Raw genomic sequence first — 57,671 nt, 5'->3', positions numbered from 1 at the left:
CATTTAATAATTTACAAGCAACAGAATCCATAGTAAGAAAACACGCACACGAACTAGCTGCGATTATTTTAGAGCCTGTTCAAGGTGGATTTATTCCAGCAGAAGAATCGTTTATTCATGGATTAAAACAATTAACAGACGAACTAAATATCGTCCTTATTTTCGATGAAGTAAAAACCGGATTTAGAGTTGACCTTGGAGGAGCTCAACAGATATTTAATATAAAACCAGATATTACTACACTCGGTAAAGTATTAGGTGGCGGTTTTCCTGTTGGAGCAGTAGGTGGTCGTAAAGAAATTATGATGCAAAGTGCTGCCAACGCGAACGGAGATGTATTTGCCGTTGGAGGGGATAGTAAAAAAACAAAAAATATTGTTTTTCATAGTGGAACCTATAACGGTCATCCATTAGTTTTAGCAGCAGGCATGGAAACAATCCACATGTTAGAAACTGATCAATTATTAAAGGATGTCATATCAAAGACAATGTTACTACGAACACGCTTAGAAAAACTTTATGCCTCTTATTGCATTGATATGCAAACGATTGGGATGGGAAGTATCTTTAATATCGTCTTTACAAATGAAACGATAAAAAATTATCGTGATATGTGGAAATCTGATACAGCTTTTCGTGAAAAACTCGATACGGAGTTATTGAACTTAGGAATTTATTTAAAACCATTAAACCGATACTCCATGTCAGTAGTCCATACATTAGAAGATATTGATAAAACGGTTGAAGCTCATGAACTTGCACTGAAAAGAGTATTAAGAAAATAATCCATATTGAGGTTGGGACAAAAGTATTTTTTTATTAAAGAAAAGACGAACGATACGTGGAGGTATGATAGCTTCGGAAATATACTTCGCTTTCCTCGGGCACGGCCTCAGCTTCTGTAGCTCCTCGTTTCGAGTCACTACAGGGATCTTCGGACTCGTGCTTCTCCCGCGACGGACAGGACGGCCTAGTGTCGGCGTTGGTCACAGGACGTGACCGCCTTTAGCCGACGAAGAGTCTACGTATATTTCCTACGCTAAACAAACATATTGTTCGCCTTTTCTGTTGCTAGTTTTATTTATATCCCAACCTCTTTTGTTTTAGAGCATTTTTTAAAGTCGCCAGTTCTTTCACAATCACATTACTTCTTCATTGGAATATGAACGCCGCGTTCTTCAGCTACTTCAATTGCTCTTGCATATCCAGCATCGGCATGTCGGATAACTCCCATTCCAGGATCAGAAACAAGAACACGTTCAATTTTCTCAGCTGCTTCTTTCGTTCCGTCAGCAACTAATACTTGGCCAGCATGAATGGAGTAGCCCATTCCAACTCCACCGCCATGATGTAAACTTACCCAACTTGCGCCACCAGCTGTATTTACTAATGCATTTAGTATCGGCCAATCTGCTACTGCATCAGAACCATCTTTCATTGATTCTGTTTCACGGTTTGGTGAAGCAACAGATCCGCTATCGAGGTGATCCCGACCAAAGACAATTGGCGCACTTAGTTCTCCGTTTGCAACCATTTCATTCACTTTTAAAGCAAATTTATGACGCTCTCCATAGCCTAACCAACAAATTCTTGCTGGAAGCCCTTGCCACTCAACCATTTTTTGCGCCATATCAATCCAGTTAACTAAGGCTTCATTTTCTTTAAACATTTCTTTTGCTAACTGATCGGTTTTGTAAATATCTTCTGGGTCACCTGACAATGCTGCCCAGCGGAAAGGGCCGTTTCCTTCACAGAATAATGGACGTAAGTATGCAGGAACAAATCCAGGGAAATCAAATGCATTTTCGACACCCTGCTCTTTTGCATAATGACGAATATTATTACCATAATCAAATGTTTCTGCGCCAGCTTCTTGTAAAGCTAACATTGCGCGAACATGTTTCGCGATCGTTTCTAAAGACAATTGCTCATATTTATCTGGATCTTCTTCTCTTAATTTTAATGCCTCTTCATACGTCATTCCATTTGGAACATATCCGTTTCTCGGGTCATGTGCACTCGTTTGGTCTGTAACGATATCTGGAATAATACCACGGTCATGAATTTCTTGGAAAACATCTGCACAATTTCCTACTAACCCAATCGAAGCTGGCTCACCTTTTTCGGTTAATTCTTTTACTTTATCTAACGCTTCATCTAAATCTTCACAAATATAATCACAGTAGCCTTCTTTAATCTTTCTTTCAATTCGCTTACGATCAACTTCAACTACGAGAATTACTGCCTTTGCCATTTTTCCAGCTAGTGGTTGAGCACCACTCATACCACCCATTCCACCAGTTAAGATAAATTTTCCGGTCAGATCAGGACTTCCAAAAACTTTCTTTCCAGCCTCAACAAAACTTAAATACGTACCTTGGAGAATCCCTTGTGCTCCAATATAAATCCAGCTTCCCGCTGTCATTTGGCCATACATCATTAAGCCTTCTTGATCTAATTTATTAAAATGTTCCCAATTTGCATAAGCAGGGACTAAATTGGAGTTTGCAATTAATACTCGAGGAGAATTTTCATGTGTACGGAATTTTCCTACTGGTTTTCCTGATTGAATTAACAACGTTTCATCGTTTTCTAATTCTTTCAACTCATGGATAATTGCATGATAACTCTCCCAGTTTCTAGCGGCTTTACCAATTCCACCATAAACAACGAGATCATCTGGATTTTCTGCAACTTCGGGGTCAAGATTGTTCATTAACATGCGCATCGCTGCTTCTTGAACCCATCCTTTACAAGTTAATTCATTTCCCCGCGGAGCACGAATATTAGTAACTTTCAAACCGTTCATTTCACATTTCTCCTTTTAGTTTAATAAATAACTAGATTAAATATCCTTTTGTCATCGGCTTCACATTAACGTGAAATATGTCCTTCTGAAACGACTACTTTACCTCTTTTAACAACTGTATGTGCATGGTTCATTCCATATTGGTATGAAAGCATAAGATGATTTTTCACATCAAACATTGTAAAATCTGCATCCTTACCAACCTCAATGCTTCCAATTCGGTCCGCAGCATCGATCGCATGTGCAGCATTTATTGTGGTCGCTGTAATTACCTCTTCCGGAGTCATTCCCATTTCCAAACAACCCAAATTCATAATAAACTGTAAAGATAATGTCGGAGAAGAACCAGGGTTTGCATCAGTTGATAAGGCAACAGCCATACCTGAGTCAATCATTTTTCTCGCTTCCGCATAATCTGCCATTAAGAAGAAGGCTGTTCCCGGTAGTAAAACTCCAATAACATCGTTTTCCGCCATCATTTGAATTCCTTTATCAGACGCTCTTAATAAATGTTCAGCTGAAACGGCTTTAACTTTAGCTGCTGTTTCAGCCCCACCGTATGATTCAATCTCATCTGCGTGGATCTTAGGTTTTAACCCGTATTTTTTACCAGCTTCTAAAATACGATAGGATTGTTCAGGCGTAAATACACCTGCTTCACAAAATACATCATTAAATACAGCTAAATTTTTCTCAGCTACTTCTGGAAGCATTTCATTAATGACGATATCAATAAATTCTTCCGGATTGTCTTTATAATCCATCGGAACGGCATGTGCTCCCATAAATGTAGATATCAATTCAATTTGATGGTCTTCATTCAATTTTTTAGCAACTTCCAACTGTTTTAACTCATGCTCTGTCGTCAGACCGTAACCACTTTTCGCTTCGATTGTCGTAATTCCATTTAATAGCATTTTATCTAAACGAACGTTTGTTTGTTCATATAATTCATCAAAAGTCGCTTGCTGTGTTGCTCTCGTCGTCGCATGGATTCCGCCACCAGCATTCATAATTTCCATATATGTTTTACCTTGTAATCTCATGGCGTATTCATTTTCACGTGTCCCTGCATAAACAATATGTGTATGTGGATCAATTAATCCAGGTGTAACAACTCTACCTGTCGCATCCACCACCTGTGCCTCATCAATAAGTACTTGATGCTCTTTTCTAATTTCCTCATCATTTCCTACCGCGATAATTTTACCATCTTTTGATAAAACACTTCCGTTTTCAATTATCCCTATCTCGCTCATCGCTTCTTTTTTTGCTGGCTTACTAGAATGACCACTAACAGTGATTAACTCTGCTGCATTTTTAATATATAAAACGTTTGACATCCTATTACCTCCCCAACACTAAATTTTTATTTCTTTTAAATAATCATTTAATCTTTCCATATCCTTATGGAAAATTCTATCCTCTGTTAAACTTGGAACAACGTCATTTACTAACGCCCATTGCTGTCTTATTTTTGGTGAAGCTTTTTCTACTCCTTTGTATTCGAGAGCCTGCATCGCACAAATCGCTTCAATCGTTAACACTCTTCGGCTATTTTGAATAATGGATGATGCATGTCTAGACCCTGTTGTTCCCATACTTACATGGTCTTCCTGATTAGCGGAAGAAGGAATCGAATCTACACTTGCGGGATGTGCGAGTGTCTTATTTTCTGAAACTAAGGATGCTGCAACATATTGCATAATCATTGCTCCAGATTGTAATCCAGGTTCAGGACTTAAAAATGATGGTAAATCTTCGTTTAACTGTGAATTAACTAAACGTTCAATTCGGCGTTCAGAAATATTCGCAAGCTCTGCAACAGCTATTTTTAAGAAATCCATCGCAAATGCAATCGGTTGTCCATGAAAATTCCCACCAGAAATTACCGTATCCCCATTTTCAAAAATAAGTGGGTTGTCTGTAGCAGCATTGATTTCGATTTCTAATTTTTCTTTTACATAATCTAGCACTTGCCAAGAAGCACCATGTACTTGCGGAATACATCTTAATGAATAAGCGTCTTGGACTCTTTTTTCGTTTTGTCTTGTCGTTAACTCGCTACCTTCTAACCAATCTACCATTCTTTTTGCTACGTCAATTTGTTGTGGATAACCACGAACTTCATGAGTTTCTGGTAAAAAGGCATCAATAACACCTTCAAGTGATTCAAAAGTCATTCCAGCAATCCATTCACTATCTAAAGCTAATTTTTCTGCTTCTATATAATTGACGACACCCATTGCTGTCATTGTTTGTGTGCCGTTGATTAGTGCTAAACCTTCTTTTGCTTGCAAAATAACTGGGGCAATTTTATGTCTTTCGAATACTTCTGCTGAAGGAACGATTTCACCTGAATTGTCAAATACAGAACCTTCTCCGATTAAAACTAATGCTAAATGTGCAAGTGGAGCTAAGTCACCTGAAGCTCCTAACGAACCTTGTTGTGGAACTACAGGAATAATATTCCGATTAATTAATTCGACCAATAATTGTACGACTTCTACTCTAATTCCTGAAAATCCTTTCACTAGAGCATTTAACCTTAACACCATCATCGCTTTTGACACGACACTTGGAAAAGGATCCCCTACACCGCAAGCATGAGAGCGAATTAAATTCAACTGTAATTCAGTTACATTTCCCTCCGCAATTTTTACTGAGCTAAATTTACCAAATCCAGTATTAATCCCATAAACAGTTTCATTACCTTTAACAATTTTTTCAACAGCCGCCCTGCTTGCTTGCACTTTAGCTAAGCTTTCCTCTGCAATCTCGACTTTTCTGTTGTCATATAAAATTTCTTTTAATTGATTTATCGTTAATGTTTCCCCTGTTAGTTTGATCATCTAGATGCCCCCTCTTCAAATATGTTTAACCTTTATTTATAGTTTTTTCGTTAGTTAGTAACTTAATTCTTCGTATTTGATAAGTAGACGACATTACTAAAAAACATTATTCAAACCAAACCTTATTATTAAGCCGTTAGTTTTAGCGCTTCGAGCTATTTATGTGCATAAAAGTTTCTGCAATGAGATAGCTAATTAGCCTAACCGTTTTTTCTGCAACATCATACTGCGGATTTACTTCTGATATATCAATACTTAAAAAGTTTTCTTGTTTTACGACATGTTCTGTAATTGCTCTTACTGTTTTTGGATCTAGACCAAAAGGAGCAGGAGCACTTACACCTGGAGCATATGCTTGGTTAATAACATCCGTACAAACGGTGTAGATCACATAATCTTGTTCATTAGCAAACTCATCAATTTTTGCAAATGTTTGCTGTAATGGATGAATATCCTTTTCCATTATATATTTTACATCGTGATCTTTAGCAGTTAAAAAGAGTTGCTCCGTATTCCCTAATTCTTGTATCCCTATACATAAATATTCTGTGTTTTTATCGTTTTCTAAAATTTGACGAAACATTGTACCGGAAGAAGGTATGTCGTCATTTCTTAAATCGAAATGAGCATCTAAATTGATCATACCGATTTTTTTATCATGACCTAATGCTCCCCTAGCCCCCAAATAATGACCATAAAATGTTTCATGGCCTCCACCTAAAATAATCGGGATATAATTATTTTTTACAAGCTGGGCCACCTTCTTACCTAATTGAGCTTGTGCTTCTTCTAAATCATTATCAATACATTGTACATTTCCTATATCTATAATTTCCATATCAACAAAATGATAAGGTAAGCTTGCAAGTAATCTTCTTATTTCATTTGGAGCTTGTGAAGCACCTATTCTTCCTTTATTTCTTTTTACACCTTCATCACATTCAAATCCAACTAGACCAAGACATTTCTGACTTCTTTTTTTCAAGTCATTTATATCTGTATTTTGTACTACTTGATGAATGCGCTTTCCCTTTGCATTCTCGTCTACTCTTCCTGTCCATTGATAATACAAATGCATCACTCCTACAAACTATAACACTTACATATTTATTTTATTTCATCCTATTTATTAATACAAATACAATTTTCCTATAAATTTATAGTTAAAAATTATAAATTATATTAAAATACTAACCAGAACTCTTGTTATAATTTCCATCTGTGACAGATTACATAATTTACCTTTTATTCACACTCAATCTCTGAAGCGCATTATTTTATCATCCATCGATTTCGCCATGTATGCTAGTAATTTAAAAGTCATGATATAATGGAGTACGTACTACTATTCATTTAATTAATGAGTAATGTTCAATATTTTAATATTTCCTATTTTAAGGATAGGTGATTTCAGATGGATAATAGATTATTATTATATTTCACTACATTAATCGATCAAGGGACTTTTACAAATGCCGCCAAAAAACTACATATTTCACAACCTTCTTTAAGTTCAGCAATCAAAAAATTAGAAGAAAATGTTGGTCTCACCTTAATTGAAAGAAATACGAGAAAAATCTCCTTAACGATTGAAGGTGAAATTTTATATAAAGAAGCAAAAAAATTGCTCAATCATTTTGAGCAAGTTCATAAGGAGATGACACGTTTAAAAAAAGAAGGTCCATTAGAATTAAAAATCGGTTTAATTGAGTCTGTTAAATTTTGGTTGCCAAAAGTAATTGCATCTTATCGCGAGGTAAACCCTGATGTCAATATTAAACTGCGTGAGGTACTTGGTCTAAAACAAGTTGAAATAGCTTTACAAAATTATAAAATTCACCTCGCTATTACAAATCAACTTTTTGAAAATGATGAAATTGATACTGTACCGATCTATAAAGAAAACTTAGTCGCATTACTTCCTAAAGGGCATCATCTAGAGAGTGCTCCAACGATTTCAATCCATGATATAAAAGATGATGAGCTCATTATTTGCCAAGAAGGATTTCAAACACGTCAAGATATTTTAAATGCATTTCGTAAATCTGGCGCGTCTCCGAATATTCATTTTGAAATTGAAAGATTTGAAACTGCATGTTCACTAGTGGAAGAAGGACTTGGTATTACTATCGTTCCAGAAAATTATATTAAATCGAATACCCAATCAGCATTTTCAATGAAAATAATTTCAGATGCAAATTTATCGAGAACAGTTTATATTGCATGCATGAAAAATCGCTATTTACCTCCAGTTATCATCCAGTTTATTGAAGAAACAAAAAAGTTTTTTGAACAGTAGACAAGAGATCCTGGACAGCTTATTACTATACTACTAGGGCCTTCTAGTTACCAACCAATATAGATTACTATTATAATTGAAAACTATAATCACCAAGAATCGCTATAAATGTGCCCAAAAAAATCACCCTTTCTTCAAGTGAGAAAGGGTGATTCTCTTTTTTAAAGTACAAGCGCTGCAATTAAACCAAAGATAAATAATGGTATATTGTAGTGTAAAAATGTCGGAACACATGTATCCCAAATATGATGATGCTTTCCGTCAGCATTCAGTCCTGCAGTTGGCCCTAATGTCGAGTCAGATGCAGGTGATCCTGCGTCCCCTAAGGCTGCTGCTGTCCCTATAAGTGCTGCACTTGCTAATGGAGAAAATCCAGCTGCTATTAAAACAGGAACATATAAAGCTGCTAATATTGGAATCGTTCCAAAAGAGGTACCAATTCCCATCGTAATAAGTAAACCAACGGCTAAGAGGAAGAATGCAACAGCAAATGGCGTGGAACCTGTTAGTGATAATGTTTTCTCAACAAGTTCATCCACTGCACCTGTTTCTTTTAAAACTGTTGCATAACCTGAAGCAATTAACATAACAAAGGCAATCATCCCCATCATTCCAATTCCTTCATGGACCACTTTGTCACCTTGATATAATTTCACAACACGTGTAAGGAACATGACGATGATACCCGCTAAAGCTCCAAGAACAAGTGAATCTGTTATTAGCTGGATACTCAATGCTGCAATAATTGCTATAGCTGTAAAGGTGTGTAACATATTCCATGATGCCTCATTTTTATTCTCGGCGATCGAAGCAGCAATATCAATTTCCGCTGTTTCCACCGCTTCCGCTTTCTTAGCTACTCTATCTTTACGGTACGTAATAAAAATCGCAATCAATAAACCAACAACCATCGCTGTTCCTGGAAATAGCATAGAGGTTGTTACTTGATTTAAGGAAATTTCCATTCCATTTGCAGTCATTTCATCTCGGATAATTCCTTGGAAAATTAATCCGAATCCAACAGGTATCGTAATATAAGGAAACTTTAGTCCAAACGTAAGAGCAGATGCTACTGCTCTTCGATCTAATTTTATTCGATCAAAGAGATTTAATAATGGAGGTATTAAAATCGGAATAAATGCAATATGAACAGGTATAACATTTTGTGATAAACAAGCTATACCAGCGATGGTTAAAGCAAGCCATGTCTTCTTTTCTCCAAATATTTTTAACATGAAATTAACAAGAATCGTTGTAATTCCCGATAAACCTATCATTACAGCAAAAATTCCTAGTAAAATATAGCTAAGTGCTGTTTCCGCTTGACCGGTCATACCAGTAATCATAATATTAGCTGCATCAGCTACACTCATTCCAGACATGAGTCCAGCTGTAAGCGCTGCAATAATTAACGCAAATAAAACATTTATTCTTAGTAAACTTAAAGCAACCATAACAATAACACTAACTAAAACAGCATTAAACATACTTAAAACCCTCCTTCAAAAAATACCGCTAATTAAGCGTTTACATTTTAACATTAAAGACGTTGGTCATTATTTTTATAAACGTAGGTTTTTATTTAAGATTTTAAATGAATTCGTATTTTTATTATTTTATTTAGGTAATGTATCCTCTCCTTACGTCCAACTACTTGACATTATAGGTTTATAAAGTATTCATATCGATGCACAATAATATTTTAAAACCTAGTTTCTATCATGTTCATAATTTCTATTGTCAACGCATTCATATTTCTCATTATATTATCCTACATGAACCGAATATCAGGAGGAATATACACATCAGAGAACTTATAAGCCACTGTCATAGAAATATATGTAATTTAAGTATATTTTAATAGTCTTAAAGTTACAAATACATATTTATTATATATTTATAGCTTTTGTCTATATAACATAAAATTGTATGAAACGCTATATAATAATCTCATATATAAATCAAAATATAGAATTTTATTTGGTCTTTGAGACCATAATCCTAAAGCAAGAAATCTAGTAAGAAAAGCTTTTAATAATGACGGAAAGTTAGCAAGTGCTACAAAATTAGCCGATGCACGTACAAATGAAATGACAAACCAATGGGCACAGGATAACAAAGCACAATTTGATGAAGAGTATGATAAAGCAAATCCTTTATCAGATAATGCGACCAAATCAGATGTACTCGCACATAATAAGTACTAAACTAAAGTTGCAGTTTGTTAAATAGTATCGTTAGTTAATAAAATGCAAAAGAGATGATGTAAATAAATGGTTAAAAAACTCAAATAAGCTGTAATTCGATAATTTCTTTAACTCTTAGTATTCTCTCTAAAGAGAGACATATAAAGTCATTTAATCTACAATACAGTTTTATAAAAAAGTTAGTTGATTATAATTGAGAAATAAGATATAATAAAAAATTATTTAAAAAATTGATGCTAGTAATGAAATGCCTATTATTTTTATACAACGAGGCAATCTTAGAGATGCCTTTTTTATTTTGATAAATTTATATGAGTTTTAGAGAGGGTGAGTCGATTGATTAGAAACATAAGGCAATTGAAAAACGTTTCAGTGTTCCAGACGCTTCTAAGTTAGAAAAAAATTTAGAAGCGAGGAATCTATATATGAACAATCAAAAAATTTTTAATAAATCATTTCTTTTTGTATTTATCAGCAACTTTTTAGTTTTTATTGGGTTTGAAATGTTGCTTCCTATTTTGCCAGCTTATTTGTTAAGTCTTAATGCTTCTTCCATTCAAGTGGGTTTAGTGACTACGTTATTTACTATAGGTGCTGTCTTAATCAGACCTTTGGTAGGATACTATTTAATTGATAACCAACGGAAAAGTCTAGCCATTGGTGCAAGTGCAATTTTAATGATAGTTACATTTATTTATCCTTTTCTCAATATTGTATGGCTATTTCTATTTTTACGATTTTTTCATGGCATTGCGTGGGGCGTATCAACAACAGCGAATAGTACAATAGCGGTCGATTTAATTCCTAAGAAACGGTTAGGAGAAGGAATGGGGTATTTCTCTATTTCAACAACTGTGGGGGCTATCATAGCACCAAGTTTAGGAATCTTTATATATGACTCTTTTTCCTTTGACCTTTTAATTTGGTCATCCGTAATACTCAGCCTATCGGCAGTCATTGCCCTTCAATTCGTCCATTCGCCTACTCCTATAAAGAGAGAGAAGCAACCATTTCGATTTTTTGATATGATTTTTGAAAAAGACGCATGGTTTCCAGCATTACTGGCGGTCATCACAACACTTGGTTTTGGAGCGATTATTACTTTCTTAGTTCTTTTCGGAAAACAAAAGGGTTTAGAGCATATTTTTTTATTCTTCCTTATCAATGCGACGGTTGCCACTTTATTACGTCCGTTTACTGGAAAATGGTATGACAAAAAAGGACCTTGGTCTATCATCATTGTGTCAGCTATGTTAGGATTTTTGTCACTTGTTATGCTGTCTTATGCAACAAATGATTTTCATCTGGTTATATCGGCGATTTTATTTGGATCAGGTTATGGAACTGTTATGCCATGTTTACAGACATGGGCGGTTCAAAAGGTAAGTGAAGAAAAACGTGGCGCAGCTAATGCAACCTTTTATTCAAGTTTTGACGTTGGTGTTGGAGTTAGCGCATTTGTATTAGGTATTATGGCTGAATGGATCAGTTTAGAGATGATCTTTCGAATTGTTAGTCTAAGTTTTATTGTTGTTGCTGTTTTAGTCTATAAGGATTATTTAAATGAAAAGAAAAGATAAATATATAAATCGATCTAAAAACAAATCCACTTCTATGTTAATAAAGGTGGATTTGTTTTCGAAAAAAGTCGATTATGAACTTAGCGTACAGGAAATCAACTTTTTTTAGGTTGAAATTCGCATAGCGTACAAAATTTCCGAAATGTTGTCTATACCCCTACAATAGGAATATAAACAATGCTGTGAGAAAATAGATTTTCAGGAAAGTTGCGTGGATGCATCTAACATACAAGGTAAAAAAATAAAGAGTGTATATTGAACACTCTTTATTTTTTATAAATACAATATGAATTTAATACTCCTAATTTATTTCCTAGACTTGTCTATAATTTAATTACAGAGATTATAAAATATACACCATTACTATTATCTTTTATTAAATTACTCATTATTCTTAGCTTTCTTTTATTTTCTTATCCCTTATACTTCTATATAATAACAATTTATAAGGGGGAGCATATGTGAAAAAAATAAAAGTAATTGAAATGGGCGGTACAATTTCTGGTAATGGAAAAGACAGATTAGATTTAAAAGATTATAAATCCGGCGTATATAATGGAGAGAATTTTCTAGAAGCGATACCTGAAATAAAGCAGTTTGCGGATGTATCATTTGAATCCTTTTTACTTGTCAGCAGCACCACATTAAATGCAGACCATTGGATTAAATTAAGAAAAAAGGTTATGAATTGTTTACTTGAAGAAGGTTTTGATGGGGTTGTCATCACACATGGAACAAATACTCTGGAAGAATCGGCATATTTTCTTCACCTTACCATACCGACTGAGAAGCCGATCGTATTTGTTGGAGCACAGCGTCCTTTTACTTCATTAAGTTCAGATGCTCATTTAAATTTACTCCAAGCTATTCGTGTCGCGGCTAGTGATGAAGCATATAATAATGGGGTTCTCGTTCAACTAAACGATGAAATAAGTGGCGCACGTGAAGTAACAAAAACAAATACATACCGCCTCGAAGCATTTCAATCAGGTCAATTTGGGTACCTAGGTTTTATCGATCCGGATAAAAAAGTCCAGTTTTATCGGAACCCTACAAGAAAACATACATTCAACTCTGAATTTTCATCTTTAGAAATTGATAAGCTTCCAAATGTTGAAATTGTTTATTCCTATGCAGGGGCTACTGGGCATGTGATAGATCATATAACTGAAAGAAAAAAATATCGTGGAATAATAACAGCAGGTACTGGGGCGGGACTTGTTTCACCAAGTGAAATTGAGGCTTTACAACGAGCAACGGAAAATGGATTATTTGTTGTCAGAAGTAGTCGAGTTGGCAATGGACGTGTTGTTCCAATCGATTCATATAAAGACTATAATTTTATTAATGGGGATAATTTACTACCACAAAAAGCAAGAATTCTTCTTATGGTAAGTTTATTAAAATATAACACCATAGAAGATATTCAAACAGTATTTGATCACTATTAAATTAAGTGATCAAATCTTTTAAGAAACTTTGAGTAAAACAGAACAGAAATATTTTATAAATAGTCCTACTTATTTAATGGAAATAATAAAAAAGCTTGGACAAAGTATTTTTATCAAAGAAAAGACGAACATGTTAGATTTTTTAAAGCTTCGGAAATATACTTCGCTTTCACCACAGGCATAAGAGCGACATCTGGGACTGCACAAGGTTCGTCCCATCAAATACACCTGTTCAAGCAACGCTACCACTTGCTTTCACAGTGTCTCCTTTACCACGGGCACGGCCTCAGCTTCTATAGCTTCTCATTCTGAGTCGCTACAGGGATCTTCGGACTCGTGGGACTGCACTTTCGTTCGTCCCATCGAAGATCATTTGCTGTTCCCGTAGGAGTCTACGTATATTTCCTACGCTTACCTAACTTATTGTTCGTCTTTGTAGAAAATTACTTACGTTACCCAGCTTTTCTTTTAACTTCACATTATTTAGATACTTTTTCTCCCATTAACATCGTACCATGCTCTTTTAAGTGCGTATGCCATGAGAATGCTTTGTCAAGCATATGTGGTGTATGACCGCCAACCTTCTCTTTTGCTTCTTCAAGATACGCAAGGAGTTGATCTTTATACTTAGGATGTGCACAGTTTTCAATGATTTTTTGAGCTCTTTGAACTGGTGCAAGTCCTCGAATATCCGCATAACCTTGTTCAGTTACAATAACATCGACATCGTGTTCAGTATGATCCACATGGGATACAAATGGTACGATTGTAGAAATGTCTCCACCTTTTGCTAATGACGACGTAACAAAGATTGTAATTCTTGCGTTACGAGCAAAGTCACCAGATCCACCAATTCCGTTCATGACGCGAGTTCCGCTTACATGAGTAGAGTTTACATTTCCGTAAATATCAACCTCGATAGGTGTGTTAAATGAAATGATACCTAAACGACGAATCATCTCCGGATGGTTAGAAATCTCTTGTGGTCTAAACACAATTTTATCTTTATATTTAGCTAAATCTTCTCCTAAAGATTCAACACGTTTCTTTGAAAGAGAGAATGCTGTTGCAGAAGCAAATTTTACAACCCCAGCATCGATTAGGTCAAAAATCCCATCTTGTAAAACTTCAGAATAGATCTCAAGGTCCTTAAATTGTGAATTTCTCATACCATTAAGAACTGCGTTTGCTACAGATCCAACACCTGATTGAATTGGTGCTAATGATTTAGTTAAACGTCCTGACTCTACTTCTTCTGCGAAAAAGTCTAGTAAATTATCCGCAATTGTCTGTGTTTCCTCGTTTGGTTCAAATAGAGGAGATGGAATATCAGGCTGTTCAGATAAAACAATTCCCTTTACTTTATCTGGATCTACTTTTATACCTACTTCACCGATACGGTCTCCAGCATTATATAACGGAATTTCCTTACGCTCTCCTTGTTCTTCAAGCACATAAATATCATGTAAACCTTCATACTCTTTCGGTGCAGTAATATTCAGTTCTACAATAACATTTTCCGCTTTCTCAGCAAAAATTGGTGAGTTACCAACAGAACCAGTAGGGATAATGAAGCCCTCTTCTGTTATTGCAGCTGCTTCGATGATAGCGTAATCAATTTTTCCTAAAGTTCCTTTTCTAACTTCCTCTGCTGTGTGAGATAAATGCTGGTCAATGTAGAACATTTCGCCATTATTAATCTTACCACGCATCACAGGGTTTCCTTGATAAGGTACACGCAAATTGATAATATCAGCTTCTGCCATAGATTGGTCTGCTGTTGGGCCTAAAGAAGCTCCAGTATATAAATTAACTTTAAAGTTTTCGTTTTTTCCGCGCTCAGATAAAGCAAGAGGAAACTCCTTCGGCTCACCAAATAATGTGAATCCACTCATACCTAAGTTCATTCCATCTTTAATCCAAGAAGCAGCTTCTTCAGCTGTTACGACTTTGTCTAAAAATGCTTTATTTCGAATAAATTGACTTAAATCTATTCCCATAAAAATCACCTCTTATATGTTTTACATTTTGTTATCTATTTTATCAATTATATATGAAATATTCATGTCCTTATGTATGAAAGGGCTTTATTTTCTACTGAACTACAATTTTTCGTACATAAAAGACATTCGAATATTTTATATTTTTTTAAAAACCTAGAATCTTTCGCATTTGTTTCGCATAACTTTGGCTTACTGGCACTCTTGAATCATTGGACATAATTAAAATAAATGTAGAATGGGAGTCCGGGTGTATTTCTTTTATTTGATTCAAATTAATTATATATGATCGATGACAGCGAATAAACATATTTTTGGGTAATATGATTTCCAATTCTGTCAGATTGTATCTGTGAGTACCTTTTTGGAGTTTTGATGTAACGTACGTCTTACGATTTTGTGCTTCCATAAAAATAATTTCATTAAAATTAATAGGTATCCATCTATCTGAAGTTTTTAATGTTAAATAAGGAATAGTCAGGACTTCAGGCTCTTGTGGAAAAATGGCAGTCATTGCACCTACAATTTTTTTATCATGAATAATCGGGTGTGCAATAGCATAATAACCTACCCCATAGTTTGTATTCCCTTTATATTCTTTCACCCTTCTTTTTTCATGAATTGCTTTATACGTTACCGTTTTAGGATGCACCGGGTCACCTGGCTTTATTTTCAGATCAATATCTAAACTGGGTTGGTAGTAAATAAACTGGTTTAAATCAGCAATTGCTATCGAACTCGAATTCGGAAAGAGTTGATAAAAACTCCGAAAAATTTGGTGAACAGTTGATTTATCCAATTTTTCACTCCCTTTCCCAGTTTAAAAATTAGTTGAACAATAATTTCTCCAATTCAAGCGGAGCAATATAATTTTCCTCTGCATCATAGACTCTCATATTGCCACCTGAGATTTCATCGATCAACATAATATGGCCAGTTTGATCACGTCCAAATTCTAATTTAATATCATATAAATATAATTGCTTCTGTTCTAACTCTGTTTTAATAATTTTTGAAATTTGTTTCGTTAATTTTTCAAGTTGATCATACTCTTCTTCGTTTAGGATCTTTAAAGCTACTAGTGCTTCTTTTGAGATAGGTGGATCTCCTCTTTCATCATCTTTAATGGTTACTTCAACAAAACCATCGAGAGATTGCCCTTCTTTACAGTATGCTCCGTAACGTCGATAAAAGCTGCCGACTGCACGATAACGGCAAATTACTTCTAGTCCATTACCGAACATTTGAGCATCTTTTACAGTCATGGATACTTTCTCTAAATCGGATTCTATATAATGGGTAGGAATCTCTTTTTCTTGTAGCTTTTTAAAGAAGTAAGTAGTCATTTTCAACCCGGATTTACCTGCTCCTTCAACAGTTAAACCAACTGTGTTTGCACCCGGATCAAAAACACCGTCTTCTCCTGTCACGTCATCTTTAAAAATCAATTTTACATTTCCATTATCTAAGCGGTAGACATCTTTCGTTTTACCAGTATAGACTAAGTTCATTTAGACGGTTCCTCTCTAATACATTAGTTACTAATAGTATAGATTAGTTAGTAAAAAATAAAAAGCAAAAAAACATTCCCTTAACTTAAGATACCTTTATTGAAGCTAAATATCCTTATTTATTTACCTAATTGAAAACTCTCTAAATTACGTGGTGAAGATTGAAATCTTATTACACTACATTAACTAGAATGATTAGTTAAATATTGTGTTTAGATATTAATTGCTATAAACTACTATTAGAATATTTAAAAAACTTTAAAAGGGGGACGTAAATGTTTAAAAAATATATTTGTGTAGGAGTTTTACTTGGAGCTACTGTCTTAGCAGGATGTAGTGCAAATAAAGAAATGAAAGAGCAAGTAACGAAAGATGTGAACAATGGAGAAAAAGAAGAAGTTTCGACTTTAAGTAATAGCGAGAACTTAGATGTTGTATTAGTAGCACCATTAAAATTGACTCAAGAACAAAAAGAAGATTATCACAATCAATATGTTGATATAGTTAATGAGATAAATGATGGGGACAGTATAAATCATCTAGAAGTTCTACCTCTTGACGAGTTTAAACAAGAAGATTGGATTGAACCAGAGGAATTTAGAAAACTAGCAGTCGATAGAGCGAGTTGGGAGTTTACTTCTGAAGTTTTTGGCGGTGACCCTGTTGATTGAGCATAGAAGATTAGAGTCGATCAAGTTAAAGAAAGCAATAAAAGGACTACATATATTAGGAGTGTCTAATGTATGTAGTCCTTTTACGAACCTCTCTAACCTATCTTTTATAGATTCTCTAATCGTTTGCTTAATTAAAAATTGGTAATGTAATAAGTATCATCATACCAAAAACGATCGTTAAATATGTTAATGAAAAATAAAACATATTATTTGCGTATTTCTTATTTTCTTGAGTGAATAAGCCTCGAATCGCAAGGATTAACCAAGTAATATTTAATATCGAAGTAATAATTACAAAAGGCAATCCTACGGAAGTTAAGAATAGTGGTAAGGGTAATAAGCATGCAATATAAACTGCTGATTGTCTTTTCGTAATTTCAAACCCATATACTACTGGTAGCATTGGAACCTTTGCCGCTTTATATTCATCATGTCTTCTCATTGCGATCGCAAACGTATGTGGAATTTGCCAGATGAATAAAATAATAAATAAAATAATCGGTACAATATGATAGGCAGATGTAACAGTTGCCCATCCAATTAATGGCGTAAAGGCTCCTGACACACTACCGATAACTGTATTTAAAGTGTATTTTCTCTTTGACCAAAATGTATATAAGACAACATACGTAAACCAACCTAAAAATCCGTATGTCATTGCTTCAACAGATGCAAAATACAAAATAACTATGCCTAAAATGGAACTTGTAATTCCCATAACGAGCACAGCCTTTAATGAGAAATTACCTGTCACTGTTGGCCGCTGTTGGGTTCTCTTCATTTCCCTGTCTAAATCGACTTCATACCAGTTATTTAAAATGAGAGCGCCGGCCATTACTAGCGTACCGCCAACTGTCATGTACAAAAACTTGTCCCAAACGTCTAAGAATGAAGTATTTGTAAAATATAACGCCAACCAAAATCCACTTAATATAGGCAAAATATTTGCTATTAAAACAATCCCCTTTACTAGCGATTTCAAGTCAGCTAAAAAGCTTCTAATATTGTGTTTTTCCATATCGTATTCTGTAGAAATCAATGAATTGCACCTCTTTAACCATTATTGGCTATGATCTAAACTTATTATAGCACGTGCTTCAATGACATTCTATTTAAAAATATTACATAATTAGTACATTCGATCCCATTTGCTTCTAATATGAAAGGGGCCATAATAGGATAGTAAATAGTAGATCTTGAATTTCGTTTTTTGATAATAGAAAACGTTAAGAGGAGTGAAATGATGAAGTTAAAAGGAAAACAACTTGCTGTAATTGGCGGAGATAAAAGATATATCCAAGTTATTAACCATTTAGCAGAACAACATGCAATGATTTATATTGAAGGATTTTCTACTATTGATTTCCCACAAGAGAATATTCAACATACATCATTAGATGAAATACCTTTCGAAACACTGGATGGAATTATTCTACCTGTTTTAGGAATGGATAATAACGAGCAGATTCAATTAAATTATCCGGCAGGAAAAGCACAGTTTTCAGACGAATTAATTCGTAAAACACCTGGTGATTGCGTCATTTATACAGGTACAGCTAGCGAGCGATTAAAAGCAATTGCTAAAGAAAATGACAGAGAATTAATTATTTTATTCGCACGGGATGATATCGCGATCGCAAATTCTATTCCTACCGCAGAAGCAACTTTACAAATTGCGATGGAAAAAATTGATTACACAATCCATAATTCAAATGTGTTAGTTACCGGCTTTGGACGTGTTGGAATAACAGTCGCTCGTCTTTTCGCTAATACTGGAGCTGAAGTTACTGTCGCTGCTCGGAATCATGCTGATTTTGCAAGAATAAAAGAAATGCGGTTAACGCCTGTTTCAATTAGCCAGTTAACTGAAACAATTCCTCATATCGATATATGTATAAATACCGTCCCACACCTAATCATAACGAAAAAAGTAATTCACGCTATGAATGAAAATAGCCTGATTATCGATCTTGCTTCACATCCGGGAGGAACAGACTTTTCAGCGGCAGATGGTCGGGGGATTCAAGCAATTCATGCACTTGGTTTACCGGGAAAAGCCGCTCCCAAAACTGCCGGTGATATCATTGCCCATACAATAACCCAATTAATTATAGAAAAGAATTACATTTAAAATAAAAAGCTTGCAGAGTTCGATTCTCTGCAAGCTTTTATTAACTTTTATAAATCACGGTCAATATCAGAATCCTCTCCAAACTCTGTACCAAAAGAAGGATCTCGTCGGACCGCTCCTCCATCCCGGTCATCTGCCTTCGTAAACAGTAAACCAATAGTAATGAGCCCACTTATCCCTACTAAAGAATAGATAATCCTGGACAATCCACTATCTTGTCCACCAAAAATAGCAGCTACTAAATCAAATTGAAATAAACCAATTAGTCCCCAATTTATAGCTCCAATAATTACTAGTGTCCAAGCAATACCTCTTAATGTTTGCATGCTCACACCTCCCTATTGTAACTTCAATTGCTATAATGATTAGTATCGTTTTTACGAACTGAAATTATGCATAATTTATATGAAAATGCTCGATTTTGTAATCACAAAAGAGAAAAACAACCTTATTCACTTAGAATTTTCAGTAATTTGAGACAAAACGATAGTTGCCCTTTGAAATATTTGCTATAGTTAAGAAAGAAAAAGAGTAAGGAGGATGCTTAAGTTGAGATTACTGAGAATAGGTGCACATTATTATGTAATCGGTCTTTTAACACTTACATTAGGAATTGCATTAGCAATTATATCTATGCTCGGTACATCTGCTTTTGATGCTCTCCTTGTCGGATTATTCCGTACGTTTGGATTAACAATTGGAAGTTGGGAGATCGTTGTCGGAGTAGCCATGGTTATTGGTAATTCTTTAGCTGAACGTAAAAGACCAGAATATTTTGCTCTTATTACTTCATTAATTACTGGAGTTGGCATTGATAGCTGGCTTTTTATTTTACGCTTTTTTGTTATTCCTGAGGTATGGATTAGTCAATGGATCTGTTTAGTTCTTTCCATTATTTTTTCCGGGATCGGGATTGCAATCTATTTACAATCGGACGTCGCTCCTAATCCAATGGACCGCTCCATGTTGATCGTAGCTAAATTTACTGGTTGGAATATGACCTATTCCAGATTAGCAATAAACATTCTGCTTGTTATTGTCGCATTCTTATTCAAGGGAGCAATCGGAATAGGAACTCTTGTCAATGCGATTTTTGTGGGCATGGTCATTAACTTTGTGCTTCCCCACATCAATGAACTTCGAGAGGTAGAGCTTGAAAAATTTACACAAACTGAAACGAAACTTGCAGGAGGAGAATAAATGAAAATCCTCTTGTATATGGTGTGAATTTTCGTCTTATTTTATAATAGTAATTGCTTTAAATGAAAACGAGACTATAAAGGAATGATAAGAACCTTTGCTATCAATGAGAATGTAAAAGGAGTCTTTATGAATAAATATGTGTACGGATTATTAGTCATCATTACAACTTCATTAATGGGATCGGCCTTCGCAATTGGAAAAATTGGTTTAATCTACTCGTCCCCAATTCTTCTCGTTGCTTTTCGCTTTACTCTTGCCGGTATTTTAATGGCAATATACGTATATTTTTGGAAAAGACCTCATCCAAAATCATGGAAAGAGTGGGGAGAAATCTTTACAATCGGTCTCTTTCAAACTGCTGGGGTAATGGCATGTATTTTCGTCAGTTTAAAAACAATTACGGCAGGAGAATCATCCATTTTAACCTTTATTAATCCCTTATTAGTCATTATTTTCGGTACCGTTTTTTTACATTTATCTTATCGTAGACTTCAATGGTTCGGTGTTATTCTAGGTTTTCTTGGGGTTTTCATTACATTTGGTGCCCATGTATCAATAAAAATTGGTACAATATTAGGTTTTGTGTCTGCTGTTTCTTGGGCAATCGGAACATTACTTATTAAAACATGGGGACAAAAACATGACGTTTGGGTCTTAACAGCCTACCAGATGCTCTTTGGAGGTCTCATTCTCTTATTCAGCAGTTTTATTCTGGAAAAACCATTTTTTGAAGTTACCGTTCCTTCCATTCTTATTCTCCTTTGGTTGGCAATCATGGCTTCGATTGTCCAATTTGCAGTTTGGTTTTATTTATTACATATTGGAGATCCCGGTAAAACGAGCGCCTTTTTATTTTTAGCACCTTTTTTCGGTGTACTCTCAGGTTGGTTATTACTTGACGAACCAATCCATTGGTATGTGATGGTCGGTGGAATTTTCATTTTTAGTGGGATTTTTCTAGCAAATTGGACACCTAAAGCTAAAATATAAACATTGGCAAATGCCAATGTTTTTTTAATTTCCACTCAACTAGTTCTTTTGTGCTATAATGTAAAAAATTGAGTATTTTTTACTATTTTGGAAAAGTGAGGGTAGGATAACTTATGAAAAACTATTTTTCACGAGTCTTTCACAGTGTACAAACAAGGATTACTGTTTTATTATTGGCTATCTCTATTATTCCATTACTTGCTTCCTCTGTCCTAATTGTTTCTCAAACATCCAAAACAACGGAAGAACAAGTAAAACAAACACAAACTAACGCCGCTCAATTAAATGCCAATTTTATCGAAAATTGGTTACAACAAAAAATAAATTCTACAATGAATTTAATCGATAGCTATCCTCAATTGCTCTCTGGCCAAGCAAAAGAAATCATACCTATCTTACAAGTCGTAAATTATGCCGATGAAGACGTAATGTGGTATTCGTATGTCGATGCAGATGGAAATTCCATCGACACATTAGGCAGAGAAACAAATATTTCCACACAAGATCATTTTCATTTTACAAAAAATACAAAAGAAGTATATGTTTCCGATATTCTCGAAGATATTAAAACGAAAGAAAATATTCTCATCATAGATGTTCCACTTTTAAATCAAAAGGATGAGTTTATCGGAATTATTCAAACGATCATTGATCCAACAGTCATCGTGAATTTAATAAACACCATTGAATTTGGGGAATCAGGATATGGTTATTTAACGACAAAGAACGGAACAATCTTAGCTCACCCTGATAAAGCGCTTATTGGAACTCAAATTTCTGACTCTCTCCAATCGCTCGACGAGTTTGAACGAAACCTATTAGAGAAGGAAAAAGGATATTTTTCTTTTCATGATCAAATGCTGGCATTTAATAAGATTGAAACAAGTGGTTGGCATATTATTGTTACTGCTTCCGAAAAGGAAATTTTCGCGCCTGTCCAACATACGAAAGCTATTACAGCCATTATTTTGATGGTTGCAATTATTATTGTTGGAGCAATCGCTTACCTCTTTACAAAATATTTAATCAAACAAATGAGAGACATAATGATTGTAATGGAAGAAGCATCAATAGGAGATCTGACTAAAAGACTTTCTATCCGCGGAAAACATGAAATCGCCCAGTTAAAAGAAAACATTAACCAAATGTTGGAATCATATACGAAAATTACGAAAAAGATCGCTCATGCAGCTGAACAAGTTGTACAGGCCTCTACAGAACTGAAATTGGTTTCAACAACCTCCAATGAACTTGCTGAAAAGATCACGGCCTCTACTGAAATTATTGTTACTGGGGCAAATAATCAACTCGAAACAACTCGACAGTCCTTCTTATCTACGGAAGAAATGGCAGCAGGCGTGCAACGAATAGCTGACACTACCTCTCAAGTATCTGTCTATGCTGCCAAAGTATCTCAAGATGTTATGCAAGGCAGTGCTGAAGTTACAGAAGCGATCGATCAAATTAATCAAGTCAATTATTCTGTACAAGGATCGGTTTCCGTCATGAATGAATTAAAAAAGAAAACAGAAGTAATTCATCATATTGTAGATGTTATCTCTCATGTTGCCGGTGAAACAAATCTATTAGCGCTAAATGCAGCAATAGAGGCAGCAAGAGCTGGAGAGCATGGTAGAGGATTTGCAGTCGTAGCAGACGAAGTTAAAAAAGTAGCTGATCAAACGAGTGAAGCTACAGAAGATATCGCAAACATTTTAAATGAAATCGTTGAATCAACTGAGCATTCTACAAGCGCGATGGAAAATAGTTTGACTGAAGTACATAGCGGAGTTGTTCAAGTACAAAAAGTAGATACATTATTCCAGTCCATATTAACATCGTTTAATCAAGTCACAAGTGAAATCCAAGAGATATCTGCTGTCTCGGAAGAACTTGCGGCTGGAACAGAAGAAGTTGCTGCCAGTTCAGAAGATATTGTGAGAACAAATGAACAATCTTTAAATGAATTAAATGAAATTTCTGCACATATAGCTGACCAAGTTCAATCAATGGAAAATATCATGAACTCTTCCCTATCATTAAATGATATGGCAACGGAATTAAAACAATTGATCGGAGAATTTAAAATATAAGCCTGTATTATCTAAAAAAATTCGATTCAGAATTCATCTATCGAAAATTATTCACTTTCCCTTAAAATATAAACTTGTTTTCTACAGTAATTAACTTAGTTTACTCGCTCACCTTAATTATTGTGACTAACCAAAAAAATAGGGGGATGATAATCATCCCCTTAACAAAAAGCCATGTGCCCTTCCAAATTCTAGTTCACTTCATCTGTTCCCTTTATTTCACTCGTAAATTATTAACTATATGTTACTACATTTTTAACATTATTTGTATATTTAACTTTTTGAAACATTTGAATAATGATAAAATATAGATAAATATTAATTATTTAGGAGGGTTAAGTATGAAAACCAAACCTCTTGTCTTATCCGTTGTATTAAATCTTTTCTTAGGATACTTATGGATATTGTTCATTAATCATGTTGTTACTATTGTAAATACAATAAATAACACTATTATTGTTGGAGGAATTTTTATAGTAATAGGAACAGCTTTGTTTGCCATAATTGTAAAAGGCATCAATGATCAATATGAGTTTACACGTCCGTTTAAATTAGCAGGAATTATATCTTTTGCCTTCGTAGTGATTATTCATGTATTCATAGTTAATTTAGTTTAGGAAAAGCATATCTCCGAAACATTTTTCAAGTTTAAAATTTAATAGAACAATTGGTGATTACGAGCGATTATAATTTAATCTGTAGAAAGTAGCTTCTGATTTGAGCATTAGCCGATCAAAGAGATCTAATCAAATCAGAAAACATTACCAAAATAATTATAGTGCCCAATTAAAGTGGTTGAAGATCAACAAAATCATGAAAACGGCATCTTTTTGCCGAGATGTTTTAGTAATGACTTTTATGCCAAAAGAAAGCGAATCAATCCCAATATGGCAAAGCAAAATAGAGACGTGCCAGATCCTATGCCGGTGATTGCACTGTTAGCAACACCCATTTTTTTTTGATAGCCATGGTGATAATACCGCAATTGCTATCATAAGTATCGCTAACAAATACAAACTAGGGTCTTTAAAGATGTTTTCTAGCCAGAAAAAGTGAGCACCTACGATAAAAGCAATCCACGGAATAGTCCCTTATATATTCCGTCTCCATAATCAATCCTCTTCCATTTTAATTTTTTAAAACAATCTGGTCCCTTATATGCGACATTGGCGTTAACAAATACTTGATTTCCCCCTCCGACTTTCTGTGTAATTCGGACTGATGCTTTCTAGATCGGAAAAACATATGAATAACATACGTATACTGACAAATAGACCATGTCTAATTAGAAATTAAAAAGGGATAGTATTTTGCTAACTCGATTAATTGAAATGCTATATTTTAAAACCATACTTGATAGCGTCTCTCTCCAAACAGTGTTACTTCATTCAAATTATTATTTCCGCAATATTTTTTCCATCGTTTTCCCCTTCGCTAACTCATCGATCAACTTATCCAAATAGCGAATTTCCTGCATCGTTGGTTCTTCAATATCTTCCACTCGAACTCCGCAGATAACACCTTTAATCAACGCTCGTGAAGGATTCATACCGGGGGCTTCTGCAAAGAAGGTTTCAAAATCTGTCTGTTTTTCTAATTGTACTTCTAATTCTTTTTGGCTATATCCTGTCAGCCAACGGATGATTTCATCAACTTCTGATTTTGTACGCCCTTTTTTCTCTGCTTTTGTAATATAATGGGGATAAACTTTTGCAACACTCATTGTATAAATTTTATGTTTCTTCATGATGCATCCTCCTTTAATTTTTCCCTTAATGGAAAATGAATGATTCTTTTCCATAGAGATAAACCATCCTTTTTTAAGTTGCTCATTCTCATGTTCAATCTGAAATAATAAGTCTACTTTTTGGTTTACAGTGAGCAATTGTATCAGATTTAACTTTCCCTGGCTTTTGATATAAAGTAATTTAATGGTCCAACAAATATTAATCCTGCAGCAGCGATGCCTAAGAAAACAGCCGAATAAGAGAACCAATCAATGTCGCGACCTAAAAAATAATCTGTAATAATACGAAGGACAGTAATAATGCTCGGACATCCTAGAGTCCAAAATAACATTATTTTTAAACCTTTAGACAAATCCTCACTTCCTTTTTGTGAATTACTTCTTCAATAAAATGGTACGATAAATAATTTCATTGGGCTAATTCCAAAATACATCATAATCTCGAATTATGACCCTCCAATGACCATGCTAAAATAACATAAATCCAAAAAGAAACTGGAACAGTAAATAAAAAGATGGTTCTTACTATAGGAGGAGATATATCAAAAAGTTCTCCTATACCACCACAGACACCTGTTAATACTATATCTGTCGTTGATTTTCTAAGTTTATTTTGCATTATAACCCCTCTCTTTCGTATATTCTCCTTCTCAATCGCGACCATTTGGATACTAAATATATTGAACTTTTTACTCTTAACTCAATTAGATTCTTTTTAAATTAATTAATAAAATTAGTATCATTTTTTTCAACAATATAGCATAAGTAGAAAGCTCAATAAGCAGCCTCCTCACATGACCAATCTTTTGCATGTTTCACGATAATCTCTATAAAACTTGATAGAGCGGGAGAAATCCATTTATTTTTGTGATAAACAACTTGAGAGTAAATCGGTTTTAAATCGGCTTCGTAAGGTATTATTTTAAATTTTCCTTCCATGATTTCATCCTGTACAGTCATCAAAGGTAAATAAGCAATGCCAAGCCCACTCATTACTGATCGCTTTATCGCTTCAATACTCCAAAGTTCCATGACGTTAGATGGTACGATATCTTTATCGCGCAGGGACTTTTCAAGTAACCTCCAATAACTGCCTTCTTTTTCGTTAGTAATGAAACATTCATTAAGCTGATTATCTCCGTAATTTTTATCTAATTTATTTAATGAACAGTCTGGATTTCCAACTAGGACGATCGGTTCGTTCATTAATTGATGAACGACTAAATCCGAATCCTTAAATTGCGGCAACATAACAAAAGCAATGTCTGCATTACCTTCAAGTATTGCCTTCTTGTTATCTCGGCAAGTGGCATTAGTTAAACGAATGCGCACATAAGGATATTTTTTTCGATATTCTCTCAATATTGGTTCTAAGCGGTATATTGTTAAAGATTCAGGAGCTGCAACCTTTAACTCCCCTCTCATCCCATCTCCATCATGATTAGTAATATTTTCTATTTTATTATATGTAGCTAAAATTTCTTTTGTATAAGGCAACAACTTCTTACCAATATCCGTCAGTTTTATCTTTCGCCCCATCCGATCAAACAACGGAGCACCCAACTGCTCTTCAAGCATTTGAATATGAGAAGTCACCGTAGATTGAGTGTATCCCAAATGTTCTGCCGCTTGTGTGAAACTTCCTACTTCAATAATTTTATTAAACGTAATAAAATGGCGTATTTCCATCATTTCATCATCCTTTAAAATTCTCACTTCTATAGTATCAAAAAAATCAATGGATTACTTTATAAATTTCAATTTTACGAATAGTCTATTGTGAAGTAATATAAAGGAAACTAGAAAATACTATGCACATTCAATTAACGAAAGCGAGTTACATATAAAATATATGGGAAAGTTATTCATTAAACCCAGATTATGTAAATGGATATACCTATTGTACTATGAATTTAAAATGAAGGATGAATAATTTTTCAAGAAGTTCATAATAAAAGATTGGTATTTTTAAAAACGTTGAAGAAGATTCAAAAATTATTATCATTTTACTGAGTATTAAAGGGACAAAATAAAAAAAAGAGAAGGAGCATGATGCCAAGATGAATGAAGAAATGATTTTCCAACAAATCAACTTAGTTAGAAAAATCACATTGAATGAAATGAAATATTTATCAGAAGATCAAGTAGATCAAATGCCAAAAGGATTCCGTAACACAATTCGCTGGAATCTAGGTCACATTTATACTTTTCAAAATTTGTTGTTTTCAAAATTTGGAGGGAAGAATATCCAAACGTCTTCCCGTTACCTTGAACTTTTTTCCCCTGGGACTAAGCCCGCCGATTGGGATGGTAAAATACCTGCGCTCAGTGAATTGAAACAACATCTAGAAGAACAGCCAGAAAAAATGAAGGAATCTTTATCTGGACAGCTGGATGATAAAATTGCAAAAAAATTTTTATCACAATCAACTATCGGTGGGCTACTGATTTTCTCAATTTATCATGAAGGTATGCATCTGGGAGCGATTAAAGATCTGAAAAAGCTAACTGTGTGAAACAGTAAATGAAGAACTTTCATTAAGATATTTTATTATTAATATACGTATCACATAAAGAAAACATTGTAAAAGGCAGTCTCTGCTGACAGACTGCCTCTTCTTCAACTTTTTATTTCTTTCCAATTAATAGTTCTAAATCGACGGTTATTTCAGCTGAATCCGCCTTTAAGAATGATGTAACTTGTCCTGCCGTGCTCGACCATGATAAAGGAGTCATTTGTACCAACGTTTGAATTGATGGATTATCAAGCGTCACAGTGTAACATAGCCTTGAACTATCTACCAATTGAAAATTCTCATTAAATCGTTCAACGGTATCCACATTAGAATAAGATTGTTTTTCAGGCTTACCAAATATAACTGCTCTTAATTCTTTCAAGTAACCACTTTGTGGAACAACTTTAACTACTAAACCATCAGCCTTTAATAGTCTGTTAAATTCCTCATAGTTTGAAGGTGACAAGATATTCAAAATAATATCAAATTGCTTATCCTGAAATGGTGTATTGGCTAGGTCTGCAACAGCCCAGATCTTATTAGTGTAGTTTTTGGCAGCTACCAATATGCCTTCTTTAGAAAGATCAATTCCTACCCCTGTAGTTATTTTATTATACTCAGATCTTATAATATCACTAATATTGGAAAGATGTGAACCCTCTCCACACCCCATATCAATCAAAGATAATGCTTCTTTTTTAGTAGCATGCTTATTAATCATTTCAGCAATTGCTGCACTTAATGGTTTAAAAAAACTATCCTCTACAATAAGTTTTCTTCTTGCTTCGAAAAGATCCTTACTGTACTTCGTTTTTACCATATGAGTCGTCAAGTTGATATATCCCTGCTTTGTAAAATCAAATGTATGATTATTTAAGCAAATTAAGCTTTTTAACTCAAAAACCTTCATGGATGAATTACAAATAGGACACTTAAACATAGATTCAAAATTACTTAAATACTCCGCACTCTTCATTCTTTTATTCATTTTAACCAAAGAAGTCACCTCATTTATTCGTTTTTAAATAAACCCTCATCATTTGTAAAAATATGAATTGGGTCTTGAAATAGTCACTATCTATAACGAATGTATTGAATAATCATGAAAATAACTCCCTTGTATTAATTTATAGGAATCTAATCCGTACATAAGTTAGCATGGTTAGCCTCTCATTGAAAGTGTATTTGTGTAACTTTCTGAAAAACTTATATGATACTTGATATTGTCCTTCTATAATATCGACTAATTCCTAAAAGGAATAACAAACGCATTTCCGCAAAAGCGTAACTATAGAACAACCTAATATCAATAGTCAATCTTTAACTTCCAATCCAAGTAAGGTTGCAAACTGGATTGCTTGAAAGGTTGATACTTTACAACCTCTCAAATTATCAATTGATACAATTAAAGATTTAAATTCTGATGAACTTAAATCTATTCCCTTTAAGGATGTTTCTTCAAAATTTGTACCACTAAGTTTACAAGAATGGAAATCAACTTTTTTGAGCTTACAATCATACAAATCTGCATTTTCTAATGAAACATCTTTAAATATAACTTTATTAAACTTTGAATTTCCAAACATCGCCATGTTCAAAATAGATTCCTCAAACTTAATATTACCAAAGTACGACTCGGTTAGCTTGCTTCCTAGTAGCTTGCAGTTATAGAATTCGACTCGATTCATGGATGCATTACTCAAATCGGTGTTGGATAAATCACAATTTTCAAATCGCACATCAGTAAAATCAATTCTACCAAAATCAGTATTCATAAAGTTACAGTTTTTAATCACTGTATTGTAAAGGCTTACTCGTTCAAGAACCTGGTCAGTAAACTCAGAACCAGTAATTATACTCATTTCAAACTCAGGATCTTCTTCATATAAAATGTCAATAAAGTTCCTAGTCGTTAAACCTTCAGTAATTCTGGGTGGATCAATTTTCAATTCCAATACCTTCTTTCATTGTCTATATGATTAGTTAGTCTACTTACAAATTGCAATACTCTCATATATTCTTCATAATATTTTTACTTTTTCTATCGAAGTTACAAACACTGGCTTCTTTACTTCTAATCTCCATGGTAACATACACATCCTTTGTGTCGTAGAAAGAACATCAACTGAAGGTATGTTCCCTTCACCTTGGGGGAAGGACTTTCTCGGGCGGATAAACTCGTTATATGTTCACTTCATCGCGGATAAAGGTATTTCTAGATCGAACCATCTTATTTATCGATCCCTATTCCAATTCATAAATTTTTCATAAAGTTTATGATTTTAGTTATGGAAACATTTATACTAGTAAATGCTCAGAATGAAAGGAGTATTCGATGGTTCATTTTATAAAATCATTAATCAAGCCTACAATAATATTCAGTATCGGCCTCTTCATTACTATTATCATAGCCTATTTAATTAGTGCTAAAATAGGTTATGACCCCGAAAAACTGTTTGATGACTTACAAATTGAAAACAAAACTGATAAAGATAGTTCTGCATTTAATATTTCACTTGCCTTATTTAACAACAATATTCAAGTACCTGCCCAAATTCTATTTTTAGCAATTATACCAGTCCCATTTTTATATACAATTGTATTGTTATCTAATGGGATTACAATTGGAATGGTATTTTATATTTACCAAACAATTCAGTTATCTACTAAAAAAGGTGACCCTTTATCCGCCATGATACTAAAAGGGTTCCTTCCTCATGCAGTTATTGAATTATTAGGGTTTATTATTGCGACCGCACTAGCTTTTAGAATAAATCAGTGGATCGTTAAAAGAATCATCCATTTTTTTAAAAAGAAAAAGGAAGATCACCACTCTTTTAAACAATTAGTTATGTATACAGCCTTTGTTTCTTTTGGTATAATTTTGCCACTAATAATCCTTGCAGCACTAATTGAAGGTTATGTTACACCGCTTTTGCTGTAAAACTAAAAAATCACCCTCACTTCACAATGTGGAGAAAGGGTGATTGATTTTTATAGTACCATTGCTGCAATGAGCCCAAATATAAACAAAGGGATATTATAATGTAAGAATGTCGGTACACAAGTATCCCAAATATGATGATGTCTTCCATCTGCATTCAGTCCGGCAGTTGGTCCTAACGTTGAATCGGACGCAGGGGAACCGGCATCTCCCAATGCAGCTGCCGTTCCAATCAATGCAGCACTAGCTAATGGAGACATGCCGACTGCTACCATAATTGGTACATACAATGCCGCTAATATTGGAATCGTACCAAAAGAAGTTCCAATACCCATTGTAATTAATAAACCTACCGTTAATAAGAAAAATGCAATAACCAAATGGGAATCACCTGTAAATCCTAACGTCTTTTCAACGAGTTCATCTACTGCCCCAGTTTCTTTTAAAACATTTGCATAACCTGAAGCGACAAGCATAACGAAAGCAATCATCCCCATCATTCCGATTCCTTCGTTTACCACTCTGTCACCTTCATACATTTTAACTACTCGAAATACAAACATGACAATAATTCCCGATAAAGCACCTAATACAAGAGATTCTGTCACAAGTTGTAGAACTAATGCAGTGATAATCGCAATTACTGTAAATAAATGAGAGATTTTCCACTCTGTAACATCACTTTCCGTAATACCATCTGCAATATCTATATCTTGCACCTTAACATCTCCGGCTGATTTTGCAACTCTATCTTTTCGATACGATATTAATAAGGCGATCAGCAACCCTAAAACCATTGCAGCACCTGGAAATAACATAGCTGTTGTAACTTCTTTTAGAGAAATAGCAATCCCATTACTTGTCATTTCTTCTTGAATAATCCCTTGAAAAATTAACCCAAATCCGATTGGCAATGTTATATATGGAAATTTCAAACCAAATGTCAGTGCAGACGCAACTGCCCTCCTATCAAGCTTTAACTTATCAAATAAGATGAGCAATGGTGGAATTAAGATAGGAATAAATGCAATATGAACAGGTACAATATTTTGTGAAAAACATGCGATAATTGCTAATGAAAACACTAAAAATAATCTTCTTCCTGAAAATATACGTAACATTTTATTTACTAAAACAGTCGTTATCCCTGACAACCCTATCATCACTGCAAATATACCTAATAAAATATAACTAAGAGCTGTTTGTGATTGACCACCCATTCCGGATATCATTATTGTCACTGACTCTTCTAAACCCATTCCCGATATAATTCCTGCCGTTAAAGCGGCAATAATTAACGCAAATAAAACGTTTATCCGTAGTAAGCTTAAAACTACCATAACGAGAACACTTATGACAACAGCATTAAACATGAATCAATTTCCCCCTTAATAATAATCCATTACTTTATCTAATTAAATCGATATAGAAGCACATTAGTAAAGTGTTTTTGCAAAAAAAATTTTACTAAGTATTAACTTAGATGTATGAAGGATTTTCCATAAAAAGACTTTAATCTAGTAAAGAAGGACTCTTGACAAACAATTTCTTTATTGTAATATATTTGTAACATGGGAAATGGTGGGTTATTTAGGAAACTATCCCTTCGTCCTTAATTTCAGTATTTTAAGAGATTATACATATTGTTTAATTAATTGCTAAATTATTAGAATTTTTACTCAACACGTTATTACCGCACATACCCTGCTCATTTTATCAATTCAGAATAAGTATAACATTTTAGAAGTGCAAGATAAATTAAATATATATTGCGAATAGTTCAACCCAGAAAGAATGGAGATGATTTTTTGACGAACCAGCCTGTTTTAGAAGTTGAAAAATTAAAAACATATTTTTATCTCGAAGACGAAAAAGTGGCTAAAGCTGTAGATGATGTTTCATTTAGTATATATCCTGGAGAAACCGTAGCTTTAGTAGGTGAATCCGGTAGTGGAAAAAGCATGACTGGTCTGTCTATCATGCGTTTAGTTCGTGAACCGGGGAAAATTGTCGATGGTACGATCACGTTAAATCAAACAGATCTATTAGCCTTACATAACAGAGAGATAACTTCGATACGTGGAAATGATATTGCAATGATTTTCCAAGAACCGATGACAGCTCTAAATCCGGTATTTACAATTGGAAATCAAATAACCGAGGTACTTAGAAAACATAAAAATATGTCCAAACAGGCTGCACACAAGAAAGCGATTGAATTGTTAAACATGGTAGGGATTCCTCGTGCTAAAGAAATTATACACGAATACCCTCACCAATTGTCTGGTGGGATGAGACAAAGAGTAATGATTGCAATTGCTATTTCCTGTGAACCAAAACTTTTAATTGCAGATGAACCAACCACAGCCCTTGATGTGACGATTCAAGCTCAAATTCTTGAATTACTTGAAGAACTGAAAGGCAAGCTTGGTATGGGGCTTCTTCTTATTACACATGACTTAGGCGTCGTATATGAATACGCCAACCGAGTCATGGTCATGTACGGTGGACAAATTGTAGAACATTCTCATACGAAACAGTTATTACAACTAACGAAACACCCATATACGGAAGGGTTATTAAAGAGCATACCAAATATGGAAGTTGAAGTGGATCGCCTAGGTACTATTAAAGGAATCGTACCACCAGCATATCAATTTCCAAAAGGATGTCGATTTTCTGACCGTTGCCCTTACGTTATGGAGAAATGTCGTGAATCTAATCCTGACTTGCTAGAGGTAGCTTCAAATCATGAAGTACGTTGCTATTTATACGAGGAGGGGGCTCACGGAAAATGACGAGAAAAGAAAGTGTCTTACTTAAAAAAACAGAGAAACTAGAAAAACCTGTTATTTTGCAAGCGAAAAATATAAAAAAATATTTCCCTATAAAAGGTGGTATTTTAAAACGCACCATTGGACAGTTGAAAGCCGTTGACGATATATCCTTTTCTGTCTATGAAGGTGAAACATTAGGCATTGTAGGTGAATCAGGATCAGGTAAATCAACATTAGGAAGAGTCCTCCTCCGACTGTTAGACCCTACAGAAGGACAAATCATCTTTAATAGTGTTGATATTTCAACATTAACTAACAGAGACGTACGCCCATTTAGGAAAGATATGCAAATTATTTTTCAGGATCCCTTTGCTTCCCTCAATTCAAAAATGAGTATTGAAGAATTAATTGAAGAACCGTTATTAATCCAGCAAAACATTCCAAAACAGGAAAGACGCAGAAAAGTAATTGATATGTTAGAAAAAGTTGGTCTTCGAGCAAGCGACAGAATGAAGTATCCGCATGAATTTTCAGGTGGACAAAGGCAAAGAATCAGTATTGCCCGGGCATTAATTATGGAACCAAAATTTGTCATTTGTGATGAACCTGTTTCAGCTTTAGATGTATCCATTCAGTCACAAGTCTTAAACTTAATGAAAGACTTACAAGACGATTTGGGCTTAACCTATCTATTTATAGCACATGATCTTAGTGTAATTAAACATATCAGTGATAGAGTTGCCGTTATGTACTTAGGAAAATTTGTTGAATTAGCATCGAAAGAAACAATTTATAAACAACCTCTCCACCCATATACACAAGCGCTATTATCAGCGGTGCCCGTAATAGATATAGAGAACGAATCACCAAAAAGAGAAAAAATAATACTTAAAGGAGATTTGCCAAATCCGGCCGATCCGCCTTCCGGTTGTGCTTTTCGTACAAGATGCCCACATGTACATGACCGCTGTATAAGTGAACAGCCTGATCTAGTAGAAATAGAACCAGATCATTATGTTGCTTGTCATTTATATACATAAGAATCAGTACCAAAATGATTTACGTACGGTAAATTTTAAGGGGGGGTGGTAGAAAGCGATTATGTCACTTCGTTTTAACAGATAAATTCTATTAAAAGGGGAGGAATTTTAGTGTTCAAGCGTAAACATTTAGTAGCTTTACTCGCTTTATTATTTACATTATTTATGTTAGCAGCTTGTGGCGGTGGAGGAGCAGATGAAGACACTTCCAAAGAAACCGATGATTCGGAAGTAGCAGAAGATAAGGAAGATAAAGAAGAATCTTCTGGAGAGCCGAAAAAAGGCGGTACAATCACTGGTGCAATGCATACAGCTCCAATGGGTAATTTTAACCCACTATTTTATGAAGAGGCATATGAAGATAATATTTTAACCTTTACACATAATAACCTTTTTACTCAAAATAATGATCTAGAGTTTGAACCTAGTCTTGCGAAAGATTGGGAATTGAATGAAGACCAAACAGAATTAACAGTTTATTTGGAAGAGGGCGTCAAATGGCATGACGGAGAAGACTTCACTGCAGAAGATGTCGTTTTCACGTTTCAAACGATGGCTGATCCTGATTATGTAACAGCAGGAGGAGTTCGTACTTATTATGTTGATCAATTAAAAGGCTATGAAGCATATAGTTCAGGTGAAACAGATGAGTTTGAAGGCGTTGTGGCAGAAGATGATTATACGGTTGTTTTCAAATGGGAAGAACCAAATGTCACTCCTGAATACTTAGCAGGTTATTATATCATTCCAAAACATGTCTTTGAAGATATTCCTGTCAAAGATATGCCAGAAGCTGAAGAATCTACACAGCCTGGAAAAATCATAGGAACAGGACCATTTAAATTTACGGAAATGGTAGAGCGTGAGCAATATGTTTTAGAAAAGTTTGAGGATTACTGGGGGGGAGAACCTCACCTAGATAGTATCGTTTGGAAGATAGTTGAAGCTTCTGTCATGATCAGCTTACTAGAAACTGGAGAAATTGACTTTATTGCAGATCCAGAAGGTATCTCACCTGCTGATTATGAAACAGTTTCTGCCTATGATCATGTTGAGATCATTGAGCAGCCTGACTTCGGGTACCAAATCTTAGGTTTCAAACATAACCATCGTACAACGGCAGATGTTGAAGCTGGGGAAATAATTCCAGAAAATTGGATACCTAACGAAAATATTTCAAAAGAAGTTCGTCAAGCGATTGCCTATGCTATTGATCGTGAAGCATTAATTGGTTCTGGAGAAGGAGAAGGATTATTACAAGGGCATGGAACGATTATTAACTCCCCAATTGCTGTTCAGTTCTGGGCATATGACGAAGATGCTGCAATTCCTTACGATTATGACCCTGAGAAAGCGAAAGAAATTTTAGATGAAGCAGGGTATAAAGAAGGAGATGACGGCTTCCGTACAGATCCTGATGGAAACGAATGGGTGTTAAATTTAAATTATCCAACTGGAAACCCTTTACGTGAACGTGCAGCTCCGATTATCCAGGAGTTTATAGAAGCAGTTGGAATTAAAGTTGATTTACGTCAACCAAAAGAAATGTCAGTTTATGCTGAGGAATTAGAAAAAGACGATACAGATTGGGATATGTATATGATTGGATGGAGTCTAGGAAGTGGAGATCCGGATCCTCTTGGACTTTGGGGAACTAAGGATTTTTATAACTATAGCCGATGGAACAACCCAGAATCTGAAAAATTACTACAAGAAGCAATTAAAGCACCTGAAGCATTTGAGCAAGATTACCGTGCTGAGAAATATTCAGAATGGACAGAGTTATTCTCTGATGATTTGCCGGCTATAATCCTATTCGCTCAAAACAAGATTTGGGTTCATAATAGTGATTTACAAAATGTTGATCCTAGCCCATACTCTATGTTTAGAAATCCTCATTTATGGTGGCTTGATAATTAAAATTTTACATTAAGGAAATTGTTGAGAGTATGCTGATCCTTAGCATACTCTCCTCCTTCATAGGGGGAATGAAAAATGTATCAATACATTATTAGACGAATACTAGTATTTATACCAATGTTATTCGCATTGTCCATTATTGTATTTGCCTTAGCAAAAGCGGCACCTGGAGATCCATTTACAGGTAAAGTGTTTGATCCAAATATTGATCCAGAAGTATATGACCAGATGAGAGAAGAGTTAGGATTAAACAAATCTATCCCTGCTCAATATATAGATTGGTCTAGTAGATTTATTAAAGGGGAATTTGGAGATTCCATTACATTTAAGGGCCGTACTGTGAAAAGCTTAATTGTTGAACGATTTGCAAACACCGTGCGTTTAGGAATTTTTGCTTTATTTTTAACTCTTATCGTTTCCATACCAATCGGGATTTATTCCGCCCGAAAGCCATATTCACCTCTTGATTATGCAGCAACGACATTTGGATTTATGGGACTCGCTATTCCTAACTTTTTCTTTGGGCTTGTCGTTATTTATTTATTCTCTATAAAACTTGGATGGTTTCCAGCTCAAGGAACTGTTGGTGGTCCCGGAATGTCCGGTATGGAAGAATTTATGAGCAGAATTCACCATTTAATTTTGCCAGGAATCACATTAGGTCTAGCGGGTACAGCTACATATATGCGGTATATGCGCTCAGAAATATTAGATGTTCTTGATAGTGATTATGTCCGAACAGCAAGAGCAAAAGGGATGTCCGAACGGAATGTGCTTTATAAACATACGTTAAGAAATGCACTTATCCCTATCATTACATTAATGGGTTTCGAACTAGGGACACTTCTTGGTGGAGCAATTATAACAGAACAGGTCTTTAATTTCCCGGGGCTTGGAACTTTATTTATCGGTTCAGTCGTTAATCGAGATTATCCTGTTGTCATGGCTATTACCCTTTTCTTAGGAATCGCAATACTTATTGGTAATTTATTAGCTGATATTTTCTATAGTATTGTAGATCCGAGGATTCGATATGATTGAGGCGGTGATATAGATGCAATCAGATGATATGAAAACAGATAAAATTGATCCTCCTATTGAGGCAGAGAATTATACAGTCGTAACTGATGATCGACATCGTAGTCCACTTCAATTATCGATACGTCGCTTTTTTAAGAACAAGTTAGCAGTTTTGGGTCTTATTATTTTGCTTATCGTTGTGTTAATTGCTATTTTTGCTCCTTTATTTGCGGAACATGATCCACTAAAAACAAATATGCTGAAAATAGAACAATCGCCTAGCAAAGAACATTATCTGGGCACAGATTCATCAGGCCGTGATAATTTTGCAAGGCTAGTATACGGTTCTAGAGTCTCACTTACAATTGGCTTAGCAGCCATGTTATTCACTGTAGTTATAGGAGTAGTGCTAGGCTCATTAAGCGGCTATTATGGGGGATTAGTCGACGGAATTATTATGCGCGCTGCCGATATTGTACTCGCATTGCCTTTCTTAGTACTAGCATTAACGATAATATCTATCGTTGAAAAAGTTACAATCGGTATTTTTGTTACTGTTATTGCAGTAACAACATGGCCTACCTTGACCCGAATCATCCGGGGATCTTTCTTAAGTTTACGAGAACAAGAATTTGTCCAAGGAGCAAAAGCGATCGGTGCAAGTGATATGCGTATCATTCGCAAACATTTCTTACCAAATGCGATCGGACCTATTATAGTAAATGCTACGTTATTAATGGCAACAATGATCATTGCAGAATCAGCTTTAAGTTTTATCGGAATGGGAATCCCACAACCAACACCCACTTGGGGAAATATGATTACAGAAGCGCAAAACATCCGGATCTTACGTAATAATCCTGAAGCATGGATTCCTCCAGGCTTAAGTATTCTAATAACCGTACTAGCAATAAACTTCATTGGAGATGGCCTGAGAGATGCATTTGATCCAAAAAGATAAAAAAACAATATTTAAGCAAAAAAAGAGCGAATAATATCGCTCTTTTTTAATTTCTATCCTTAACTGCCAGCAAGTTGAGCTGGTGGCTCTCCTTTTGATTGATTACGATTACTAATAAATTGCGTAATTAGCATAAATGCAAAAATGACGATACCACCAATATCTGTATATAAACCTGGATACATAAGCATTAGTCCACCAACCAATGAAATTATTCTAAATATCCAATTTAATTTTGTATACCAATAACCGATCATTCCAGCACCTATAGCAATCATTCCTGCAATCGCAGTTGCTAAGATTAGTACTATTTCAAAGAAAGTTGTATCAATCATTAAAAGCTCTGGTTGCAATACAAACATATACGGAATAATAAACGCTGCGATCGCGAGTTTTGATGCATTTACACCGGTTTTTATCGGATTACCCCCTGATATTCCAGTTGCCGCAAATGCAGCTAACGCCACTGGAGGTGTAATATCAGCTACAATTCCAAAGTAAAATACGAACATATGCCCAGCTAGAACTGGGATCGCTACAGGTAACATATCATTTAACGCTAAAATTGCCGGTAAAGCAATGGTTGACGTAATAATATAGTTTGCAGTAGTTGGTGATCCCATTCCAAGAATAAGGGATGTAATCATCGTAAACACTAACGTTAAAAGTAATTGCATCTGTACGTTAGTAGAAATATTTCCTGCAATACTTACCAAACTATTCCCCATTTTTAATCCCAGTCCTGTTTTTGTAACTACACCGACAATAATACCAGCACAGGCAGTAGCAGCTGCAACACCAAGTGCTGTTCTTGCACCAGATGTAAGAGCTTCAAGGAACTTCGCGAAATTAATTCTCGTTTCTTTTAAAAATAAGCTGACAATGATTGTAGATAAAATTCCAAATAAAGCAGTTCTTTCAATACTGAATCCTTTAAATAAAAGTACGATAATTACTAGAATTGGGATCAATAAGTGAATTTTCTTCAAAACAACTTTTACTTTTGGAATTTGTTCAGCCGGAAGACCGAGTAAACCTAGTCTTTTCGCTTCAAAATGTGTCATAATCCAGATTCCAGTAAAATATAATAGAGCTGGAATTAACGCAGCCTTTGCAATATTCCAATAGCTGACACCTGCAAATTCAATCATTAAAAATGCAGCTGCTCCCATTATCGGTGGCATAATTTGCCCACCTGTTGACGCGGCGGCTTCAACTGCTCCCGCGAAGTTTTTATGATACCCAAGTCTTTTCATCATTGGAATCGTATAGGATCCTGTCGTAACAGTATTTGCAACAGAACTTCCAGAAATAGTTCCTTGCAATGCACTAGAAAAAATTGCAACCTTCGCAGGTCCTCCAACCCTTTTCCCTGCAATCGTAATTGCAAGGTCATTAAAATAATTTCCTACCCCTGTTTGGACAAGAAATGCCCCGAACAATAAGAATAAAAAGATGTATGTGGAAGAAACTTGCAACGGAGTCCCTAAAATTCCTTCTGTTGTAAAGAACATGGAATCTACTAATTGGTGCAGTGTAAGTCCCCGGTGTGCAAACATTCCTGGCATGTGTGGACCGAAATAAGCATACAATAAAAAGCATGTTGCAATTATTGTGATCGGCAAGCCAACTGCCCTTCTTGCAGCTTCCAAGACTAATAGAATCGCAATACCACCAATAATTAATTGAGTAGTTGAAATAGTCCCTATATGTTGCACAAGAGTGTCGTAGTATAGCGGCCAATAACCACAAACGATAATAGCAAGTAAAATTAAAATCATATCATACCACGGTATGCTATTCCTTACTGTTGATTTTTTGGCTGGGAACAACATGAAAATTAACGTTAAAGCAAAACCTAAGTGAACAGTTCGTTGAATATAAGCAGTATACTGACCAAATGCACCTGTGTATAATTGAAATAATGAAAAAGAAATTAATAAAACGAAAACAATTCCCGCCGCAATTCCGGTTAATCTTCGAGTATTTGATTCTGCATCAAATTTTTTAAGGAGTTCCTCTTGTTCTTCTTCTGATAACTCTTCAACATGTTCCTCTTTATTTTTATTCTCTTTTGATTCAGTCACGAATCTTCACCTCTTTCCAAGATTCTATTAAAGATATTTTTTCGATTTTTACAGTAAACCAATCTCCTGGTTCAAAATAATTATTAAAATATACTTGATGTTTTATTCCATTTTTCTCCCAGACAAGTCGATGCTCTGAAACTGTCTTTCCATTTCGGATTTTCATGGAAGAAAATATATTATTCATATTTTTAATATGGTATTTTCCATCTTCATATACAAACTCTTCATCTGTTTCAGCATTTGAAGGCATTCCAATTCCGAACTCTTCAAAAATAAATTCATATTGCTTTATCTTATTGTCTTTAGTAATTATATATTTTTCAACAACATCTGTTAAATGAATGGAATGAGTAAAAATGATTTGGAATGTTTCGCCGGATTCTATTGGTAGATATGCAGAAATTGTATCGGTATTTCTTTCATAGAAAATTAAAGCAGACTTTGTAGGAATAGATATAAAAACGATTACAAAAAGGATTAATAATATGATTAAAGTTAATAGAATTGGTCGTTTTTTCACTCGCATCATGAACTGTCCACACCTATATAATAGTAAAAAAACCGGCAGTATTGACCACCGGCCTTTTTTTATGTTTATCATAACACACTTATTCTACTTCAAGTCCTGCTTCTTCAAAATATTTCTTCGCACCAGGGTGAAGATCAAATCCAATTCCTTCTAGAGCGTTATCAAGTGAAATATACTCTGCTTTCCCATGTGCAATATTTCCTGAGTTTTCATAAAGCGCTTTTGTAATATCATATACGACATCTTCAGAGAGATCAGACTGCACAACGATCATCGCTAATACAGCTACAGTATGAATGTCTTCTTTAAGTCCGTACGTTCCTTCAGGAATTGTATCAGCAGCATAGTAAGGGTATTTTTCGATTAAAGCATTTGCTTTATCTTCTTCAATCGGTAAAACGTATACATCTGCCGAAGCTTGTAGCTCTTCTACTGCACCAGTTGGAGTTCCTGCAGTTATAAATGCTGCGTCAATATTACCATCTTTAATACCGCCTGCTGATTCACCAAAGTCTAAGTTTTGTGCATCAATATCGTCCATTGACATGCCGTGAACTTCTAAGATCTGTTCTGCGTTAATATACGTTCCGGAACCTGGAGCTCCTACAGAAACTTTTTTACCTTTCAAATCTTCTACTGATTTAATACCTGACTTTTCAGTTGTAACAATTTGAATTGTTTCTGGATACAGGGAACCTAAAGCTAATACATTATCAACTGGCTCACCGTCAAATGCGTTAATTCCTTCTACAGCATAAGCAGCTACGTCAGTTTGAGAGAATGCTAGTTCTGCTTCTCCATCTTTTAATGCAATAATATTATCAGCAGACGCGTTTGAAGATAAAGCATCTGTTTGAATGCCTGTTTCATCTGAAATGATCTTCGCAATTGCTCCACCTAACGGATAATATGTACCACTTGTACCACCAGTTAAAAAGCTTAGGAAATCAGGGTTGTCTCCTGAATCAGCAGATTCATTTGTATCTCCTGCTTCATCCCCGGCATCTTTTGTTGTATCCTTATCTCCACCGCCACAAGCTACTAGAAATAAAGACAATACAACCATCATTAATAGTGATAGCCAAAGTTTCTTCTTCACTAGAAATTTCCCCCTTATTTAAAATATAGTCAATTTACAAAATACCATTTTTTACATTAAAATTCAACTGTTAACTTGATATAGTATGCAATACTCATATAAATATAGTGTCTTATTAAGGCATAATTCTTATATATAGTATAGTACATTAATCTTTTATTAAAATTCCGTACATAATGATGCGTTATAATTTTTACAAGAAAACTATTTTAATAGTTATGAAAAATATTATTTAATTTCGATATGTTTTAACCCTTCTCTTCTAGCTAAATTAGACAATTTTTCATTATTGATAAATCGAAAAACAGAGGTTGGATTTGTTTTTGAGTATTCTCTTAATGCCCATCCAATTGCTTTTTGGATAAAAAATTGATCAATATCTTTTGTCTCTTTAATAATAGTAAAAAGTAACTTTTCATTTGTTTTCTCTTTATATTTCAACTGACAAATGATCATAGTACGTTTTAACCATATAGAGTCAGAGTGTAGCCATTGATTTCCTCGTGAATTTATTAAATGAGGATGGTTTTGAAATAACGTACCGACCAAATGAGTTGCAATGGCGTCTACTGTATCCCACCATGGTTTTGTCTTAATTAAATATTCTAAAAGCTCGACATGTTCTGACGTAAGAAGTTTCTTATATTTGATTAAATAATCAATTGCAACATATTGGTATTCCCGTTCTGGCAAAGCCCATAATGTTTTAATAACTGACTCAAGTTCTTTATCAAAAGGCAGTCTCTTCATAAATTCTTTAGACAATTCTTTTCTTTCTTTAGATTTCAGACCAATAAAAAGAAACTGTTCCCGCATATACTTTTTCATCGGAATCGCATTTTTCTCGTTTCTATTCTGCTCAAATATTTCTTTTAATTCATTGATTTGTTTTTTACCCATTTTCCTTCCCTCCAAAACCTACTTTAACTTATTTAATATAAGTTATGTATGCCTTATAGCTTTATCTTTAATGTATTAAATTGCATAACAATAGTAAACTCTGTATTATTTAGATTAATGAACGTATATAGAAAACTGGTGATGACATGAGAGTAGCAATTTTTGATTTTGATGGAACATTATACAAAAAAGAGACATTTAATCTGTTAATGAATCATTTAAAGAAGCACCCTGTGTATGGTTCACGGTATAAAAGTTTTTATCGAGCTATCTTATTACCTTATCTCGCTTATAAAATACGTGTTTATCCAGAAAGAAAAATGAAAAAACAATTAATGCAACGTTATTTGCGTTCTTTTTCAGGATTAACGAAAAATGAATTAGATAAATATTTTGCAGAAGTTGCTACAGAAATGAAAGAAGATTTTAGTGAAGAAGTAGTTTCTAAACTTCATGATCATGTGCACAATAATGATTACGTTATGATTGTTTCAGGAGCTTTTACTCCTTTATTAGAGGCGGTTACTTTAGAATTTCCAGTTGATGAAATTATTGGTACAGAAATTCCATTACAAAATAATACGCTTGATGAACAAAAAGATATCGACCATGTACAAGCTGAGCGTAAAAATGAACTTATTCATGAAGCGTTACGAGATAAACAGATTAATTGGGAGAATAGTTATGCGTATGGAGACAGCTACTCAGATCTTTCTGTGCTCAATTTAGTTGGTCATCCCGTTGCGGTTTGTCCGGACGAAAAATTACGAAGAATCGCCACCGAAAATAAATGGGAAGTATTAGAATAAAACGAAAACACTGAAAGTTACTATTGATTTTACTATAATAAAAACAAACACTATTTTTAGAAGGGAATGATCGGAAAATGGATAATTTTAAAGCGTTAATTGTAGATAAAAAGGAAAACGTTTTCAATGTAAGTGTAGCAAATCTAAATTTAAATGACTTACCTGAAGGTGATGTGGTCATTAAGGTAGCATATTCGAGTGTAAACTATAAAGATGGACTTGCTGCTATCCCTGATGGAAATATCGTTCGTAACTACCCACATGTTCCGGGAATTGACCTGGCCGGAACAGTAGTAAGTTCAACGAATAAACAGTTTAAAGAAGGCGATGAAGTAATCGCCACAAGCTATGAAATTGGTGTTTCTCACTTCGGTGGATATAGTGAATATGCTAGAATTCCTTCTGAATGGATTGTACCATTGCCTGAAGGGCTTTCGATGAAGGAAGCGATGGCATATGGAACTGCTGGTTTTACTGCTGCGCTATCTATTCAACGACTCGAGGATAGTGGATTAACAACTGATGCTGGGCCAGTTCTTGTGACAGGGGCTTCCGGAGGTGTTGGAAGTTTAGCTGTTGCAATGCTTGGAAAACTTGGCTATGAGGTAGTAGCAAGCACAGGAAAAACTTCTGAACATGATTATTTATATAAAATTGGAGCAAAAGAAATTATTTCTCGTGAAGAATTACAACCTGAAAAAATTAGACCCCTTGATAAACAAAAATGGGCAGGGGCGATTGATCCTGTTGGCGGAAAGACTCTTGTATATATATTAAGTACAACCAAATACGGTGGATCTGTTGCAGTTACTGGACTAACTGGAGGAACAAATTTACCGACAACCGTTTTCCCATTTATTTTAAGAGGAGTAAATTTACTGGGGATTGATTCCGTCTATTGCCCGATGGAAATTCGTGCTGAATTATGGAAGCGAATGGGCGACTACTTAAAGCTGAAACAATTAGCAGAAATTTCGAATGAGTTAACTTTGGAAGAGCTGCCAGCTACATTAAATGATATTTTAGCAGGCAAAGTAAAAGGGAGAACGATCGTTAAACTAAATTAGACCTTGACATAAGAAACCACGTGAGGAGTTCACTATCCTTACGTGGTTTTTTATTGATGATATATCAGCGATAATCTCTTTATATCAGCGAATTAATCATTATTTTGGCGGTTTGGCAGTTTTATCGGCGGTTTGGAGAATTAATTCAGCGATATATCTTTGAAATATCAGCGGTATCACTCATACCTTAGCGATTCTATCGGATCAAGTCTTGACGCTTTATTCGCAGGCAGAAGGCCGAATATAATTCCAATAAGCATGGAGAACAATATTCCACCTACTATAACTGGTAATGACACTAAAGGTGGCCAGCCCGCGAAATGGGACACTGTCAGTGCAGCCCCAGAACCAAGTAACATTCCAATCAACCCACCTATTAATGTTAATGTCATTGCTTCGATTAAAAATTGAAACAATATTTGTCCTCTAGTTGCTCCAAGAGACATCCTTACTCCTATTTCCCTAGTTCGTTCTGTGACAGATACGAGCATGATATTCATAACCCCTATACCGCCGACCAAAAGAGAGACTCCAGCAATACTACTAATAATTATTGTCATAATCCGAGTAACTTTCCCTATTGCCTCCCCAATCTCTTCCATATTTAATATTTGATATGAATCATCTTTGTCATGTATTTGATTTAACATCGCTGCAGCTTTTTCCCCAGCAATTTGTAATTCATCTGTTCCAATTGCTTGGATAGAAACTTCTGTAATCGAAGTTTTTGCGAAAACAGACTGCCAAGTCTTCATCGGCAGATACACAGTATTAGAGCCAAAGCTGAAAAGTCCACCTTCACTCTCCATTACCCCAATAATTTCAACTGGTTGATCTCCGACATAAATGACTTTACCGAGAAGTTTTTCTTCCTCATCATCAAATAATTCTTCTTGAAAATTCTCACTTACTACCGCAACTCTGGCACCACCTAAAAAGTCTGCTGCCAATAAGTTTCTTCCTTCGGCAATTTCCAGTCCATGTACATCTAAGTATGCTTGATTAACTCCCATTATCATCCCATCGGTACTTTCTTGACGATAACGAACAGTTGTTGATTCAGTACTAGTTGCAACAACTTTCTCTACTTCTGGGATCGTTTCAATCATTTTAATATCTTCTTGTGTAAACGCATCTTCAAAGAGAGAACTAGAATTTGCCTCTAACTCCTCATCAGATGGCATGTATAGCAATTCAATCGTATTAGAATCACCAGTAAATTGTGATTTTAATACTGCTTCTCCACCTTGACCAATTGCAACGACAGCAATTACGGAGCCCACTCCGATTATAATTCCAAGCATCGTCAAAATAGAACGCATTTTATGAGCACGAAGGGAGGCAAATGCCATTTTAATATTTTCTAAAACACTCACACCTCTCCCTCCTCCTGCTCAACTTCTGATTTAACGATGTCCTCATCCATACCAATTAATTTCTCCAGTGCTTCCTGACCAACCACTTCTTCCGCAGAAGTTACTTTTCCATCGCGAACAAATATCGTCCGATCCGCGTAACTCGCCACTTCAGCTTCATGTGTTACTAGAATAATAGACGTTCCTTCTTTGTTTAACAAAGTAAACATCTCCATTATTTGAACGCCTGTTTTTGAATCTAATGCTCCAGTCGGTTCATCTGCCAAAATAATATTTGGTTCATTAACAATTGCCCGGGCAATTGCAACTCGTTGCTTTTGTCCGCCCGATAATTCATTCGGTAAGTGGTCTGCTCGATCAGCTAAACCTACCTTCTCCAATGCTTCTGCTGCACGTTCCAATCTTTCTTTTTTCGCTATTCCTGCGTATATCATTGGTAGTTCTACATTTTGAAGTGCATTTAAACGTGGCAATAATTGAAATTGCTGAAATACAAATCCAACTGATTGGTTCCGTACTTGGGCTAATTCTTTTTCATCATAATCAGAAACTTGCTTTCCATTAAGCAAATATTCACCAGTTGTCGGTTTATCCAGACAACCAATGATATTCATTAATGTTGATTTCCCTGAACCCGAAGGACCCATAATTGCAACAAATTCACCATCGTCAATCTGCAAATCTATATCTTTTAGCACGACTAAATCATTGCCAGCAACAGGATAACTTTTTACAACTTTGTTTAACTGAATCATTTGATTGTCACTTCCATCCCTTCAGTGATACTATCAGAAGGATTAACAATCACTTTGTCATCTTTAGTTATTCCGTCTTTTATTTCTATTTTCTCGGAATCGACTGAACCAATCTTCACCTCAGCACGAGTAGCCTTACCGCCTTTAACGACGTAGACATAATTTTTATCATCCCCTTGCTGCACTGCATTGATCGGTAATGTTTGCACTTTTGCTTCACTTGTTACAATTTCAATTAACATTTTAAAACCAGGCTTAAGTTTAATATCTTCATCTAATGTAACGCGTATCGGATAAAGGACACTACTATCCGATTGCTCCATTCCTAGACCTTTCTCTTCTGGTAAATCACCGATAAAACTTACTTTCCCTGTCCATTCTTCATCCGGGACAGCATCAGACGTAAGAATTACTTCTTGGTCCTCCGAAATATTCAACGTATCGTATTCAGAAATCGTTCCTTCTACTACAACATCATCAAGTGAGCCAATTCTAATAATAGATTGTTCACTCATTTGACTTTGTGTACTCGTTTCTTCGTTAACAGATAAAACAGTCCCATCGACATCCGACTTTACAATCAAATCTTCAATCTGAGAGGAAATGGATTCTTTTTGTAAGTTTGCTTGTTCCAATTCAATATTTGTCATTTGCTGGTCCAGTTTAATCTGGTCATGCTCTTGTTGTAACATATCATTTTCTTTATCTTTTTCCAGTTCTTTGTCAATGTCCTGGTGTTGCTTTCTTATATTTTCTAAATTAAGTGCTGTAGATCTAATTTGCAATTCATTTTGTTGTTTCTCAAGATCTAGTTGTTTATTTTCATAGCGAATTAGCTTGTCGTTTTTCTTTACCTGTTCCCCTTCTTCTACATAAATCTCAGCAACTTCACCTTTTTCAGGCTGTAAATAGACATACTGTTCTTTATCTAATTTTAATGTACCTGGGGTGATTACTGTCTCCTTCATTACTTCTTCTTTTAATGTAGCTGTTTCTACTTTTATTGTTGAACTCGATAAATTTTTCCACACATTAATCCCAATAAAAAGGACGATAACAGTTATGACCCCTATGACAATCCATTTTTTCTTCATTGATTAAACACCTAGCATCGTATTAAGTCCAGCAGAAATCATCTGAAAAACGAGTCCAACAATGTAAAATGCAATAACAACAGCCCAAGATAATCCTTTTGAAAACTTAGCTACAACTTGTAAACCTATTGCTGTAATAATAAGTGCCCAAATAGAAAATATTTCAATAGATCCAAGAAAAGCTCCTAAAATACCCTTAGCTCCAATAATTGAGTTTAAGCTTGTAAAAAGTATTTCTGCTTCTCCACCAATCAACATAAAAACAATCCCATTTAAAATGAAGCTAATTGCACTAATCATGAAAATGTAAGTGTTCATAGAAAACAACTGCTTAAATGAAACTTCCGAATGAACAATTTTAGAAATGATCCAATGGATGAACGCAGAAATAAGAATTCCGAATACAGGAGTCACAACTCCTATAATGACAAAACCAATTTGACTCATCATTGCAACTATCATTAGTTCTTCTTCAGGCATGCCAGCCAAACTCGGATCGTTCACAAAGTCAATTCCGTTTGCCATCATTAGCATCCCTACCGTTGTAATCAAGGTGACGATAATTAGCGCTACAATGACTTTAGGATTTTCTCTTATTCTCTCAAACTGTTCTTTCGGATTCATAATCATGCCAAACAAAGACGGCTTTTCTGCAATTGTTTCTTCTACCTCAGAATTCATTTCATTTGCCATTTTACTTCAGCTCCTTAAATATTTTAATTATTTTATTTCTTCCATTTCTTCTGCCCATTTTTTCACCTGATCCAATGTAACCTTTGGATCATTGATTTCGATATAATAATTAAAGTTATCTTCATTCCAACTGATCGAGTGATTGGCAGTCATATCGATATATATTCCATCTTGCCCTCGGATTTTCTCCTTTAGATCCTCACCAAAGATATCCTGGTCCTCATCCCCATCATTCATTTCAACAATAAACAAAGTTATTAAAGGCAAGCCATTTTGATTATAATCGATTGTCACCTCTCTGTAACTCGCTTCTACTTCATTTTCTGTATACGTAATATGACCTAATTTATGCTCATCACTATCTGGAATATATAAAACTGGAGAACCTAATTTTTCAGGTATATTAGATAGAGTAATTTCTTCTTCCATATCATCCTGATCATAATCCGCTAATGTCTCAATTACTACATCGTCAGATAAGTCGAGACGGAATAGACTATCTTGCATCTTTGCATTAAACTCAATTGTCGTATATTCTATCTCATTAACATTATCTCCAACCATTGTTTTCATTTTTAACAACAGCCAATATTCTTTATCAAACCAAAACTCCTGATCCCCAGTTAATGAATTTTTATTTTTCTTCTTTTTAGCAACTAAATGGATTGCCGGTCTATCAGAAATTACTTCCTCACCAACCAATTGAATATCATGTGTATCTTGAATATTCCCCAGCAATATTTCTACCTGTTCTCGGGGATTCATATCATAATCCCCTAACTCGTTACTTGATATCTGTAAGACTTTATTTCTGTTTTCCTCATATATTTGAACTGTTTCACCATCATTAACCGTAATTACCTTTTCTCCATCCGCTTCAACTTCAATTCGTGATTTTTCATGATGGCGCCACTCTTTTATGAGAATGCTATCCATATCTTCAAAGCCATCCATCGACATTTCCATTTCCCCATAATATGAAAGAGTATTTTCCGCATCTAATGCATTGCTGATTACATGTTCAGGTGAAAAAGCATTCATTTTACCACATCCACCCAAAATGAGAAAAGTTCCAACGAATACAAACGAATAAAGTTTTTTTCTCTCCATATTAATCACCTCTTGGGGATAGAACAAATGAAACAAGCACCCATATTTATCTGTGACAATCCAGTCACTTCCCCATCATGCTTTTCAATAATTTGCTTCGTAATCGATAAACCAAGCCCTGTTCCATGAGCATCTTTCTTGCTTCTCGCCTGATCTACTTGATAGAGCGGATCAAATAAATAATCTATTTTTTCCGGTGGAACGCCTTTCCCTTCATTTTGAACAATAAGATAGGCATAGTTTGTAAAATCAAAAGTAAATGTATTTCTGACATATGCAAATAGCCAGTCACCCAAGTTTGTAGGTTCAGAAATAGCATAAAACCAGATCTTTCCTGTCCTTGGTGTATGCTGAATCGCATTCATCATCAAGTTATCGGCCACTCGCATCATCTGTTTCGGGTTCACATCATAATTACCATACACATAATTGCAAGCAGTTAACGTAATATCCTTTTTCTCACATAATGCATCATAATCGGAAACTATCATATCGAAAAACTCTTCTCCATCGACGGAAACTTTCTCTAATTCATAGTTTTCTGACTGTAATAATGTATGCGTGATTAGATCATCTAACATTTGTTTCATAAAGTCAGATTTATCTATGATCACGTTCCGGTACATTTCACGTTCTTGTACAGAAAGTCCTTTCGTATCATCAAGTGACTCGGCATATGCTTTAATTGATGTAAGTGGGGTTTTAAGATCATGTGAAATTGACGCAACCATATATTCTTTTACCTTTTGTTCCTGCTCAATCACTTCCCGAGCGGCAACAATTTGCTTACGCATTGTATAAAAATGCTTTTTTAGCTCACCGATTTCGTCTTTTCCCGTTTCCGTTTCCACATACGTATTTCCTCTAGCGAAAGCAGACATTTCATCCATCAATCCATATAGTCTTTTACTTAGTCTGCGATTTACTATAAAAGCAATTGCACTATAAATAAGTATGAATGACGTAATAAATAAAGCAGTTACAATCCATCCGCGTCTCACAATAGTTTTTAATAGCTCATCTCGGGCAATCTTAATCTCAAAGAACCCGGCAATTGCTCCATCCTCTTCAAATACGGGTTCCTTATAAACAAATGACCGTAACCCCTGTTGCAATTCATATAAATCCTCATATAATGATTTATCATTTCTATATTCTTGGTAAGCCGGCTCCGAAGCATAAACTAAAAATCCATCCGCGTTATATAAATTAATAGTAGTTTCCTTGTTAGTTAAATTATCTATCACACTTTTAGAAGTTGCTAATTCATATAAGCTTGGATGCTCCAATTCTTGCTTTATCGTCTGTATCTGTGAAAAAGCTTCATAGTACTCTTCTACCTTTTGATTACTATGATAGGAAGTAACCCAAGCGAAAAGGAAATAAGCAGATAATAATGGAAGTATCATGACGATAAAATAAGAGATTAATAACCAAGTTTTTATTTTCACATTAATTCACCAATAAACTGGTATCCCTTCCCCCATACTGTTTGAATGTACCTGGGGGTTTTTACCGGGTCTTTTAATTTAGAACGTAGTGACTTTACATGGACAGTAATCGTATGAAGTCCTTCCTGATCTACTTGACGCCACACATGGTTAAATAATTCTTCTTTTGAGAAAATTCGTTCCGGGTTTTGCGCTAACACTTTTAATAAATCAAATTCTTTTACGGTTAAAATACTCTCTTCTTCTTCTATTTTAATTTTGTTTTGGTCCCAATATACTGTTAGTCCTCCTTGATACGTTGAGACATTTTCATTCAAAGGGATCCCTTGATATCTCCTCCACCGTCTTAGTTGAGATTCCACACGTGCTTTTAACTCTTTCAAACTGAATGGCTTCGCAATATAGTCATCAGCCCCTAAGTCGAGTCCTTCAATTTTATCTTCGTCTTCTTTACGGGCACTAATAATAATGAGAGGAATATCACTTTCCCACCTGATATTCTTGCAAAGAGTAAATCCATCCATTTCTGGTAACATTAAATCAATTAGTGCTAAATCATAATGTTCCTGTTGGAAGTCTTCCCAGCCTTCTAGGCCAGTCGTTGCCCATGTTACTATGTATCCTTCTCGTACAAACATATCTCGAACAACCCGAGCAATTTCAGGATCATCTTCTACAAGTAGCAAGCGTGTTTGCATCGTTAATTCCCCCTGTAGTTCCTACTATAACATAATCCATCTTTATCTATTTTAATTTTACAATAACTTTATTTTTAATATCTAGTATAAAAGAACGAGTAATCTGTCGGTTTTTACTACAAACAAATAATATGATAAGGATTTTTAAGTATGTTATGCTAATAATAATAAAGATGTAGGTTCGTATCACATATTTTAAAAAGGAGTTGTTTTCATGGAGTCAATGAAACTATTTAAGTATTCTCGTACCTCCACGTTAATCATTCTTCCAAAATTAGATGAAAGCCTGTGGGATATTCAACCTCAAAATTGGCCGAATACAATTCGATGGCACGCTGGCCATATTTACGCTGAAGCAGAAGGTTTCATGCATGATGCAGATCACAATTACGAAATAACCCGTCCCAACTGGATGCCTTTATTCCTTGATGGATCTCGACCTTCTGAATGGGAAGGAAACGTTCCTTCAAAAGAAGAGCTGCTCGAAGCCTTAAGAGAACAAGAAGGACGAATTGAGAATTTCTTTAAAGATAAACTCCAAAATAAAGTATCAAAAGTACGAGATTTAAATGGAATGTTGCTTGAAACGGTGGAATCTTCCCTACAATTTATTACTTGGCATGAAGGTATCCACATAGGCGATATAAAAGGACTACGCCTAGCAACAAAATAATATTCAATCACCTTCCTATTCGGAAGGTTTTTTATTTAAAGGGGGTAGGGAATTTTTTTCTCCTTCCCGTCTTATCCTAACAAGAGTCGTCTAGAAATTATATGTTCGCTGGCTTTCACCGTAAAAGCTCTTAGCAACTTTCATTCTTTTCTACGTTAAAAAACAGCAATATCTTTTTTCTCGCTCTTTTCACTCATAACTTTTCCCTTCTTATGGTAAAATACTTTTAATCACGACCCAAATAAAGGCGGCTGATTTAAAATGAATAAAACCTATTTATTTATTGCTCTTAGAGTTCTTGTTGTTATTGCTGCATTTATACTCGGCATTATTGCTATTTTCTTTATTGGCAAATTAACTGTCCCTTTTATTATCGGCTTTTTTCTTGCTCTTTTAATTAATCCTCTTGTTGAACTTATTCAACGTAAAACAAAAATGCCTCGAGGATTTGCTGTCTTATCTTCTATACTTATTATACTGGCTGTAATTTCTACAGCCGTTACACTTCTTGTCAACGAAATTATTCAAGGTTTTTCGTACCTTTCTAATGTGGTACCTGAACATTATAATAGTTTCACTATTTATATGGAGAAAATTTACTTGGAAAGAATTTTTCCAATCTATAATAACTTATTACATTTATTTCAAGATTTAGACCAAAGTCAACGAAGTACGATTCTTGAAAGTATGCAATTTGCCGGTGAAAAACTGACAAATGCTTTTAGTGCAATTGTTCAAGCACTTGGAAATGGATTATATTTTATCATTTCAAAATTACCGAGTTTTGCTACGACCTTAATTATTTCATTATTAGCCACTTTTTTTATTAGTAAAGATTGGTACCATATCGTTAAAAGATTACATAATAAAATTCCTGCTACTGTTCAAACAAGAATTAATCAAATCTATGAGGGGTTACAACGTACGTTACTCGGATTTTTAAAGGCCGAATTTAAGTTAACCTTTATTTCTGCAGTGATTGTGTTTATTGGCCTACTAGTTTTACGAGTAGAACATGCATTATCCATTGCTTTAATTATTTGGATCGTTGACTTTTTACCATATCTCGGTGCAATTATTTTGTTTTTACCGTGGGTAATCTATTGCTTTTCAACAGGAGATATTTTTTTAGGAACCGGATTATCAATTCTTTACGGCTTAATCGTTTTACAAAGACAATTAATAAAACCAAAAATCCTTTCCTCCAGTATAGGCATTAGTCCACTTTTGACACTACTGACAATGTATGTTGGATTTAAATTAATTGGTGTAATCGGAATTATCTTAGGTCCGCTCACATTTATTCTCATGAAAATTCTTCATGAGACTGGAATATTTCACGATATTTGGATATTTATTCTTGGTAAAAAGAAGATTACATTACTAAAGAAAAAATGAATTAGCTTTAAGCAATAATGTTCGGCTTCGTAATCATTCTTCATTTTTGTATGTATTCATAAAACATGACATTTGTCATATGAAAATGATGACATATGAGTCTATCGACAAAGAATCCAAACGATTAGTATTAATAGTATGAAAAACATACTATGGAGGATCATATGTCTAGAGAAAAAACAAAGGCTTTACACAAAAGTGTCGCCCCATACACAAAAGCAAATAACAAAAAAAGCATTATTCAACTTTTCAATACATTACTGCCGCTAATATTATTTTGGATCCTTAGCTATACAAGTCTGCAAATCTCCGTTTGGCTAACCATTTTATTTGCAATAATTGGTTCAGGTTTTGTTGTACGAACCTTTATTATATTTCACGATTGTACCCATGGTTCGTTTTTTAATCACAAAAAAACGAATGATATACTTGGGACGATTACAGGGATCATTACTTTATTTCCTTATGAAAAATGGAAACGGGAACATGCTATTCATCATGCATCCAGCTCCAATTTGGACAAGCGTGGTATAGGCGATATTTGGGTGATGACCATAGACGAATATTTGAAAGCTAACCGATGGGAACGAATTAAATATCGTTTATATCGAAATCCATTCATAATGTTTGGACTTGGTCCTCTTTATTTAGTGTTAGTTTCTAATCGTATAAACCGAAAAGACGCTAGAAAGAAAGAGAGAAAAAACACGTATATTACTAATATAAGCATCATTATTTTATATGGGTTAATGATTTTCTTAATGGGTTGGCAAGCATTCTTACTCGTTCAAGGTATTATGATGTATGTTGCAGCTGCACTTGGAATCTGGTTATTTTATATCCAGCACACGTTTGAGGACTCTTATTTTGAAGAAGAATCAGAATGGAATTATGTAAAAGCAGCTGTTGAAGGAAGCTCTTATTATCAGTTACCAAAGCTTTTGCAGTGGCTTACTGGCAATATAGGTTTCCATCATGTCCATCACCTTGCACCACGAGTTCCAAATTACAATTTAGAAGAAGCACATAATTCAACGCCACCACTTCAACGAGCAACGACAATTACAATCGGAACTAGTCTTGCATCAATCAAGTATCGATTGTATGATCCAGAAAACAAATCATTCGTTACGTTTAGAATGATTAAGCATTTAACCAAACAACAAAAAAGACCTAGCGAATTATTAAAAACAAAACAGACAAGTATCGAAGGTAAATAATAAAAAATCAGTCGTCTATTTATTAGACGGCTGTTTTAATTATGGTTAAATTGATACAATATACAACAGAACAGGATGGTGAATCAAATGCATAGTTGGTACAGTATATTTCCAAAAAATCCTTGGCTAAGTATTTATACGTGGATAATCTTCTGTTTACTACCTTTCTTTTTTATATTTCGTTCCTCTTCACTCATTGAAATTGCAGTAGGTATTTTACTTTTACTTTTATTTTTTATTTCTTATCGGTTTTCCTTTAAAGCTAAAAGTGGCATTGTTTATATGTGGTTAAGTTTTGAAATGGTTATAAACATCGTGATGACTCTACTATTTGGTTTCGTTTATTTCGCCTTATTTACGGCTTTCTTTATTGGGAATATTCGTCATACGGCAGGTTTTTTTATTATGTATGGCCTTCATATTGCAACGGCTCTTGGGGCAGTGATTGCAGGCTTTTTTATCAAAATTGATCTTTTCTTGCCTCAATTACATTTCATTCTCATTTGTTTAATCGGAACAGTTTTATTACCATTTAATTTATATTATCGTAATCGCCGTGAAAATTTGGAAGGTCAATTAGAAGTTGCTAAAGAAAGAATTTCTGAACTAACCATTTATGAAGAAAGGCAACGAATTGCAAGAGATTTACATGATACTCTTGGACAAAAACTATCCTTGATTGGGCTGAAAAGTGACTTAGTCGGTAAATTAATATCCCGAGATCCCGAGCGCGCAGAAAAAGAGTTACTAGATATAAGAAAAACAGCTGGTACTGCATTAAAAGAAGTACGAGATCTCGTCTCTGATATGCGTTCAACAACTATCAAAAGAGAGCTATTACGAATTGAACAAATTCTTATAGCTGCCGAAATAAAGTTGATCATTAACGGGGATCCAGAATTTGCTACCGGATCACCTTTAATCGAAAATATATTAGGTATGTGTATGAAAGAAACCGTAACGAACGTTGTTAAGCACAGTTTTGCTAAAACTTGCCACATTTCCTTTTCAACTAAATCTGATTCATTTGAAATTGAAGTGAGAGATGATGGAATTGGAATTCCAGGAAATAGTGATCTGTTGCCTGGAACTGGGTTAGACGGAATCCGGGAAAGGCTTGAATTTGTGAATGGTTCCCTAAAAATTGAAGCGGCTACTAAAGGTACAATATTAAAAATTAGTGTTCCCGCTATTCTAAAACAAGTGCAAAAGGAGAAATAAAATGATTAAAATTGTCATTGCTGAAGATCAAGGAATGATGCTTAGTGCATTAGGATCTTTGTTAAATATGGAAGAAGATTTTGATGTTATTGGAATGGCAAAAAACGGTGAAGAAGCGATTCATTTGGTTCGGGAATTAAAACCAGACATCTGTATTATGGATATTGAGATGCCATTAAAAACTGGATTAGCAGCTGCTGAAGAATTAAAGGAAAGTAACTGTAAAATTATAATTTTGACTACATTTGCTCGTGCAGGCTATTTTGAACGTGCCAGAAAAGCTGGTGTTCGTGGATATTTATTAAAAGATAGTCCCATTAATGAACTGGCTGATTCTATTCGTGCGATCATGTCAGGACGTAAAATATATGCACCGGAACTTGTCGATATTATTTACGAACATGATGCAACAACAGAAAATCCTTTAACAGACCGAGAGAGTGAGGTCCTACAACTCGTTTCAGAAGGAAAGTCTACAAAAGAAATTGCAAAAGAACTTTATTTATCACATGGAACGGTTCGCAATTATATTTCTGTTATTTTAGAAAAATTACATGTAAAAAATCGAATTGAAGCTATTTCCAGATTTAAAGAAATGGGTTGGTTTAAATAAGTTACATAGAAAAAAGAAAAATTGTTTCTTGAACTGCTTGCTAAAATACGTAAAGCGAATGTCATTACTATCAGGGAAATTTATAGTAAGGAAATTTCTTTACTGTTGAAAGATTAATACTATCTCATCTTCAAGCCTGTTAATGAAACA

The 57,671-nt window shown here is 34.7% G+C and carries 51 protein-coding genes and 1 pseudogene (1 of these 52 running past the window's edge); 24 read left to right on the top strand and 28 right to left on the bottom strand.

Translation table 11 applies throughout. The features are described 5' to 3' along the window. Positions 1-785, top strand: the 3' portion of a protein-coding gene (locus SPD48_RS16675) for an aspartate aminotransferase family protein (RefSeq protein WP_336259256.1). 592 nt of this gene lie to the left of the window's left edge; the window shows 785 of its 1,377 coding nt (coding positions 593-1,377); its start codon lies off the left edge, out of view; it ends in the stop codon at positions 783-785. Between the two features lie 359 nt (positions 786-1,144). Here SPD48_RS16675 and hutU read toward each other — a convergent pair whose 3' ends face one another. From hutU to hutG, 4 genes are all read right to left on the bottom strand, one after another. After that, positions 1,145-2,809, bottom strand: coding sequence for a urocanate hydratase (gene hutU, locus SPD48_RS16670; protein WP_336259255.1), 1,665 nt, complete (start codon positions 2,807-2,809; stop codon positions 1,145-1,147). Positions 2,810-2,874: 65 nt separating this feature from the next. After that, positions 2,875-4,152 (bottom strand): imidazolonepropionase, encoded by a 1,278-nt coding sequence (gene hutI, locus SPD48_RS16665; protein ID WP_336259254.1) that lies wholly within the window; start codon positions 4,150-4,152, stop codon positions 2,875-2,877. Between the two features lie 18 nt (positions 4,153-4,170). Continuing rightward, positions 4,171-5,661: a histidine ammonia-lyase gene (gene hutH / locus SPD48_RS16660; protein WP_336259253.1), complete on the bottom strand. Its 1,491-nt coding sequence runs from the start codon at positions 5,659-5,661 to the stop codon at positions 4,171-4,173. Positions 5,662-5,803: 142 nt separating this feature from the next. After that, positions 5,804-6,733 carry a formimidoylglutamase gene (hutG, locus tag SPD48_RS16655; protein WP_336259252.1) on the bottom strand — a complete coding sequence of 310 codons (930 nt, stop codon included), beginning with the start codon at positions 6,731-6,733 and terminating at the stop codon, positions 5,804-5,806. A 342-nt stretch (positions 6,734-7,075) separates the two neighbouring features. Here hutG and SPD48_RS16650 point away from each other — a divergent pair, with 342 nt between their 5' ends. Continuing rightward, complete coding sequence (locus SPD48_RS16650; protein ID WP_336259251.1) at positions 7,076-7,960, top strand: LysR family transcriptional regulator; 885 nt, start codon at positions 7,076-7,078, stop codon at positions 7,958-7,960. Positions 7,961-8,121: 161 nt separating this feature from the next. Here the strand turns inward: SPD48_RS16650 and SPD48_RS16645 are convergent, their stop codons facing one another. Next, positions 8,122-9,447 carry a Na+/H+ antiporter family protein gene (locus SPD48_RS16645; RefSeq protein WP_336259250.1) on the bottom strand — a complete coding sequence of 442 codons (1,326 nt, stop codon included), beginning with the start codon at positions 9,445-9,447 and terminating at the stop codon, positions 8,122-8,124. Between the two features lie 1,145 nt (positions 9,448-10,592). Here SPD48_RS16645 and SPD48_RS16640 point away from each other — a divergent pair. After that, the gene (locus SPD48_RS16640; RefSeq protein WP_336259249.1) at positions 10,593-11,747 is read left to right on the top strand and encodes an MFS transporter; all 1,155 of its coding nucleotides are present in this window, start codon (positions 10,593-10,595) and stop codon (positions 11,745-11,747) included. 461 nt (positions 11,748-12,208) lie between these two features. Then, a complete protein-coding gene (locus SPD48_RS16635; RefSeq protein ID WP_336259248.1) occupies positions 12,209-13,198 on the top strand; it encodes an asparaginase in 990 nt (329 codons plus the stop codon). Positions 13,199-13,677: 479 nt separating this feature from the next. Here the strand turns inward: SPD48_RS16635 and SPD48_RS16630 are convergent, their stop codons facing one another. The 3 genes from SPD48_RS16630 to SPD48_RS16620 form a co-directional block, all read right to left on the bottom strand. Further along, positions 13,678-15,198, bottom strand: coding sequence for a succinate CoA transferase (locus SPD48_RS16630; RefSeq protein ID WP_336259247.1), 1,521 nt, complete (start codon positions 15,196-15,198; stop codon positions 13,678-13,680). A gap of 148 nt (positions 15,199-15,346) precedes the next feature. Further along, positions 15,347-15,997 (bottom strand): LytTR family DNA-binding domain-containing protein, encoded by a 651-nt coding sequence (locus SPD48_RS16625; protein ID WP_336259246.1) that lies wholly within the window; start codon positions 15,995-15,997, stop codon positions 15,347-15,349. Positions 15,998-16,025: 28 nt separating this feature from the next. Further along, positions 16,026-16,709, bottom strand: a complete 684-nt coding sequence (locus SPD48_RS16620; RefSeq protein ID WP_336259245.1) for a phosphoribosylaminoimidazolesuccinocarboxamide synthase — start codon at positions 16,707-16,709, stop codon at positions 16,026-16,028. 275 nt (positions 16,710-16,984) lie between these two features. On the opposite strand from SPD48_RS16620, the gene SPD48_RS16615 reads away from it, so the two are divergent. Then, positions 16,985-17,380: a hypothetical protein gene (locus SPD48_RS16615; protein ID WP_336259244.1), complete on the top strand. Its 396-nt coding sequence runs from the start codon at positions 16,985-16,987 to the stop codon at positions 17,378-17,380. Between the two features lie 130 nt (positions 17,381-17,510). On the opposite strand, the gene cyoE is transcribed toward SPD48_RS16615, so the two are convergent. Further along, on the bottom strand, positions 17,511-18,422 hold the full coding sequence (cyoE, locus tag SPD48_RS16610; protein WP_336259243.1) for a heme o synthase: 912 nt from the start codon (positions 18,420-18,422) through the stop codon (positions 17,511-17,513). Positions 18,423-18,623: 201 nt separating this feature from the next. Here cyoE and dpsA point away from each other — a divergent pair, with 201 nt between their 5' ends. Then, positions 18,624-19,514 carry a dipicolinate synthase subunit DpsA gene (gene dpsA, locus SPD48_RS16605; protein ID WP_336259242.1) on the top strand — a complete coding sequence of 297 codons (891 nt, stop codon included), beginning with the start codon at positions 18,624-18,626 and terminating at the stop codon, positions 19,512-19,514. Between the two features lie 47 nt (positions 19,515-19,561). Here dpsA and SPD48_RS16600 read toward each other — a convergent pair whose 3' ends face one another. Next, positions 19,562-19,840, bottom strand: a complete 279-nt coding sequence (locus SPD48_RS16600; RefSeq protein ID WP_336259241.1) for a DUF378 domain-containing protein — start codon at positions 19,838-19,840, stop codon at positions 19,562-19,564. 223 nt (positions 19,841-20,063) lie between these two features. Between SPD48_RS16600 and SPD48_RS16595 the strand changes: the two genes are divergently transcribed. The 4 genes from SPD48_RS16595 (at position 20,064) to SPD48_RS16580 (ending at position 24,417) form a co-directional block, all read left to right on the top strand. After that, positions 20,064-20,714 (top strand): YczE/YyaS/YitT family protein, encoded by a 651-nt coding sequence (locus tag SPD48_RS16595; RefSeq protein ID WP_336259240.1) that lies wholly within the window; start codon positions 20,064-20,066, stop codon positions 20,712-20,714. 129 nt (positions 20,715-20,843) lie between these two features. Beyond that, the gene (locus tag SPD48_RS16590; protein WP_336259239.1) at positions 20,844-21,707 is read left to right on the top strand and encodes a DMT family transporter; all 864 of its coding nucleotides are present in this window, start codon (positions 20,844-20,846) and stop codon (positions 21,705-21,707) included. A 113-nt stretch (positions 21,708-21,820) separates the two neighbouring features. After that, entirely contained in the window at positions 21,821-23,800 is a 1,980-nt protein-coding gene (locus SPD48_RS16585; protein WP_336259238.1) for a methyl-accepting chemotaxis protein, read from the top strand. Positions 23,801-24,141: 341 nt separating this feature from the next. After that, positions 24,142-24,417: a hypothetical protein gene (locus SPD48_RS16580; protein WP_336259237.1), complete on the top strand. Its 276-nt coding sequence runs from the start codon at positions 24,142-24,144 to the stop codon at positions 24,415-24,417. A gap of 779 nt (positions 24,418-25,196) precedes the next feature. Here the strand turns inward: SPD48_RS16580 and SPD48_RS16575 are convergent. The 4 genes from SPD48_RS16575 to SPD48_RS16560 form a co-directional block, all read right to left on the bottom strand. Further along, positions 25,197-25,547 carry a DUF2200 domain-containing protein gene (locus tag SPD48_RS16575; protein ID WP_336259236.1) on the bottom strand — a complete coding sequence of 117 codons (351 nt, stop codon included), beginning with the start codon at positions 25,545-25,547 and terminating at the stop codon, positions 25,197-25,199. Between the two features lie 149 nt (positions 25,548-25,696). Beyond that, positions 25,697-25,900 (bottom strand): hypothetical protein, encoded by a 204-nt coding sequence (locus SPD48_RS16570; RefSeq protein ID WP_336259235.1) that lies wholly within the window; start codon positions 25,898-25,900, stop codon positions 25,697-25,699. An 80-nt stretch (positions 25,901-25,980) separates the two neighbouring features. Then, entirely contained in the window at positions 25,981-26,166 is a 186-nt protein-coding gene (locus SPD48_RS16565) for a PspC domain-containing protein (RefSeq protein WP_336259234.1), read from the bottom strand. A gap of 155 nt (positions 26,167-26,321) precedes the next feature. Next, entirely contained in the window at positions 26,322-27,236 is a 915-nt protein-coding gene (locus SPD48_RS16560) for a LysR family transcriptional regulator (protein WP_336259233.1), read from the bottom strand. A 371-nt stretch (positions 27,237-27,607) separates the two neighbouring features. Here SPD48_RS16560 and SPD48_RS16555 point away from each other — a divergent pair, with 371 nt between their 5' ends. Then, positions 27,608-28,063, top strand: a complete 456-nt coding sequence (locus SPD48_RS16555) for a DinB family protein (protein ID WP_336259232.1) — start codon at positions 27,608-27,610, stop codon at positions 28,061-28,063. 112 nt (positions 28,064-28,175) lie between these two features. Here SPD48_RS16555 and SPD48_RS16550 read toward each other — a convergent pair whose 3' ends face one another. Continuing rightward, positions 28,176-29,051, bottom strand: a complete 876-nt coding sequence (locus SPD48_RS16550; protein WP_336259330.1) for a putative RNA methyltransferase — start codon at positions 29,049-29,051, stop codon at positions 28,176-28,178. Between the two features lie 325 nt (positions 29,052-29,376). Beyond that, positions 29,377-30,012, bottom strand: coding sequence for a pentapeptide repeat-containing protein (locus SPD48_RS16545; RefSeq protein WP_336259231.1), 636 nt, complete (start codon positions 30,010-30,012; stop codon positions 29,377-29,379). 386 nt (positions 30,013-30,398) lie between these two features. On the opposite strand from SPD48_RS16545, the gene SPD48_RS16540 reads away from it, so the two are divergent. Next, positions 30,399-31,007 (top strand): stage II sporulation protein M, encoded by a 609-nt coding sequence (locus SPD48_RS16540; RefSeq protein WP_336259230.1) that lies wholly within the window; start codon positions 30,399-30,401, stop codon positions 31,005-31,007. A 50-nt stretch (positions 31,008-31,057) separates the two neighbouring features. Here the strand turns inward: SPD48_RS16540 and SPD48_RS16535 are convergent, their stop codons facing one another. Continuing rightward, complete coding sequence (locus tag SPD48_RS16535) at positions 31,058-32,380, bottom strand: Na+/H+ antiporter family protein (protein WP_336259229.1); 1,323 nt, start codon at positions 32,378-32,380, stop codon at positions 31,058-31,060. Positions 32,381-32,815: 435 nt separating this feature from the next. Between SPD48_RS16535 and SPD48_RS16530 the strand changes: the two genes are divergently transcribed. The 5 genes from SPD48_RS16530 (at position 32,816) to opp4C (ending at position 38,725) form a co-directional block, all read left to right on the top strand. After that, positions 32,816-33,805, top strand: coding sequence for an ABC transporter ATP-binding protein (locus SPD48_RS16530; RefSeq protein WP_336259228.1), 990 nt, complete (start codon positions 32,816-32,818; stop codon positions 33,803-33,805). Further along, positions 33,802-34,824: an ABC transporter ATP-binding protein gene (locus tag SPD48_RS16525; protein WP_336259227.1), complete on the top strand. Its 1,023-nt coding sequence runs from the start codon at positions 33,802-33,804 to the stop codon at positions 34,822-34,824. Before SPD48_RS16530 ends, SPD48_RS16525 begins: the two co-directional genes overlap by 4 nt. A 111-nt stretch (positions 34,825-34,935) precedes the next feature. After that, complete coding sequence (locus SPD48_RS16520; RefSeq protein ID WP_336259226.1) at positions 34,936-36,744, top strand: peptide-binding protein; 1,809 nt, start codon at positions 34,936-34,938, stop codon at positions 36,742-36,744. Positions 36,745-36,819: 75 nt separating this feature from the next. Next, complete coding sequence (locus tag SPD48_RS16515; protein WP_336259225.1) at positions 36,820-37,785, top strand: ABC transporter permease; 966 nt, start codon at positions 36,820-36,822, stop codon at positions 37,783-37,785. Between the two features lie 13 nt (positions 37,786-37,798). Next, positions 37,799-38,725, top strand: coding sequence for an oligopeptide ABC transporter permease (gene opp4C / locus SPD48_RS16510; RefSeq protein WP_442962170.1), 927 nt, complete (start codon positions 37,799-37,801; stop codon positions 38,723-38,725). A 59-nt stretch (positions 38,726-38,784) separates the two neighbouring features. Here the strand turns inward: opp4C and SPD48_RS16505 are convergent, their stop codons facing one another. The 4 genes from SPD48_RS16505 to SPD48_RS16490 all read right to left on the bottom strand — a co-directional run bounded on the left by SPD48_RS16505 (position 38,785) and on the right by SPD48_RS16490 (position 43,343). Continuing rightward, positions 38,785-40,812 (bottom strand): TRAP transporter permease, encoded by a 2,028-nt coding sequence (locus tag SPD48_RS16505; protein WP_336259224.1) that lies wholly within the window; start codon positions 40,810-40,812, stop codon positions 38,785-38,787. Next, a complete protein-coding gene (locus tag SPD48_RS16500) occupies positions 40,805-41,344 on the bottom strand; it encodes a DUF1850 domain-containing protein (RefSeq protein ID WP_336259223.1) in 540 nt (179 codons plus the stop codon). The genes SPD48_RS16505 and SPD48_RS16500 overlap by 8 nt, the downstream gene beginning before the upstream one ends. A gap of 79 nt (positions 41,345-41,423) precedes the next feature. After that, positions 41,424-42,443: a TAXI family TRAP transporter solute-binding subunit gene (locus SPD48_RS16495; protein ID WP_336259222.1), complete on the bottom strand. Its 1,020-nt coding sequence runs from the start codon at positions 42,441-42,443 to the stop codon at positions 41,424-41,426. A 228-nt stretch (positions 42,444-42,671) separates the two neighbouring features. Further along, positions 42,672-43,343 (bottom strand): DNA alkylation repair protein, encoded by a 672-nt coding sequence (locus SPD48_RS16490; RefSeq protein ID WP_336259221.1) that lies wholly within the window; start codon positions 43,341-43,343, stop codon positions 42,672-42,674. A 146-nt stretch (positions 43,344-43,489) separates the two neighbouring features. On the opposite strand from SPD48_RS16490, the gene SPD48_RS16485 reads away from it, so the two are divergent. Together SPD48_RS16485 and SPD48_RS16480 are read left to right on the top strand one after the other, a co-directional pair. After that, the gene (locus SPD48_RS16485; RefSeq protein WP_336259220.1) at positions 43,490-44,152 is read left to right on the top strand and encodes an HAD family hydrolase; all 663 of its coding nucleotides are present in this window, start codon (positions 43,490-43,492) and stop codon (positions 44,150-44,152) included. Positions 44,153-44,229: 77 nt separating this feature from the next. Continuing rightward, positions 44,230-45,219, top strand: a complete 990-nt coding sequence (locus tag SPD48_RS16480) for an NADPH:quinone oxidoreductase family protein (protein ID WP_336259219.1) — start codon at positions 44,230-44,232, stop codon at positions 45,217-45,219. 176 nt (positions 45,220-45,395) lie between these two features. Here the strand turns inward: SPD48_RS16480 and SPD48_RS16475 are convergent, their stop codons facing one another. From SPD48_RS16475 to SPD48_RS16445, 7 genes and pseudogenes are all read right to left on the bottom strand, one after another. Further along, complete coding sequence (locus SPD48_RS16475; protein ID WP_336259218.1) at positions 45,396-46,595, bottom strand: ABC transporter permease; 1,200 nt, start codon at positions 46,593-46,595, stop codon at positions 45,396-45,398. Positions 46,596-46,684: 89 nt separating this feature from the next. After that, positions 46,685-47,350, bottom strand: a pseudogene (locus tag SPD48_RS16470) (ABC transporter ATP-binding protein); the annotation flags it as partial. After that, on the bottom strand, positions 47,347-48,444 hold the full coding sequence (locus tag SPD48_RS16465; protein WP_336259217.1) for an efflux RND transporter periplasmic adaptor subunit: 1,098 nt from the start codon (positions 48,442-48,444) through the stop codon (positions 47,347-47,349). The pseudogene SPD48_RS16470 and the gene SPD48_RS16465, both read right to left, overlap by 4 nt. A gap of 3 nt (positions 48,445-48,447) precedes the next feature. Next, positions 48,448-49,137 carry a Yip1 family protein gene (locus SPD48_RS16460; protein WP_336259216.1) on the bottom strand — a complete coding sequence of 230 codons (690 nt, stop codon included), beginning with the start codon at positions 49,135-49,137 and terminating at the stop codon, positions 48,448-48,450. A 27-nt stretch (positions 49,138-49,164) separates the two neighbouring features. Continuing rightward, positions 49,165-50,247: a LolA family protein gene (locus SPD48_RS16455; protein ID WP_336259215.1), complete on the bottom strand. Its 1,083-nt coding sequence runs from the start codon at positions 50,245-50,247 to the stop codon at positions 49,165-49,167. Between the two features lie 5 nt (positions 50,248-50,252). Next, complete coding sequence (locus SPD48_RS16450) at positions 50,253-51,698, bottom strand: sensor histidine kinase (RefSeq protein ID WP_336259214.1); 1,446 nt, start codon at positions 51,696-51,698, stop codon at positions 50,253-50,255. Further along, positions 51,695-52,396 carry a response regulator transcription factor gene (locus SPD48_RS16445; protein WP_336259213.1) on the bottom strand — a complete coding sequence of 234 codons (702 nt, stop codon included), beginning with the start codon at positions 52,394-52,396 and terminating at the stop codon, positions 51,695-51,697. The genes SPD48_RS16450 and SPD48_RS16445 overlap by 4 nt, the downstream gene beginning before the upstream one ends. Positions 52,397-52,610: 214 nt before the next feature. Between SPD48_RS16445 and SPD48_RS16440 the strand changes: the two genes are divergently transcribed. The 5 genes from SPD48_RS16440 (at position 52,611) to SPD48_RS16420 (ending at position 57,521) form a co-directional block, all read left to right on the top strand. Beyond that, on the top strand, positions 52,611-53,069 hold the full coding sequence (locus SPD48_RS16440) for a DinB family protein (RefSeq protein ID WP_336259212.1): 459 nt from the start codon (positions 52,611-52,613) through the stop codon (positions 53,067-53,069). A gap of 261 nt (positions 53,070-53,330) precedes the next feature. Further along, positions 53,331-54,467, top strand: coding sequence for a sporulation integral membrane protein YtvI (gene ytvI / locus SPD48_RS16435; RefSeq protein WP_336259211.1), 1,137 nt, complete (start codon positions 53,331-53,333; stop codon positions 54,465-54,467). A gap of 164 nt (positions 54,468-54,631) precedes the next feature. Beyond that, positions 54,632-55,687, top strand: coding sequence for a fatty acid desaturase (locus SPD48_RS16430; protein WP_336259210.1), 1,056 nt, complete (start codon positions 54,632-54,634; stop codon positions 55,685-55,687). A gap of 87 nt (positions 55,688-55,774) precedes the next feature. Further along, positions 55,775-56,908: a sensor histidine kinase gene (locus tag SPD48_RS16425; RefSeq protein WP_336259209.1), complete on the top strand. Its 1,134-nt coding sequence runs from the start codon at positions 55,775-55,777 to the stop codon at positions 56,906-56,908. A 1-nt stretch (position 56,909) separates the two neighbouring features. Beyond that, entirely contained in the window at positions 56,910-57,521 is a 612-nt protein-coding gene (locus SPD48_RS16420; RefSeq protein ID WP_336259208.1) for a response regulator transcription factor, read from the top strand. Positions 57,522-57,671 lie beyond the last annotated feature (150 nt).

The sequence above is a fragment of the Pseudogracilibacillus sp. SE30717A genome, assembly GCF_037071985.1.
In the GTDB taxonomy this organism is placed as follows: domain Bacteria; phylum Bacillota; class Bacilli; order Bacillales; family Amphibacillaceae; genus Pseudogracilibacillus.
This window is presented reverse-complemented; position numbering and strand designations above follow the sequence as displayed.

What these genes read in the sequence shown, in the direction of transcription:
- hutU (WP_336259255.1), bottom strand. Translation starts at nt 2,809, where the DNA reads ATGAACGGTTTGAAAGTTACTAATATTCGTGCTCCGCGGGGAAATGAA.
- hutI (WP_336259254.1), bottom strand. Translation starts at nt 4,152, where the DNA reads ATGTCAAACGTTTTATATATTAAAAATGCAGCAGAGTTAATCACTGTT.
- hutH (WP_336259253.1), bottom strand. Translation starts at nt 5,661, where the DNA reads ATGATCAAACTAACAGGGGAAACATTAACGATAAATCAATTAAAAGAA.
- SPD48_RS16650 (WP_336259251.1), top strand. Translation starts at nt 7,076, where the DNA reads ATGGATAATAGATTATTATTATATTTCACTACATTAATCGATCAAGGG.
- SPD48_RS16645 (WP_336259250.1), bottom strand. Translation starts at nt 9,447, where the DNA reads ATGTTTAATGCTGTTTTAGTTAGTGTTATTGTTATGGTTGCTTTAAGT.
- SPD48_RS16640 (WP_336259249.1), top strand. Translation starts at nt 10,593, where the DNA reads ATGAACAATCAAAAAATTTTTAATAAATCATTTCTTTTTGTATTTATC.
- SPD48_RS16630 (WP_336259247.1), bottom strand. Translation starts at nt 15,198, where the DNA reads ATGGGAATAGATTTAAGTCAATTTATTCGAAATAAAGCATTTTTAGAC.
- SPD48_RS16620 (WP_336259245.1), bottom strand. Translation starts at nt 16,709, where the DNA reads ATGAACTTAGTCTATACTGGTAAAACGAAAGATGTCTACCGCTTAGAT.
- SPD48_RS16615 (WP_336259244.1), top strand. Translation starts at nt 16,985, where the DNA reads ATGTTTAAAAAATATATTTGTGTAGGAGTTTTACTTGGAGCTACTGTC.
- dpsA (WP_336259242.1), top strand. Translation starts at nt 18,624, where the DNA reads ATGATGAAGTTAAAAGGAAAACAACTTGCTGTAATTGGCGGAGATAAA.
- SPD48_RS16600 (WP_336259241.1), bottom strand. Translation starts at nt 19,840, where the DNA reads ATGCAAACATTAAGAGGTATTGCTTGGACACTAGTAATTATTGGAGCT.
- SPD48_RS16590 (WP_336259239.1), top strand. Translation starts at nt 20,844, where the DNA reads ATGAATAAATATGTGTACGGATTATTAGTCATCATTACAACTTCATTA.
- SPD48_RS16585 (WP_336259238.1), top strand. Translation starts at nt 21,821, where the DNA reads ATGAAAAACTATTTTTCACGAGTCTTTCACAGTGTACAAACAAGGATT.
- SPD48_RS16580 (WP_336259237.1), top strand. Translation starts at nt 24,142, where the DNA reads ATGAAAACCAAACCTCTTGTCTTATCCGTTGTATTAAATCTTTTCTTA.
- SPD48_RS16575 (WP_336259236.1), bottom strand. Translation starts at nt 25,547, where the DNA reads ATGAAGAAACATAAAATTTATACAATGAGTGTTGCAAAAGTTTATCCC.
- SPD48_RS16565 (WP_336259234.1), bottom strand. Translation starts at nt 26,166, where the DNA reads ATGCAAAATAAACTTAGAAAATCAACGACAGATATAGTATTAACAGGT.
- SPD48_RS16560 (WP_336259233.1), bottom strand. Translation starts at nt 27,236, where the DNA reads ATGGAAATACGCCATTTTATTACGTTTAATAAAATTATTGAAGTAGGA.
- SPD48_RS16555 (WP_336259232.1), top strand. Translation starts at nt 27,608, where the DNA reads ATGAATGAAGAAATGATTTTCCAACAAATCAACTTAGTTAGAAAAATC.
- SPD48_RS16550 (WP_336259330.1), bottom strand. Translation starts at nt 29,051, where the DNA reads ATGAATAAAAGAATGAAGAGTGCGGAGTATTTAAGTAATTTTGAATCT.
- SPD48_RS16540 (WP_336259230.1), top strand. Translation starts at nt 30,399, where the DNA reads ATGGTTCATTTTATAAAATCATTAATCAAGCCTACAATAATATTCAGT.
- SPD48_RS16535 (WP_336259229.1), bottom strand. Translation starts at nt 32,380, where the DNA reads ATGTTTAATGCTGTTGTCATAAGTGTTCTCGTTATGGTAGTTTTAAGC.
- SPD48_RS16525 (WP_336259227.1), top strand. Translation starts at nt 33,802, where the DNA reads ATGACGAGAAAAGAAAGTGTCTTACTTAAAAAAACAGAGAAACTAGAA.
- SPD48_RS16515 (WP_336259225.1), top strand. Translation starts at nt 36,820, where the DNA reads ATGTATCAATACATTATTAGACGAATACTAGTATTTATACCAATGTTA.
- opp4C (WP_442962170.1), top strand. Translation starts at nt 37,799, where the DNA reads ATGCAATCAGATGATATGAAAACAGATAAAATTGATCCTCCTATTGAG.
- SPD48_RS16500 (WP_336259223.1), bottom strand. Translation starts at nt 41,344, where the DNA reads ATGATGCGAGTGAAAAAACGACCAATTCTATTAACTTTAATCATATTA.
- SPD48_RS16490 (WP_336259221.1), bottom strand. Translation starts at nt 43,343, where the DNA reads ATGGGTAAAAAACAAATCAATGAATTAAAAGAAATATTTGAGCAGAAT.
- SPD48_RS16485 (WP_336259220.1), top strand. Translation starts at nt 43,490, where the DNA reads ATGAGAGTAGCAATTTTTGATTTTGATGGAACATTATACAAAAAAGAG.
- SPD48_RS16480 (WP_336259219.1), top strand. Translation starts at nt 44,230, where the DNA reads ATGGATAATTTTAAAGCGTTAATTGTAGATAAAAAGGAAAACGTTTTC.
- SPD48_RS16465 (WP_336259217.1), bottom strand. Translation starts at nt 48,444, where the DNA reads ATGAAGAAAAAATGGATTGTCATAGGGGTCATAACTGTTATCGTCCTT.
- SPD48_RS16460 (WP_336259216.1), bottom strand. Translation starts at nt 49,137, where the DNA reads ATGGCAAATGAAATGAATTCTGAGGTAGAAGAAACAATTGCAGAAAAG.
- SPD48_RS16455 (WP_336259215.1), bottom strand. Translation starts at nt 50,247, where the DNA reads ATGGAGAGAAAAAAACTTTATTCGTTTGTATTCGTTGGAACTTTTCTC.
- SPD48_RS16445 (WP_336259213.1), bottom strand. Translation starts at nt 52,396, where the DNA reads ATGCAAACACGCTTGCTACTTGTAGAAGATGATCCTGAAATTGCTCGG.
- SPD48_RS16440 (WP_336259212.1), top strand. Translation starts at nt 52,611, where the DNA reads ATGGAGTCAATGAAACTATTTAAGTATTCTCGTACCTCCACGTTAATC.
- ytvI (WP_336259211.1), top strand. Translation starts at nt 53,331, where the DNA reads ATGAATAAAACCTATTTATTTATTGCTCTTAGAGTTCTTGTTGTTATT.
- SPD48_RS16430 (WP_336259210.1), top strand. Translation starts at nt 54,632, where the DNA reads ATGTCTAGAGAAAAAACAAAGGCTTTACACAAAAGTGTCGCCCCATAC.
- SPD48_RS16425 (WP_336259209.1), top strand. Translation starts at nt 55,775, where the DNA reads ATGCATAGTTGGTACAGTATATTTCCAAAAAATCCTTGGCTAAGTATT.
- SPD48_RS16420 (WP_336259208.1), top strand. Translation starts at nt 56,910, where the DNA reads ATGATTAAAATTGTCATTGCTGAAGATCAAGGAATGATGCTTAGTGCA.